This is a genomic window from Mangrovibacterium lignilyticum, from assembly GCF_010882175.1.
Lineage (GTDB): Bacteria > Bacteroidota > Bacteroidia > Bacteroidales > Prolixibacteraceae > Mangrovibacterium > Mangrovibacterium lignilyticum.
Genome location: NZ_WKLH01000006.1, coordinates 116204 through 173874 on the forward strand (window position 1 = coordinate 116204; position 57671 = coordinate 173874).

General features: G+C 43.7%; 57 protein-coding genes and 1 tRNA gene (1 of these 58 cut by a window edge). 20 read left to right on the forward strand and 38 right to left on the reverse strand.

What is annotated here, in order from left to right:
* Positions 1 to 832 carry the 3' portion of a S1 family peptidase gene (locus GJV22_RS20590; RefSeq protein WP_163718217.1) on the forward strand. 71 nt of this gene lie to the left of the window's left edge, so 832 of the gene's 903 nt are visible here — the last part of the coding sequence; its start codon lies beyond the left edge, outside the window; it ends in the stop codon at positions 830 to 832.
* A gap of 113 nt (positions 833 to 945) precedes the next feature.
* On the opposite strand, the gene GJV22_RS20595 is transcribed toward GJV22_RS20590, so the two are convergent.
* From GJV22_RS20595 to GJV22_RS20605, 3 genes are all read right to left on the reverse strand, one after another.
* Positions 946 to 1866, reverse strand: coding sequence for a hypothetical protein (locus GJV22_RS20595; RefSeq protein WP_163718219.1), 921 nt, complete (start codon positions 1864 to 1866; stop codon positions 946 to 948).
* A gap of 164 nt (positions 1867 to 2030) precedes the next feature.
* On the reverse strand, positions 2031 to 2519 hold the full coding sequence (locus GJV22_RS20600) for a hypothetical protein (protein ID WP_163718221.1): 489 nt from the start codon (positions 2517 to 2519) through the stop codon (positions 2031 to 2033).
* 385 nt (positions 2520 to 2904) lie between these two features.
* On the reverse strand, positions 2905 to 3069 hold the full coding sequence (locus GJV22_RS20605) for a hypothetical protein (RefSeq protein ID WP_163718222.1): 165 nt from the start codon (positions 3067 to 3069) through the stop codon (positions 2905 to 2907).
* Between the two features lie 245 nt (positions 3070 to 3314).
* Here GJV22_RS20605 and GJV22_RS20610 point away from each other — a divergent pair, with 245 nt between their 5' ends.
* Together GJV22_RS20610 and GJV22_RS20615 are read left to right on the forward strand one after the other, a co-directional pair.
* Positions 3315 to 4037, forward strand: a complete 723-nt coding sequence (locus GJV22_RS20610) for a DUF6261 family protein (protein ID WP_163718224.1) — start codon at positions 3315 to 3317, stop codon at positions 4035 to 4037.
* A 479-nt stretch (positions 4038 to 4516) separates the two neighbouring features.
* Entirely contained in the window at positions 4517 to 5464 is a 948-nt protein-coding gene (locus GJV22_RS20615) for an NmrA/HSCARG family protein (RefSeq protein ID WP_163718226.1), read from the forward strand.
* A gap of 295 nt (positions 5465 to 5759) precedes the next feature.
* On the opposite strand, the gene GJV22_RS20620 is transcribed toward GJV22_RS20615, so the two are convergent.
* From GJV22_RS20620 to GJV22_RS20690, 15 genes are all read right to left on the reverse strand, one after another.
* Complete coding sequence (locus GJV22_RS20620) at positions 5760 to 6206, reverse strand: GatB/YqeY domain-containing protein (protein WP_163718229.1); 447 nt, start codon at positions 6204 to 6206, stop codon at positions 5760 to 5762.
* A 118-nt stretch (positions 6207 to 6324) separates the two neighbouring features.
* On the reverse strand, positions 6325 to 7740 hold the full coding sequence (gene ftsZ, locus GJV22_RS20625; RefSeq protein ID WP_205461985.1) for a cell division protein FtsZ: 1416 nt from the start codon (positions 7738 to 7740) through the stop codon (positions 6325 to 6327).
* 14 nt (positions 7741 to 7754) lie between these two features.
* Positions 7755 to 9026 carry a cell division protein FtsZ gene (gene ftsZ / locus GJV22_RS20630; RefSeq protein WP_163718231.1) on the reverse strand — a complete coding sequence of 424 codons (1272 nt, stop codon included), beginning with the start codon at positions 9024 to 9026 and terminating at the stop codon, positions 7755 to 7757.
* 125 nt (positions 9027 to 9151) lie between these two features.
* Positions 9152 to 10447: a cell division protein FtsA gene (gene ftsA / locus GJV22_RS20635; RefSeq protein ID WP_163718233.1), complete on the reverse strand. Its 1296-nt coding sequence runs from the start codon at positions 10445 to 10447 to the stop codon at positions 9152 to 9154.
* A gap of 60 nt (positions 10448 to 10507) precedes the next feature.
* Positions 10508 to 11257, reverse strand: coding sequence for a cell division protein FtsQ/DivIB (locus GJV22_RS20640; protein WP_163718236.1), 750 nt, complete (start codon positions 11255 to 11257; stop codon positions 10508 to 10510).
* Positions 11250 to 12635 carry a UDP-N-acetylmuramate--L-alanine ligase gene (gene murC / locus GJV22_RS20645; RefSeq protein ID WP_163718238.1) on the reverse strand — a complete coding sequence of 462 codons (1386 nt, stop codon included), beginning with the start codon at positions 12633 to 12635 and terminating at the stop codon, positions 11250 to 11252. The genes GJV22_RS20640 and murC overlap by 8 nt, the downstream gene beginning before the upstream one ends.
* Complete coding sequence (gene murG, locus GJV22_RS20650; RefSeq protein WP_163718240.1) at positions 12635 to 13732, reverse strand: undecaprenyldiphospho-muramoylpentapeptide beta-N-acetylglucosaminyltransferase; 1098 nt, start codon at positions 13730 to 13732, stop codon at positions 12635 to 12637. The genes murC and murG overlap by 1 nt, the downstream gene beginning before the upstream one ends.
* Before the next feature lie 37 nt (positions 13733 to 13769).
* Positions 13770 to 14975 carry an FtsW/RodA/SpoVE family cell cycle protein gene (locus GJV22_RS20655; RefSeq protein WP_163718242.1) on the reverse strand — a complete coding sequence of 402 codons (1206 nt, stop codon included), beginning with the start codon at positions 14973 to 14975 and terminating at the stop codon, positions 13770 to 13772.
* A gap of 57 nt (positions 14976 to 15032) precedes the next feature.
* Positions 15033 to 16370, reverse strand: a complete 1338-nt coding sequence (gene murD / locus GJV22_RS20660; RefSeq protein ID WP_163718244.1) for a UDP-N-acetylmuramoyl-L-alanine--D-glutamate ligase — start codon at positions 16368 to 16370, stop codon at positions 15033 to 15035.
* A 3-nt stretch (positions 16371 to 16373) separates the two neighbouring features.
* Positions 16374 to 17624, reverse strand: coding sequence for a phospho-N-acetylmuramoyl-pentapeptide-transferase (gene mraY, locus GJV22_RS20665; RefSeq protein WP_163718247.1), 1251 nt, complete (start codon positions 17622 to 17624; stop codon positions 16374 to 16376).
* A 40-nt stretch (positions 17625 to 17664) separates the two neighbouring features.
* Positions 17665 to 19116, reverse strand: coding sequence for a UDP-N-acetylmuramoyl-L-alanyl-D-glutamate--2,6-diaminopimelate ligase (locus tag GJV22_RS20670; protein ID WP_163718249.1), 1452 nt, complete (start codon positions 19114 to 19116; stop codon positions 17665 to 17667).
* A gap of 1 nt (position 19117) precedes the next feature.
* Positions 19118 to 21250 (reverse strand): penicillin-binding protein, encoded by a 2133-nt coding sequence (locus GJV22_RS20675; protein WP_163718251.1) that lies wholly within the window; start codon positions 21248 to 21250, stop codon positions 19118 to 19120.
* A 66-nt stretch (positions 21251 to 21316) separates the two neighbouring features.
* The gene (locus GJV22_RS20680; protein ID WP_163718254.1) at positions 21317 to 21682 is read right to left on the reverse strand and encodes an FtsL-like putative cell division protein; all 366 of its coding nucleotides are present in this window, start codon (positions 21680 to 21682) and stop codon (positions 21317 to 21319) included.
* Positions 21679 to 22581, reverse strand: coding sequence for a 16S rRNA (cytosine(1402)-N(4))-methyltransferase RsmH (gene rsmH, locus GJV22_RS20685; RefSeq protein WP_163718256.1), 903 nt, complete (start codon positions 22579 to 22581; stop codon positions 21679 to 21681). Before rsmH ends, GJV22_RS20680 begins: the two co-directional genes overlap by 4 nt.
* A 3-nt stretch (positions 22582 to 22584) precedes the next feature.
* Positions 22585 to 23040, reverse strand: coding sequence for a division/cell wall cluster transcriptional repressor MraZ (locus GJV22_RS20690; protein WP_163718258.1), 456 nt, complete (start codon positions 23038 to 23040; stop codon positions 22585 to 22587).
* 306 nt (positions 23041 to 23346) lie between these two features.
* Between GJV22_RS20690 and GJV22_RS20695 the strand changes: the two genes are divergently transcribed.
* Positions 23347 to 24189, forward strand: a complete 843-nt coding sequence (locus GJV22_RS20695) for a 1-acyl-sn-glycerol-3-phosphate acyltransferase (RefSeq protein ID WP_163718260.1) — start codon at positions 23347 to 23349, stop codon at positions 24187 to 24189.
* Positions 24190 to 24264: 75 nt separating this feature from the next.
* Positions 24265 to 25221, forward strand: a complete 957-nt coding sequence (locus GJV22_RS20700; RefSeq protein WP_163718262.1) for a GNAT family N-acetyltransferase — start codon at positions 24265 to 24267, stop codon at positions 25219 to 25221.
* A 73-nt stretch (positions 25222 to 25294) separates the two neighbouring features.
* Here the strand turns inward: GJV22_RS20700 and GJV22_RS20705 are convergent, their stop codons facing one another.
* Positions 25295 to 27193, reverse strand: a complete 1899-nt coding sequence (locus tag GJV22_RS20705) for an amidophosphoribosyltransferase (protein WP_163718263.1) — start codon at positions 27191 to 27193, stop codon at positions 25295 to 25297.
* Positions 27193 to 27657: an SPOR domain-containing protein gene (locus tag GJV22_RS20710; RefSeq protein WP_163718265.1), complete on the reverse strand. Its 465-nt coding sequence runs from the start codon at positions 27655 to 27657 to the stop codon at positions 27193 to 27195. The genes GJV22_RS20705 and GJV22_RS20710 overlap by 1 nt, the downstream gene beginning before the upstream one ends.
* A 356-nt stretch (positions 27658 to 28013) precedes the next feature.
* On the opposite strand from GJV22_RS20710, the gene GJV22_RS20715 reads away from it, so the two are divergent.
* Both GJV22_RS20715 and GJV22_RS20720 read left to right on the forward strand, forming a co-directional pair.
* A complete protein-coding gene (locus GJV22_RS20715; RefSeq protein WP_163718267.1) occupies positions 28014 to 28379 on the forward strand; it encodes a carboxymuconolactone decarboxylase family protein in 366 nt (121 codons plus the stop codon).
* Between the two features lie 11 nt (positions 28380 to 28390).
* Positions 28391 to 28705 carry a NifB/NifX family molybdenum-iron cluster-binding protein gene (locus tag GJV22_RS20720; protein ID WP_163718269.1) on the forward strand — a complete coding sequence of 105 codons (315 nt, stop codon included), beginning with the start codon at positions 28391 to 28393 and terminating at the stop codon, positions 28703 to 28705.
* Positions 28706 to 28710: 5 nt separating this feature from the next.
* Here GJV22_RS20720 and yjjX read toward each other — a convergent pair whose 3' ends face one another.
* Positions 28711 to 29253, reverse strand: coding sequence for an inosine/xanthosine triphosphatase (yjjX, locus tag GJV22_RS20725; protein ID WP_163718270.1), 543 nt, complete (start codon positions 29251 to 29253; stop codon positions 28711 to 28713).
* Positions 29254 to 29325: 72 nt separating this feature from the next.
* Between yjjX and GJV22_RS20730 the strand changes: the two genes are divergently transcribed.
* From GJV22_RS20730 to GJV22_RS20755, 6 genes are all read left to right on the forward strand, one after another.
* Positions 29326 to 29772 (forward strand): GNAT family N-acetyltransferase, encoded by a 447-nt coding sequence (locus GJV22_RS20730; protein WP_163718272.1) that lies wholly within the window; start codon positions 29326 to 29328, stop codon positions 29770 to 29772.
* 6 nt (positions 29773 to 29778) lie between these two features.
* Positions 29779 to 30660: a VIT1/CCC1 transporter family protein gene (locus GJV22_RS20735; protein WP_163718273.1), complete on the forward strand. Its 882-nt coding sequence runs from the start codon at positions 29779 to 29781 to the stop codon at positions 30658 to 30660.
* Positions 30661 to 30694: 34 nt separating this feature from the next.
* Positions 30695 to 31363 carry an AlbA family DNA-binding domain-containing protein gene (locus GJV22_RS20740; protein ID WP_238480368.1) on the forward strand — a complete coding sequence of 223 codons (669 nt, stop codon included), beginning with the start codon at positions 30695 to 30697 and terminating at the stop codon, positions 31361 to 31363.
* Positions 31364 to 31448: 85 nt separating this feature from the next.
* Complete coding sequence (locus tag GJV22_RS20745; RefSeq protein ID WP_163718275.1) at positions 31449 to 32603, forward strand: alkaline phosphatase; 1155 nt, start codon at positions 31449 to 31451, stop codon at positions 32601 to 32603.
* Between the two features lie 138 nt (positions 32604 to 32741).
* Entirely contained in the window at positions 32742 to 33305 is a 564-nt protein-coding gene (locus GJV22_RS20750; RefSeq protein WP_163718277.1) for a manganese efflux pump MntP, read from the forward strand.
* A 31-nt stretch (positions 33306 to 33336) separates the two neighbouring features.
* Complete coding sequence (locus GJV22_RS20755; RefSeq protein WP_163718279.1) at positions 33337 to 35127, forward strand: histidine kinase N-terminal 7TM domain-containing protein; 1791 nt, start codon at positions 33337 to 33339, stop codon at positions 35125 to 35127.
* Positions 35128 to 35137: 10 nt separating this feature from the next.
* On the opposite strand, the gene GJV22_RS20760 is transcribed toward GJV22_RS20755, so the two are convergent.
* Genes GJV22_RS20760 through GJV22_RS20770 form a run of 3 tightly spaced genes read right to left on the reverse strand, consistent with a single transcriptional unit; the run spans position 35138 to position 38114 of the window.
* A complete protein-coding gene (locus GJV22_RS20760; RefSeq protein WP_163718281.1) occupies positions 35138 to 36466 on the reverse strand; it encodes a DEAD/DEAH box helicase in 1329 nt (442 codons plus the stop codon).
* A 42-nt stretch (positions 36467 to 36508) separates the two neighbouring features.
* On the reverse strand, positions 36509 to 37615 hold the full coding sequence (gene dprA, locus GJV22_RS20765; protein WP_163718283.1) for a DNA-processing protein DprA: 1107 nt from the start codon (positions 37613 to 37615) through the stop codon (positions 36509 to 36511).
* Between the two features lie 49 nt (positions 37616 to 37664).
* Complete coding sequence (locus GJV22_RS20770; protein WP_163718285.1) at positions 37665 to 38114, reverse strand: hypothetical protein; 450 nt, start codon at positions 38112 to 38114, stop codon at positions 37665 to 37667.
* 95 nt (positions 38115 to 38209) lie between these two features.
* Here GJV22_RS20770 and aroB point away from each other — a divergent pair, with 95 nt between their 5' ends.
* Positions 38210 to 39280 carry a 3-dehydroquinate synthase gene (gene aroB, locus GJV22_RS20775; protein ID WP_163718287.1) on the forward strand — a complete coding sequence of 357 codons (1071 nt, stop codon included), beginning with the start codon at positions 38210 to 38212 and terminating at the stop codon, positions 39278 to 39280.
* A gap of 22 nt (positions 39281 to 39302) precedes the next feature.
* On the forward strand, positions 39303 to 40532 hold the full coding sequence (locus GJV22_RS20780; protein WP_163718289.1) for a 3-phosphoshikimate 1-carboxyvinyltransferase: 1230 nt from the start codon (positions 39303 to 39305) through the stop codon (positions 40530 to 40532).
* Positions 40533 to 40628: 96 nt separating this feature from the next.
* Here the strand turns inward: GJV22_RS20780 and GJV22_RS20785 are convergent, their stop codons facing one another.
* Together GJV22_RS20785 and GJV22_RS20790 are read right to left on the reverse strand one after the other, a co-directional pair.
* Positions 40629 to 42209 carry a glycoside hydrolase family 28 protein gene (locus tag GJV22_RS20785; protein WP_163718291.1) on the reverse strand — a complete coding sequence of 527 codons (1581 nt, stop codon included), beginning with the start codon at positions 42207 to 42209 and terminating at the stop codon, positions 40629 to 40631.
* Between the two features lie 148 nt (positions 42210 to 42357).
* Positions 42358 to 42798 (reverse strand): nucleoside deaminase, encoded by a 441-nt coding sequence (locus GJV22_RS20790; protein ID WP_163718293.1) that lies wholly within the window; start codon positions 42796 to 42798, stop codon positions 42358 to 42360.
* Positions 42799 to 42891: 93 nt separating this feature from the next.
* On the opposite strand from GJV22_RS20790, the gene aspS reads away from it, so the two are divergent.
* On the forward strand, positions 42892 to 44649 hold the full coding sequence (aspS, locus tag GJV22_RS20795; RefSeq protein ID WP_163718296.1) for an aspartate--tRNA ligase: 1758 nt from the start codon (positions 42892 to 42894) through the stop codon (positions 44647 to 44649).
* A 303-nt stretch (positions 44650 to 44952) separates the two neighbouring features.
* Here aspS and GJV22_RS20800 read toward each other — a convergent pair whose 3' ends face one another.
* From GJV22_RS20800 to gdhA (GJV22_RS20845), 10 genes are all read right to left on the reverse strand, one after another.
* Positions 44953 to 45291, reverse strand: a complete 339-nt coding sequence (locus GJV22_RS20800; RefSeq protein WP_163718298.1) for a cupin domain-containing protein — start codon at positions 45289 to 45291, stop codon at positions 44953 to 44955.
* A 69-nt stretch (positions 45292 to 45360) separates the two neighbouring features.
* Positions 45361 to 45834 (reverse strand): ExbD/TolR family protein, encoded by a 474-nt coding sequence (locus GJV22_RS20805; protein ID WP_163718300.1) that lies wholly within the window; start codon positions 45832 to 45834, stop codon positions 45361 to 45363.
* Between the two features lie 2 nt (positions 45835 to 45836).
* Positions 45837 to 46415, reverse strand: a complete 579-nt coding sequence (locus tag GJV22_RS20810) for a biopolymer transporter ExbD (RefSeq protein ID WP_163718302.1) — start codon at positions 46413 to 46415, stop codon at positions 45837 to 45839.
* A gap of 35 nt (positions 46416 to 46450) precedes the next feature.
* Positions 46451 to 46906 carry a hypothetical protein gene (locus GJV22_RS20815; RefSeq protein WP_163718304.1) on the reverse strand — a complete coding sequence of 152 codons (456 nt, stop codon included), beginning with the start codon at positions 46904 to 46906 and terminating at the stop codon, positions 46451 to 46453.
* Positions 46907 to 46914: 8 nt separating this feature from the next.
* Positions 46915 to 47736, reverse strand: a complete 822-nt coding sequence (locus GJV22_RS20820) for a MotA/TolQ/ExbB proton channel family protein (protein ID WP_238480369.1) — start codon at positions 47734 to 47736, stop codon at positions 46915 to 46917.
* Between the two features lie 140 nt (positions 47737 to 47876).
* Positions 47877 to 47964, reverse strand: a tRNA-Ser gene (locus GJV22_RS20825).
* A gap of 60 nt (positions 47965 to 48024) precedes the next feature.
* The gene (locus GJV22_RS20830; RefSeq protein ID WP_163718473.1) at positions 48025 to 49056 is read right to left on the reverse strand and encodes an asparaginase; all 1032 of its coding nucleotides are present in this window, start codon (positions 49054 to 49056) and stop codon (positions 48025 to 48027) included.
* A gap of 27 nt (positions 49057 to 49083) precedes the next feature.
* Positions 49084 to 49848, reverse strand: coding sequence for a TatD family hydrolase (locus tag GJV22_RS20835; protein WP_163718306.1), 765 nt, complete (start codon positions 49846 to 49848; stop codon positions 49084 to 49086).
* A 143-nt stretch (positions 49849 to 49991) separates the two neighbouring features.
* The gene (gene gdhA / locus GJV22_RS20840; RefSeq protein ID WP_163718307.1) at positions 49992 to 51326 is read right to left on the reverse strand and encodes an NADP-specific glutamate dehydrogenase; all 1335 of its coding nucleotides are present in this window, start codon (positions 51324 to 51326) and stop codon (positions 49992 to 49994) included.
* A gap of 159 nt (positions 51327 to 51485) precedes the next feature.
* A complete protein-coding gene (gdhA, locus tag GJV22_RS20845; protein WP_163718309.1) occupies positions 51486 to 52838 on the reverse strand; it encodes an NADP-specific glutamate dehydrogenase in 1353 nt (450 codons plus the stop codon).
* A 322-nt stretch (positions 52839 to 53160) separates the two neighbouring features.
* Between gdhA (GJV22_RS20845) and GJV22_RS20850 the strand changes: the two genes are divergently transcribed.
* From GJV22_RS20850 to GJV22_RS20865, 4 genes are all read left to right on the forward strand, one after another.
* On the forward strand, positions 53161 to 53955 hold the full coding sequence (locus tag GJV22_RS20850) for a CPBP family intramembrane glutamic endopeptidase (RefSeq protein ID WP_163718311.1): 795 nt from the start codon (positions 53161 to 53163) through the stop codon (positions 53953 to 53955).
* 60 nt (positions 53956 to 54015) lie between these two features.
* Positions 54016 to 54453 carry a peptidylprolyl isomerase gene (locus GJV22_RS20855; RefSeq protein ID WP_163718313.1) on the forward strand — a complete coding sequence of 146 codons (438 nt, stop codon included), beginning with the start codon at positions 54016 to 54018 and terminating at the stop codon, positions 54451 to 54453.
* A gap of 74 nt (positions 54454 to 54527) precedes the next feature.
* Complete coding sequence (locus GJV22_RS20860; protein ID WP_163718315.1) at positions 54528 to 55415, forward strand: DMT family transporter; 888 nt, start codon at positions 54528 to 54530, stop codon at positions 55413 to 55415.
* Between the two features lie 54 nt (positions 55416 to 55469).
* Positions 55470 to 55862 (forward strand): rhodanese-like domain-containing protein, encoded by a 393-nt coding sequence (locus tag GJV22_RS20865; RefSeq protein WP_163718317.1) that lies wholly within the window; start codon positions 55470 to 55472, stop codon positions 55860 to 55862.
* 30 nt (positions 55863 to 55892) lie between these two features.
* Here GJV22_RS20865 and GJV22_RS20870 read toward each other — a convergent pair whose 3' ends face one another.
* Together GJV22_RS20870 and GJV22_RS20875 are read right to left on the reverse strand one after the other, a co-directional pair.
* Positions 55893 to 57068 carry an MFS transporter gene (locus tag GJV22_RS20870; RefSeq protein ID WP_163718318.1) on the reverse strand — a complete coding sequence of 392 codons (1176 nt, stop codon included), beginning with the start codon at positions 57066 to 57068 and terminating at the stop codon, positions 55893 to 55895.
* 199 nt (positions 57069 to 57267) lie between these two features.
* Positions 57268 to 57573 carry an isoamylase early set domain-containing protein gene (locus GJV22_RS20875; RefSeq protein WP_163718321.1) on the reverse strand — a complete coding sequence of 102 codons (306 nt, stop codon included), beginning with the start codon at positions 57571 to 57573 and terminating at the stop codon, positions 57268 to 57270.
* Between the last annotated feature and the right edge of the window lie 98 nt (positions 57574 to 57671).

Consider the following 57671-nt stretch of genomic DNA (forward strand, 5'->3'; position numbering starts at 1 on the left):
GTTTAAGAATAACATCATTCAATATAAATCGAAATTGGCGGCCAAGTCTGCCAAACTGATCGATTCCGGCGATGCGATCTCCGCTGATTCGATGGATGTTAACTTTAAAGACAAAGGTTATGGGCCGGTGCCCGCCAAGCTGCAAGCAATGAAAAAGAAGAAATTGAGCCCGGGGCAAATTTATGACCGGATATCGGAATCCACTGTGATTGTTTCTTCGGCAGGCAGATGTGGCGAACTGAACGAACGAGGTAATCTGTGCAAGCGGATACACACTTACCCGGCTTCCGGTTATATCATCGACTCGAAGGGAATCATCGTGACCAACTATCACGTGGCCAATGGTTACGTTACAAAGAAAAACACAACATCGAGAGATGCATTAGTGGTCATGCTCAAGGACGGAACAATTTTTCCGGTACAAGAAGTGTTATTGGCCGATAAATCCAACGACCTGGCCATTTTGAAAATCGACCCGACAGGAGTCGAGCTTCCTGCATTGCCAGTTGCAACCAAAGATGCGGAAATCGGCGACCCGGTGTATATCGTCAGTCATCCGAAAGGATATTTCTATGCCTTTTCGTCGGGTATGGTCTCCGATAAATTCAGTGAAATCAATGCGCAGCGGTACCGCAACGTGATGGCTATTTCGGCCGATTTTGCTGCCGGTTCCAGCGGTGCAGCTATCATTGACCAATACGGGAACGTGATTGGAACCGTCTCTTATACCAAGACGTTACAACACTCAGATGATGAGACAAAAACGCAAATGATATTGAAAGCGACCATTCCTTCATCTGCTCTTTTAAAATTAATCAAGGAAGGGAACTAAGCGCTCCACGGTAACCAATTAAAACAATTTGTTTTATATCGAAAAAAGAAAGAGCTCCCCAACCGGAAGCTCTTTTGCTATTTTATTCCCTGACAAACGCAGGATGTTGATTCCTACAATCCCAAATTCGGCAACACAAACGATTTGGTGTTGGGGTGCAGCCTGATCCATAAACCGGGGTTGGCATTTAACTGCTGCATGGCTTCATCGGTATCTGAACTTAACGTCGTGTTCAGCACCCTGGCATAGGTTTGCACTTTAGCCGGAGCCGAATCGGCATCCACCACCGACTGAACGATCTTTTTAGCCTGTAATATCGCAGCCGGCCCTAACGTGAGAATGTATTCAGCCGAGCGACATTCTTGTTCATCCGCTTCACTCACGGCGCTACCGCCCGCTTTAAACTTGCTGATGTGGTGCTCCAAAATACTACTCGAAATGGGGATGATGCCGGCCACATGGTGATACTGTGCCCCCGAAAACGGCTTAATGTAGGCCAGGTGTGATGCCGCGTTTTCTTCCGGCCCATGACCAATAAAGAAGATATCCAAGCCGCCCAGTTCTTCCAGTTTCGTCAGGTAGCCGATCAAGGCCGACTCTAAATCCTGCGTATCCGTTCGCATGGGCGTAAAGCTTTTGATCTTTTTGAAAAAAGCATCACCCAAAATACGCTCAAAATCCCGCACAAAACTAAACCCGTTGGCCATGGCCATCGGAGCCAGGGCATCCTGTGTAAACACATTCAGGCGGGCAAGCAGTTCATCTTGTTCGTTTGTTTTGGCTAATTCGCCGAGCAAACGGTGTAACTGCTGAGCACCACGGCCACCCAAAAGGGCAATATTGATATCGCCGTCTTTCGCTGCTGCGGTGCTGTAAAGCTCATTTAACATGGCCTGCCCCACCTCGGCTTCAGAGGCCAGCACCGTGGGCGTTACGCCGTAATCGGTCAACCGAATTGTTTGAGCACTCTTTTGAGACAACCACACGTTAGCGTTGTCTTCATATCTGGTGAATGGTGATTCTTTTACATTCATGAGTTCGTATTGTTTATTCCGGCGCGCCAATTCACGCAGCCGTCGGGTTTTCGAAAAGCCAAATTTACAGATTATCTGCTAAGGGCGAAAGTCGGGTGATTGAAAAGGAAAGGCTGAATACGTCAGGATTAAAAATCATGCCGAGCGAGGGTTATTACTCCTTATTAAAAGAAAAAACCCAAATTTACTGATGCATGCGAGTCTTCTTCGTTTATAAATTTATACTCAAGACACAGATTAATATGATTAAACAACTTTGCTCCAACTCTCATCGCAGCTCCCATATAATCAGAATTAACCAAGCCTCCTCCAACTCCTGTGTAGAGACCAATGTTCTGCTTCTTATAAAAACGATAGTTTACAACAATAAAATCTGTGTCCACTTTATTGTTGTCATCAAGATCATCGCTAATAATCAATACAGACCGGGCGATCTGAAATCCGGCATCAATAGGAATTGATTTGAAATTATAACGATACTCCAATTTTATTTGGGGCCCCATTCCCCCGTTATCATAGCGATAATTATCTGCGCCAAAAGTCACTCCAAAGCCAACTTCAATATCACTTCGCTGGAACTTCTTGTCTTTTTGTTGTGCCTCAGCTAAAATCGCGACAACAACCAATACAATCAACAATATTATTTTTTTCATGTCTACTGCTTACACTTGCTTTCTACTCTTTAACAATTGCCGCCCCACGACTGGCGCGCTTTTGGACAGCTTCACAATTAATCACACGTGGTCCGGATTACAAACCAAACCAAAGGGGAACTCCTCCTCCCATCGTTTCAAAACGAGTGGTTCAATGTCTGGCGTTTTATTCCCTAAGTGTTGTTATTTCACATATCCCAACACCCCATCCCATTCATCAGTCCAAATTACATCTTTTCATAATCAATATTATCAATTAAAAACTATTTAGCGTCATTCTAAATTGGAGGGCAAAACCGACACTCAATTTTCGCCTCCAACCGTGCGGAAGGCAAATCCTGCCTTCAATTTTCAGTTCCAAGCATGCGGAAGCACAATTCTACCGTCAATTTTCATTTCCAAGGCTGCGGAAGTCCATTTCAGCCATCAATTTTGCCTTCCGAAACTGCGGAAGCGCAATCCAGCTGTCAGGGTTCACTTCCGCCGGTGCGGAAGCCCGACCCTGCGTCCGTTTTTCATTTCCAAAGCCGCGGAAGTCGAATGCAGCCATCAATTTTCGTTTCCGGGGCTACGGAAGCCCAGGGTAGCTCGCCGTTTTTATGTCCAACGGCGCGGAAAACCACTGGCTGTTCACCGGCCATCAACATTAGCCAAAATCAATCCTTTCCACATTCACCTCTGATTAACAGCATGAAACATGCCCAAAAACATAAGCTATAATTTTATTCAATAACCCAAACTGCCGTAACTTGAATGAAAAATTTCCAACTCCAATAACTTTTAAATCTGACTATTATGCTTTTAAAAATTATCTATTCTCTTTATTCGCTTATGAACCTGTCGGCCTTGGCACGCAAAGTGCGTAACCTGCTGTCCACGGCATTTCCGACTGATCCGATTGTGATTTCGCTGCTGGCAAAAATCGATGTGGCCCAGGCCGTGGCAGTTCAAGCCATTGGCAGCTCGACCAAACAAAATTCAACCGCAATGGTGCGTTCGGCCGATACCAGCCGCGACAACAGTTATGTGTCGTTGCGCAACCATGTTTCGGCCGGCCTGCGCCGCGAAAATGCCGACTACCGGGCCGCCTGTGAAGCCCTTTGGCCCCTGTTCGAAAAAAATGACACGACGCTTTATTATTTTCCGGACGGCGAAGAAACACAGGCAATCGAGAGCTTGCTGACGGAGCTGAAAGCCGGCGACGGCCCGGCGCATTTGGCGACAGTGAATGCCACCGAGTGGCTCGACGAGCTGGACCGCGATAACCAAGCTTTTGTAGCCGCGCAACAACAACGGGCCGCCAACCGCAGTACCGACACCACAGTGACCGATGCGGAAGCCCTTAAACAACTGGAAGCCGCACTGAACCTTATGAACAGTGTGATGGACAGCCTGTCGATGATGGAAGCTGCCGGCGTGCAAGCCGTGGCTACCGAACTGAATGAATACATTGCCGAAGCCAACGCCAATGCCCGCAACAGCAAAAGCCAGACTACCGAAGAAATACCGTTGAATTAACTTATTTTCGGAACTGAAGATTACTGAAAGTCTCGCCACGCGGCGGGACTTTTTTTGTGGGAAGCGGTAAAGTACACGACTCCCGAAGGGAGGAGACTTGCACCACCCCCAATTGGATTGGGGGTTTTGGCGAAACCAGACCCTATACCCACCCCGAAGCGGGTTGAACTCCTCCGGAGTTCAGGCAAACCGGGTTACCGCCGGACTAATTGCGCGGTAGGTTATTCGGGTGCGGCGGATTTTATCCGCCGATTAATAAGCGGTTAAAAACCGCTTCACCCAAAAAGACTCCCTCTCCCAATCGCTGAACATCGTCATCGCGCAAAAGATGAACGACGATGCTAGCGATCGCTCAAGCTGCCACAAAACATACTACGAACCGGACCCATAATGCACCGCATTCGTTATAAGAGACACCGGAGTCTTTTACCGATGTCATGACGCCTCGTTTGTATTCGTTTAACCTAAAAAATAAAACTATGAGTAATCAGAAAGTAATCACCGTTGTTGGGGCAACAGGAGCCCAGGGCGGTGGCTTGGTAAGGGCGATTCTGAATGATCCGACTGGCGAATTTTCAGTACGGGCGGTCACGCGAAACGCCGGTTCTGAAAAAGCCAAAGCGCTCGCTGAGCTAGGCGCGAATGTCGTTGTAGCCGATGTGGCAAACAAAGACAGCTTGGTTAAAGCCTTTGAGGGCTCGTACGGGATTTTTTGCGTGACCTTTTTCTGGGAACACTTTTCGCCGGAAACAGAAATGCAGAACGCCAAAAACATGGCCGAAGCAGCCGCCGAGGTTGGGGCCAAACACGTGATCTGGTCGACCCTGGAAGATACCCGAAAGTGGGTTCCCCTGGATGACGACCGGATGCCAACGCTGATGGAGAAATACAAGGTGCCGCACTTCGACGGCAAAGGCGAAGCCGATGCTTATTTTGTGAACAGCGGGGTGCCTTACACGCTGCTGCTGGCCTCGTTCTACTGGGACAATTTCATCTATTTCGGTATGGGACCGCAAAAAGACGCCAACGGCAAACTGGCACTTAATATTCCCATGGGCGATAAAAAACTGCCCGGTATTGCAGCCGAAGACATTGGGAAATGTGCCTTCGCCATCTTCAAAGATCCCGACAGCTATCAAGGCAAAACAGTCGGCATCTCGGGCGAGCACCTCACCGGACAAGAAATGGCCGCATCCTTCTCAAAAGCGTTCAACACAGAGGTGGCCTACAATGCCGTCCCCTTTGGTGTTTATCGCGGGCTGGGCTTCCCCGGCGCTGAAGACCTGGGCAATATGTTTCAGTTTAAACACGACTTCCAGGAGGATTTTTGTGGTGTGAGAAGCGTCAAAAACTCCAAAGCCATGAACCCGGAACTGCAGTCGTTCGACCAGTGGCTAGCGAAGCATAAAGGGCAAATGGAGCTTTGAATGACTTGATAAAGACGAGTAATCCCGGAGGATAGAATTAGCATCACACCCAATTGAATTGGGGGTTTTAGCGAAGTCAAATCCTTCGCTCAACCCCGAAGCGGGTTGAAGAAAACGAAATTAAACTCCGCTGGAGTTCCTAAAATACCGACTTCTCGTAACCCACCGGTTTCACCGGCGGTGATGAACACCTAACTCCTTCGGAGTTTCGGGCGCGGAGAAAGATGAGCACAAAATAATTGAGGGCTTCACTTCAAGTGAAACCCTCATACACAAATATCTTATTGCAGCGCAATTACGCCAGCAACGCTTTTACTTTATCGGCAACATCTTTTCCGTCGGCTTTACCAGCCAGTTGTTTCGAAGCAATGCCCATTACTTTTCCCATTTCTTTCATGGAAGAAGCGCCGGTTGATTCGATAATCGCCTGCACGGCCGCCGTCAGTTCTTCATCGGTCAATTTCTTAGGCAGGTAATCTTCGAACACAGCTACCTGCACCAATTCTTCCGAAGCCAAATCCTCGCGGCCCTGTTCTTTATACAGGTTCGCCGAATCGGTTCCCTGCTTGGCCAGTTTCTGAATGATTTTGATTACCTCGGTATCATCCAAATCGTGAGCGGCAGAAGCTGTTTTCGCTTCGATCAGGAATTTTTTAATGTTCCGGAGCGCAGCGGTTTTTTCTTTTTCACGCGCTTTCATCGCGGTAGTCAGGTCAGCATTTATTTGATCAAATAAACTCATTTTTTAGTCTTTTAAATTCGTCCTTCAAAGTTTTCGAAAAATTGCTCACAATCCAAATTTTCTTTCGGGTTTCGGGTTAAGCGTTCGCGACTCACAACTCATGACTCGCTACTCATGCCTAATCCACATTGTCGTGCAAAAACGAATTATTATCGCGTAAGAAGGTTTTGTTATCCTCATCCGCGTCCAGCGAAAAACGCGACATCTTATTTTCAAACTTTGCCCGGTTGGTATCAATGCTCATGTTCTTTCTCCGGTAAGCCGGGATGTTTTCCAGTTTGTCCACAAAATCATCGTCGGAACTTGAGAAGTCGATTTTCACCGAGTAATCGTCGTCCATGTCAATTGAAGGTGGGCCGTATAAGGCATCAAACTCATCGGATTTCGGATGATCGATCTCGAACTCAATCATTCCCTGGTTGGTTGATTTTTTTTCTTCGGCCGCCTTCGCTTTAAACGATTGCGATGGTCGGGGAATATTCGAAAATTGCGAGGCGGAATCGTCGCCCAACGAATGATAGGTCTTTTCAACCTTCTGAGCGGCCATCATTTCCGGAATGCTACTCATGCTGAAACCGGTTGCGATAACAGTCACCGAAATTTCATCATTCAATTCTTCGTCCAGGCCATTCCCCCAGATCAGGTCGGCTTCGTGCCCGGCTTTCGCCTGAATATAATCAGTAATCTGTCCGATCTCGTCCATGGTTACTTCTTCATTTCCCGAAGTAATATTCAGCAAAATATTTTGTGCCCCGCGAATGTCGTTATTATTCAACAAGGGTGAATTGAGTGCTTCTTCCACGGCTTTCAACGCACGGCCTTCGCCGGACGATTTGGCCGATCCCATCAGCGAAACGCCGCTTTTACGCATCACGGTTTCCACATCGGCAAAATCGACGTTGATATAACCGGGAACGGTAATAATCTCAGCAATCCCTTTCGCCGCTGTTGCCAACACATTGTCGGCTTTGGCAAAAGCTTCCGAAATCCGGAAATCGCCATACATTTCGCGAATCCGTTCATTGTTGATCACCAATAAGGAATCGACATGCGTTTGCATCTCGCTGATTCCGTCGATCGCCTGCTTAATCCGCCGGCGCCCTTCGTTCCGGAAAGGAATCGTTACAATTCCAACGGTCAGTATATTTAATTCGCGACAAGCTTCGGCAATCACCGGGGCAGCACCAGTACCGGTTCCGCCACCCATTCCGGCAGTAATGAAAACCATTTTGGTATCGTGCTCAATTGCCTGCTTCACATCGCTAATGTTTTCAATCGCTGCTTCGCGGCCAATGTCCGGTTTGTTGCCGGCGCCGCGTCCTTCGGTTAACGAAGCACCCAGCTGCACCTTTAACGGAATCGGACTGTTCTGCAAGGCCTGCGCATCGGTGTTACACACCATGAAGCCCACATCCTTAATTCCCTGCTCATACATGTGATTGACCGCGTTGCCACCGCCACCTCCAACACCAATCACCTTGATAATTGTGCCGGAAGATTTTTCCAAATCGAAATTCATTATATCGTTTGCCATAACCTGTGCTTTTCTTAATTGTTTTCTGTCATTGATTCATCCTGATCATCAAATAAGCGGTTGAACTGTCGCATAAACCAGTTATCCGTATTTGCCTCCGCTTTCTCTTTTACCAGTTCCCCGGTTGAATTTTTCTTCCGGTTAGTTGTTCCGGCCCTTTTTGGTGAATTTCGGTGGGCCTGAGGTCGTCGCTCTTCCCGCATTTCAAAAACGGTCCCTTCGTAGGTTTCTTCTTCCAGATTAATATCCAGTATGTCTTCGGTATCAAGCTGTAGTTTCTCGATCGGCAGTTCTTCCTGTAACAACTCACTGGGATTTCTATCGAAACGGGTTGCGGCAATGGTTACGCTTACCCGCGATCCCAATTTGCTGTCCTTTCCGTTCCCCCAAATAATATTGGCATCCTGACCGGCTTTCTCCTGAAGGAATTCGATGATATCGCCAATCTCCCCCATTGTAATTTCTTCGTCGCCGGAAATAATATTGAGCAGAATGTCCTTCGTTCCGCTGATATCATTGCTGTCTAACAAAGGAGACTCAAGAGCTTCCAGCACGGCTTTCATGGCACGGCCTTCCCCTTCTGCATAGCCGGTTCCCATAATGAACACCTCACTATTGGCCATAACCGTATGCACATCGGCAAAGTCGATGTTGATCTGACCGTGAACAGTAATGATTTCGGCCACCCCTTTTACGGCCGCCGTAATCACATCGTCCGCTTTCTTAAACGCTTTGGAAGCCGGAAGATCACCATAGATCCGGTGTAGTTTGTCATTGCTGATCACCAACATGCTATCCACATATTGCTTCATCTGCTCAACGCCTTCCTTTGCCTGCTCGAACCGCCGTTTCCCTTCTGACGGAGAAGGAACGGTGACCACAGCGATGGTCAGGATTCCGAGTTCACGAGCCAGCGAAGCAATAACAGGAGCAGCCCCGGTACCGGTTCCACCACCCATGCCAGCGGTTATAAAGAGCATCTTTGTATTCCCGTCGAGTACATTGCGGATATCATCCAGGTTTTCAATGGCAGCCTGACGCCCATGATCCGGTTGGTTTCCGGCGCCACGTCCTTCAGTCAGGGTAACGCCCAACTGAATTTTCACGGGAACCGGACTGTGAATCATGGCTTGTGCATCGGTATTACAAATGACAAAATCAACCCCATGAATACCTTCTGTAAACATGTGATTGACGGCATTGCAGCCGGCACCACCGGCACCAAGCACCTTGATGATCGACGACTGCGCCTTTTTTAAACCAAAATCAATTAGGTCCTCAATCATAAGCGAGGATTTTTTTAGAAGTTAAATTACAAACACGAACCGTTTAAAAATCTATTCATTCGATATGAACTTAATACCTTAAATTATAGTAGCGATCTGCCTTTCACCGGCAGACTTTTCGTTTCTTATTTCATTTCAATTCCTTGCTCGTCATTGAAAAACATATCCATTTGGCGGGCAACTCCTTCTTTCATCGTTTTCAGGAATCCAAAGGAATTTGACTTCGGTTTCGACACTTTCTTCTTTGCCGTGTCCTTTTTAGTGTCGCCAAACTCTTCTTTCAGACCAATTTGCAGCAAGCCTAAAACCGTTGCAAAACGGGGATCTTCCAAGCCTTTCCATGGCTTTTCAGTTTTTATGCGTGGAATCCCGATTCGGACATCCATCCCTGTTTGATATTTCAGCAGCTGATTCAGATTCGGCAGCAATGCCGTTCCGCCAGTCAACACAATTCCGGCGCCAATACGATCGCCAAATCCCGATTTCTCAATGTGGAAGTTGATGCTTTCAATAATCTCTTCCAAACGGGCCTGAATAATATATGCCAGGTTTCGGAAACTGATTTCTTTCGGCTCCCAACCGGATGGCGAGGGGATCGTCACCACTTTATCTTCGGGTGCGAAGTTCCCCATAGCTTGTCCGAACTGTGTTTTCAGAGATTCTGCCTGACGAAGAATGATCGAGCAACCTTCTTTGATATCGTGAGTCAGCACATTTCCGCCAAAAGGAATTAAAGAAGAATAGCGCAACACACCTTCATGAAAAATGGCCAATTTCGTGGTGCCTCCGCCGATATCCAACAAAATAACTCCGGTTTCTTTTTCTTCCTCCGTTAAGATGATTTCGGAAGAAGCCAGCGGATCAATGATCGCCCGTTTCACCTTAATGCCTGTTTGCTCGAGCCCCAGTCTCAGATTTTCCTCATAGGATTCGGGAGCGACCAACAGTTTAAACTCGACCTCCAGGTGTTCAGCTTTCATACCGACAGGATCCGAACATTCTCCTTCCTGATCAACCTGATAAAGTTGTGGTTCGGCATGGTAAATTTTGTAGCCGGCAGGCAGTTCGGCCTTCTTCACTTTCTCAATCAGAAATTGAACATCAGCCTCCGACACCAACTGATCTTTGTCGATGTACTTTTCAGCTTTCAAGGTGAAAGTCTTCAATTGCTGCCCAACGATATTCACATAAACATCTTCGATCTCGGTGCCAATGTGCTCTTCTGCTTGCCGAAGCGCGACATCAATCGCCCGCGAAACTTCCTCAATGTTCAAAACCACACCACGTCTAACACCGGCAGAGGATGAGGTTCCAATTCCCAGAATTTCAACCTTGCCTTCAGCATTCAACTCTCCGGCAACTACAACAATTTTTGTTGTGCCGACATCGACTGCTGCTACTATTTTTTTGCTCTTGGCCATAAGCTTTATATTTAGTCTTCTTCCTTTTTCTCGAATTCAAACAAAATCAATCCGGGCTGTTTACCTTCGCGTGCAAACCACCTGATCTTTATATTTCAAACTAATTCTCTTGTATTTATCCCATCCAAACTCATTGAATGCCTGCTCGTACAATGCTCTCAAATTCCGGAATTTCTCCCGATAACTGACAGGCTCTCCAAACTCGATCAACTGTTCACCCACCAACGGAACCATAACCAGTTCGCCCGATGAATTCACCTCAATCTGTTTAATTTGCGCATTCCAAAAATTATCACTTTCAATATATGTTACTAGCGGAATTAATTGCTCACGCACGAATTTTTCTTCCGCTTTTCCGCTTATCAACATCACATGAGCGGTAAATGCAGGATTGGCAGGGATCCGAACGCCTGCCTCATCCATATAGTAATCCTCGTTGCCACTTAACACCCGCAACAGGGGTTCACGCTGAAACACTTCCACGATCAGGTGGCCTTTAAAATCCATCCTGTCACCCGAAATGTGGCGATAAACCTCCACCTTTTTGATTGCCGGTGTTTTCCCAAGTTTCAATTCCAGCGAATTGGCATTAATCGCATCAAGTTTCTTTTCAAACAATTTCGGATCGGCCTTTTTCACCAAACGTGTCACTTCTGCTTCATCAATAAATCGAGGCGAATCATCGGGAATGACAACAGTTAGCTCATCGCATTTCACCTTCGATAAGCTACCCGACGAAAAAGCCAGGGTGAAAATCACAACGATTCCCGCCAGCACGATTCCCGCTATTTTTAGAAGTCCTTTAACCATTTGCCTTTTGTTTTAAAAAGGTTGAAACTCGCTCAACTAACAAATCAATATCACCGGCTCCCATCATCAGGATAACGCCCGGTTTTAGCTCGTCAGTTCTGGTCAATAAGTCTGCCTTTGCGACCAGCTGTTTATTCTTCAACTGCACCTGATCGAATACCAGCTTCGAATCCACTCCCGGAATTGGCAGCTCACGAGCCGGATAAATATCCAGCAGAAACAATTCGTCCAGCTGACTTAGCTCCTGCGCAAACTCAGTCGCAAAATCCTTGGTCCGACTAAACAGATGCGGCTGGAAGATTCCGGTCACCCGGCGCCCCGCAAACATCGCCTTTACGGAGCTAATCGTTGCTTTTAATTCTGCGGGATGATGTGCGTAATCATCAATCAAAATATATTCGTTACTGCGGAAACGGATATCAAAACGGCGTTTCACACCTTGATAAGTCGCTACTGCAGCTTTCACTTCTTCTTCTGAAACACCGGACAACAAGGCCAATGCCGATGCCGCTATCACATTCTCAACATTCAGCAAACCCGGATAATTCAACTGCATATCCTCAATCAGTCCGTTCGGATGTCTGAGGTCAAAATGATAGGCCTCGTCTTTCAACTGAATATTGAGTGCGCAAAAATCAGCCTGTTCATTCAACGAATAACTAAAATGCGAAATGGCCTGATTCTGTTCCTGACGGATCGCCAGCCCTTTCTTTACAACAACAGCTCCGCCCGCTTTTACCTGCCCTACAAACTCGCGGAAAGAAGTTACGATGGCTGCATGATCTCCATAGATATCCAGGTGATCGGCATCCATGGAGGTTATCGCGGCATAATCAGGGTGAAGTTGGAGGAACGAGCGATCAAATTCATCCGCTTCGGCCACCATCCAATTGCTGTCAGCCGACAACAGTAAGTTCGTTTGATAATTCTTTGAAATGCCTCCCAGAAAAGCGCTGCAATCCAAACGCGAACTTTTCAGGATGTGGGCAGTCATCGTCGACACGGTTGTTTTGCCATGTGTACCGGCAACGGCGCAAGTTCGGCCTTCATCACAGATCATCCCCAATACATAAGAACGTTTTTTGATCGTGAACCCGTTTTGCTCCAGAAAAATACGTTCAGCTAAGTCGGCAGGTACGGCAGGCGTCAGCACCACCAAACATGTATTTTTATCTAAGCTTGTTGCAACCATTCCCGGTTCATCAGTATAATGTACAGCAATACCTTCTGCCACCAGTTCTTTGGTCAGATCGGTCTCTGTTCGGTCGTATCCGGAGACAGCAAAACCAGCGTGCTTAAACCAGCGTGCCAGTGCGCTCATCCCAATCCCTCCGATTCCCAGGAAATAAACTTGCGTTATGTCGTTCAAGCCTCTCATTATTTCTTTACTTCATTTAAAATGACCTGTACAATTTCGGCCGTCGCATTTGGCTTAGCCAGTTTCTTACTGTTCTTTGCCAGGCTTGCCAGCTTATCTTTGTCGCTGACCAATTGGAAAGCTTCTTTGAAAAGCCTTTCCGGGCCATCGGCATCTTTAACCAACACAGCTGCGTTTTGCTCAACCAAAGCCATCGCATTTTTAGTTTGATGGTCTTCAGCAACATTAGGCGAAGGCATCAATACCGAGGGCTTCCCAAGCAAACAGAGCTCTGAAATTGTGCCGGCTCCCGCTCTTGAAATCACTAAATCAGCAGCTTTGTAAGCTAAATCCATATCGGTTAAAAACTCCAAAGCCTGCAAGTTTGCCGGTTGTTTGCCGTTCAAGCGCTCCAACATTTCGCGGTAATAAATTTTACCGGTTTGCCACACGACCTGAACATCGCTTTTTGCAATGTAATCGAGGTTTGCCATGACACTTTCATTCAGGCTTCGGGCTCCCAAACTTCCGCCAACAACGAATACAATTGGCTTGTCGCCGCTCAAATTGTACGCTTGCAAAGCTTTCGAGCGATCAACCGGCTGTAACAAATTCTGGCGGACCGGATTACCGGTCACCACTAACTTTTCTGCCGGGAAGTAGCGCTCCATATTCGGATAGGCCACACAAATTTTGCGAACCTTTGCCGACAGCAGTTTATTGGTTACGCCGGCATATGAATTCTGCTCCTGCAAAATTGCCGGAACACCAGCCCGAACTGCAGCCTTCAATACCGGACCGCTGGCAAAACCACCAACACCAATAGCCACATCAGGCTGAAAGTCTTTAATCACCTTACGGGCTTTTTGCATGCTTTTAAAAAGCATCCACAAAAACTTAAATAGCCGCAGCGATGCTTTTCGTGGCAAGCCCATGACCGGTAAACCAACAATCGGGTAACCTGCAGCCGGAACACGTTCCATCTCCATTTTGCCGAGCGCACCAACAAACAGAATTTCCACATCAGGAACCGTTTGTTTTAGCTCATTGGCAATGGATAAGGCCGGGAAAATATGCCCTCCTGTTCCTCCTCCGCTTATGACTACTTTTAGTTTCATGGTTTACCAGTTTCTATTTTTTACAATTCTTTTTGTTCTATTTCAGTTCCTGATCTTCATCCGGAACGGTTACAACCACCGGCTGTTCGGCTTGCTCGGCTTTGCTGTTTTTCTTATTTAAGTAACTCACCGAAAGAATCAGCCCAAAACCCGCCGCCGTGAAGATCATCGATGTTCCCCCCATACTAATCCAGGGGAGCGGTTGGCCGGTTACCGGAACAATTCCGGTTGACACCGACATATTCACAAAAGCCTGAATGGTATATATCAGTACAATGCCTGTCGCCAGAAACGCGGGGAATGTCCGGGAACTTGCCCTCACAATTGCCACGCCCCGAAACAGGAAAATGAGATACAATAATACAATTGCAATACCTCCTACAATTCCGTATTCTTCAACAAAAATGGCGTAAATAAAGTCGTTGTAGCCTGCCTCCATATAGTTACTCACATCGCTACCGCCAGGGCCCTTTCCAATCATCCCACCTTCAAAAATGGCCAACTTGGCAAAATCGGCCTGCGTGGTTCCTTCTTCAGCATCTTCATCACCAAACAGGTGATCATCAATCCGTTGCTTAAAGGTTTGTAAACGACCAAAAGAGTGTGGCATATACGGAGCCATAAAATACATCATCAGCGCCATTAGGATGCCTGCCAATGCAGTCAGGCCCATAAATTTAAAAGGAATACGACCGACGAACATCAAGCCCATCATTCCCATGAAAATAACGGCAGCTGTCGAAATATTACCGATCGAAATAATGCCGCAGACAATGACACTGGCACCCAACACCCAGAAAAAGGCCGTTCTCAATTCTTTTTCTGATTTTTGCCTACTGGCCAGCATTTTAGCACCAAACATCACTAAGGACAATTTGGCGAGCTCTGCAGGCTGGAAGCTGATAAATTTCAAATCGAGCGAACGCGGGGTGGCTTTCCCCGTCAGTTTATATTGAATGAGCGCCAATATTAATAAGCCAATCGTAAATATCAGTGCTGTCGGAGCAATCAGGGAATAAAATTTCACCGGGACTACATTGACCAAAAAGGCCATAATAAAGAATCCCGCCGTAATAAAAATGGTGTGCCGAATGAGGTAATGAGCCGTAAAACCTCCCGCTTCGCGATAGGCCAAACGTCCGGTGGCACTGTACACAATCAGTATTGAAGCCAGCGACAGGAAAAACAGGACTACCCAAAGTATCCGGTCTCCTTTAATAATATTTCCAAGCGTCAATTTCATTCTCTACAAATTTCTTTCTGACTTCAGTTATTCTACAAAAAAACACAAAACAGGGAATTACAATTCGCGAACCGCCATTTTAAACTGCCGACCGCGATCTTCGTAGCTTTCAAATAAATCGAAACTGGCACAAGCAGGTGAAAGTAAGACCACTTCGCCGTCTTTAGCCAAATAATAGGAAGCCCGAACAGCATCCTTGATATTGTTCGTTTCAACGATATCCGGAACAATCCCACTAAAAAAGTCAACGATTTTTTTGTTGTCTGTTCCCAGGCAAACAATTGCCTTCACTTTTTCGCGAACCAACGACTCCAGTTCTTTGTAATTATTTCCCTTGTCAACTCCACCTACAATCCAGACAACTGGTCTGTTGATGCTCTCCAAAGCGTACCAGCTTGAATTCACATTGGTCGCTTTCGAGTCGTTGATAAACTCAATGCCGTGTACTTTTAGGAAACGCTCCAATCGGTGCTCAACCCCTCTAAAATCAGACAAACTCTCTCTGATTTTCTCATTTCTAATGTTCAACACCGAACCTGCCAGCCCTGCTGCCATGGAATTATAGGTGTTGTGTTTTCCCTGCAATGCAATATCAAATATGGACATACTGAATGTGTTTTTATTCCAATTTATCGTTAGCTCATTATCGTTGACTCCGGCGCCTTGCTCTGGCACTTCGGCTAAACCGAAAGGCAAACAGGTTGCCGGAATGTTCCTTTTCTTCAATTCTTCCTGAATGACCGGATCTTCGGACCAGTAAATGAAATAGTCCGCCTCGGTCTGGTTTTGAATGATGCGGAATTTTGAGTCCACATAATTCTGAAAGTTGTACTCGTAGCGATCCAGATGATCAGGAGTGATGTTCAGCAAAACCGCAACATCAGCTTTAAACTCATACATCCCATCCAACTGGAAACTACTCAACTCGATTACGTAATAGTCGTAATCCTTTTCGGCTACCTGCCAGGCAAAACTTTGACCAACGTTGCCAGCCAGTCCCACGTTCAATCCTGCACTTTGCAGCAGGTGGTAGGTGAGCATCGTGGTCGTTGTTTTCCCGTTACTCCCGGTAATACAAATCGTTTTTGCCTTGCAATAGCGACCGGCAAATTCAATTTCGGCAATAACAGGAATTCCAAGCTCGTGCAGCTTTTTCACCAAAGGAGTTTTATCCGGTATTCCCGGACTTTTAACCACTTCGTTAGCCTTCAGGATTTCGTCTTCTGAATGTTTCCCTTCTTCAAAAGGAATCGCATAATTTGAAAGAACGTCCTTATATTTTTGCTTGATTGTTCCCGCGTCAGACACCAGAACATCAAAGCCTTGTTTCTTTGCCAGAATAGCCGATCCAACTCCACTTTCACCTGCACCCAGTATGACAATTCTGCCTTTCATACATTAGCGCATTTTCAAGGTTGCAATCGTGAAAACAGCCAATACAATTCCCACAATCCAGAAGCGGGTAACAATCTTAGCTTCCGGAATGCCTTTCTTTTGAAAGTGATGGTGAATGGGGCTCATCAAAAAGACACGTTGCCCTTCACCATATTTCTTTTTGGTATATTTAAAGTAGCTCACCTGGATAATCACCGATAGGTTCTCAAGCAGGAAGATGCCGCACAAAAGCGGAATCAGAATTTCCTTGCGGATGATAATCGCAAAAACAGCCAAAATTCCGCCAAGAGCCAAACTTCCTGTATCGCCCATAAATACCTGGGCGGGGTAGGAATTCCACCACAAGAAACCGACTGTCGCACCAATAAAAGCTGCAATAAATACAGTCAATTCACCAATGTGAGGAATGTACATGATGTTGAGATAATCGGCATAAATGATGTTACCGCTTACATAGGCCAAGATACCCAGCGTTACCCCGCTGATTGCCGACGTTCCTGTTGCCAGACCATCAATTCCATCAGTAAGGTTAGCCGCATTCGAAACCGCAGTAATAATCAGGATAATTGCAAAAGCATAGACAAACCATCGGATCCACTCCGATTTTTCGCCGATAAAATTGACAATCCATTTATAATCGAACTCATGATTTTTCAGAAATGGGAGTGTTGTTTTGGTTGACTTCACATCCTTCGTAACAAAGTGAACTGATTGTTGTCCGGTCGTGTTCTCAACTACAATTTCTTTCACAAAATCGCCTTTCGCATTTTTTACTTTCTCGCGAACCACCACATCAGGCGACAGATATAAGGTTAAAGCCACAATAATCCCTAAACTAACTTGTCCCAGAATTTTAAACTTACCAGCCAAACCTTCTTTGTCTTTCAAAAAGACTTTGATATAGTCATCGATAAAGCCAATAAGGCCCAACCAAACGGTGGTCACCAGCATCAAAACGATATAAATATTATTCAACTTAGCGAACAACAGCGTCGGAATCACAATAGAGGTTAAAATAATAATCCCCCCCATGGTTGGAGTACCTTTTTTCTGCAATTGTCCTTCAAGTCCTAAATCACGAATTTCTTCGCCGATTTGTTTCTTTTGAAGCATGCGAATGAGTTTTTTACCAAAACCCATCGTGATAAACAATGAAGTAATGATGGCCGCTGACGACCGGAATGAAATGTATTGAAACATCCCGAGCCCCGGTATATCAAATCCTTTTAACCATTCATATAATAAACTAAACATAGCCTGTATTTTTCTTTATTTGCTCTTTCGTTACTCGTCCCTACTGATTAAAAATCTCCGCAATTACTTCCTTATCATCGAAATGGTATTTCACCCCATTGATTTCCTGGTAGTCTTCATGTCCCTTGCCAGCGACCAAAATAATATCGCCTGGCTCGGCCAGCATACATGCGGTGCGGATAGCCTCTTTACGATTCACAATTGACAACACCTTGCGGCGCACGTGCGGTTCCACCCCTGCTTCCATGTCGGCAATAATCTGTTCCGGCACTTCTGTCCTGGGATTATCTGATGTTAGAATTACTTTATCACTTTGCAATGTCGCTTCTTTCGCCATTATCGGACGCTTGGTTTTATCCCGATCGCCTCCGGCACCCACAACCGTAATCACTTGTTCGTTACCGGTGCGGATTTCGCTGATTCCATTCAATACATTCTTTAAAGCGTCGGGCGTATGCGCATAATCGACGATTGCATATTTACCATCCGCCGAGCGTAAAATCTCGAAGCGTCCGGCAACAGGGAGAAGCTCACTGATCAGTGGCAAAACATCTTCAACATCCTCCCCCAAAAGAATGGCCGAAGCATAAACAGCCATCAGATTATATGCATTGAAGATGCCTGAAAAATGGGTCCATACTTCGCGACCATCGATGGCTAGCAACATGCCATCCAAATGTTTCTCCAGTACTTTACATTTAAAATCGGCCAAACCCTTCAAGCCGTAAGCTTTCTGAACTGCCTTTGTATTCTGGAGCATCACCCGGCCATTCTTCTCGTCTGCATTGGTTAGTGCGAAAGCCTCAGCCGGCAGATTATCGAAAAACTTCTTCTTCGCTTTCAAGTATTCCGGGAATGTTTTGTGGTAATCCAGGTGGTCATGTGTCAAGTTGGTAAAAATTCCTCCCTGAAACTTGATTCCGGCAATCCGATCCTGATCAATGGCATGAGAACTCACTTCCATAAAACAATACTCACAACCCGCCTCAACCATCTTCGCCATCAGCGATTGAATTTGCAAGGCATCAGGCGTGGTGTGCGTAGCTGGAAATTCTTCTTCACCGACGTAATACTTTATCGTAGAAATCAAGCCTGCTTTATAGCCCAATTTGATGAACAACTTATACAATAACGAAGCGATTGTTGTTTTTCCGTTCGTTCCGGTTACCCCAACCACTTTCAGGTTTTGCGAAGGGTTTCCATAAAAATTAGCAGCCAACACTCCCAACGCAGCAGCAGTATTGGGAAGCGTCACCAAGCAAGCCTCTCCGACTTCAATATCTGCACGCTCTGCAATGACAACGGTTGCTCCACTCTCAATAGCTTTCGCGATGAAATCGTGCCCGTCAACATGTGTTCCGGTTGTTGCAACAAAAACATCACCTGCTTTCACTTTCCTCGAATCAAACTGAATCTGGTTCACCGGAGTCGAAAGACTACCGGCAACCAGTTCATGCTCAATTCCACTCAATATATATTCTAATGTTTTCATCTTAACTTAATGTCAAATAAATGGTTTGACCTTTTTTTATCTTATTTCCAGCCTTGATCGATTGTTTACTCACTTTACCAAGACCGTTCATTTTAACTTTCAAACCCGATCGCTCGAGCAAATACAAAGCATCGCTTCCGGCCATTCCCAAAACGTTGGGGATAATTCCATCCTGCAAATCGCTCCCTTTTACCTCAGCACTCTGGTCATGCATCGCAAGATTGACCAAATCACCGTTCAACTGTTTTTCGTCAACACCAAGATTTAGCTCAGAAGTAGTCTCGATCACATCGTCTCTAAATCCGTTATCAACGAGCTGAATGTCCTTTGCTATATGCGGTTCATCTGACTGATCCTCCTTTTTTTCGCGCGGATCCAAAAAAGAAGCATATACTTTTGAAACGACTTCTTTAAAAACCGGGCCGGCAACCGAACCGCCATAATACAATCCTTTAGGCCCCACAACGGCAACAATGATCGAATATTTGGGATCGTCAGCGGGAAAATAGCCGGCAAATGAAGCCTGATATTTTTTACCTCCCTGGGTGTACCCTTTATTATCGTTGGCCACCTGTGCGGTACCTGTTTTTCCGGCAATCGGGAAATAGTCGTTATTCAGAGAACGGCCTGTTCCTTCGGTGCACACACCTTCCAACATAGACTTCGCTTTCTCCAATGTCGATTTCGAACAGATTAAAGGATTCAGCACTTCGGTATCGAATTGGCGCACCAAAAGCCCATTCTCCCGAACCTCCTTAACAAAGCGGGGCTTCACCATACGACCGTTATTCGCTATAGCGTTGTAGAAAGTTAATGTTTGAAGCGGAGTTAATTTAATTTCATAGCCGTACGAAATCCAAGCCAACGAAGGCCCCCACCAAACATTATCGCTCGGGTATTTAATGTACGGTACGCCTTCTCCGGCAAAACCTAAACCCAATGGCTTATTTAATCCGAAGTTGTATACCCGATCGATAAAATCGCGTTCTTTCCCTTCGTAATATTTTGTGATAATTTTAGCAACTCCAACATTCGAAGACAACTCAAAAATCTCTTTCATATTAATCGCTCCATGTCCGCCACGACCATAATCACTGTCGTAAATCGTCTGTCCTTTATAATCCCAGCGTCCAATCCCCGTATCAAAGACATCAGTCGTATCGACATAACCATCTTCCATAGCCACCATCAACGAAACCAGCTTGAAAGTAGAACCAGGCTCACTGCACCCCGCGTGACCTAATGCATAATTATAAGTTTCGCTATAGGTACCATCCTTCCGGCGCCCCAGGTTTGCAATAGCCTTAACATCACCGGTGGCAACTTCCATGACTACAGCAGTCCCCCACTCTGCTTGCGACTTCAACATCTGCCGCATTAACGCATTTTGAGTGAAATCCTGCAAATTCACGTTGATAGTTGTCACAACATCTTTCCCTTCCTCCGGATTGGTAATTGGGATATCAACCCAATGACCGGAGTAGTTTCGCTTAATGGCCAGCCCATTGACTCCCGCCAGGTAGCTTTCCATCAACCCTTCAATACCACTATACCCAACGTTTCCGTGAATACCACCGAACGCTCCTTTATTTAAGGTACCGATCGTGCGGCTCGCCATATCTCCATGAGGCATGATTCGTTCGCTTTCACCAACGACAATCAAGCCGCTTCCAAAATTAGAGCGCTTTAACATTTCCAGCCGTTTGAATTGCTGAAGTTGATTATAGTTGACTTTCTCCGGGAAAATTTGAAACCAGCGACTACCTTGCCTGTATGCTCTTTTCAGCCTTTGCTGAAACTGACTTTTGGAGATCCCAAAAAACTTGGCCACTTCGAGCGAAAAGGCGTCATTCTTTTCATCAAATTCGCGAACGACACGCGGAGCTTTGCAGTCGAATCGCAATTCATAATATGGAATTGAAGTAGCCAAAATACTGCCGTCATCGGCACATACATTTCCACGCTTTGCCTGAATTTCAGAAGTATTTGTTTTCAGATTTTTGGCAATCTGCTCCCACCTTTCTGTATCCACATTTTGAATCATAAACAGCTTCACCACAATTGCCGCGGTGAGCGCCATGGCCAAAAAGTAGATGATCCCAAAGCGTAGCGTTATGTATTTCCTGATCTCCATTAAACTCTCCGAATTACTTCCTGTCCGTTTGTGCTACCAGCTTCCGCCAAGCACACAACCGGCTATTTATTTTTCAAGTTTCTTTACTTTCAATTTTCGGGCAGGCTCTTTCGGCTCAACCAAATCCAAACCACTATCATATACCTTGTTGGCTATCTCCGATGGTCTGTTCATTCGCATCAGTTCGGTTTCAAATGTGATTGATGAAGCCCGCAATTCTTTGATCGAATCCTGAACAGCTTCCATTTTCGTCAGCGTCTTTTCTGACCAATAGCGATTGGCAATAATCAGAATAAACAGAAAGACCACAAACAGAACAAACGGAATCTGACTCAGCGCTTTTTCGCTGGCCAGAACACTGCCTCCTAAAAATGATTTCAGGATCGGACGTTTGTTTTTGCCTTTTTCTTGTGGGCTTTTTTCTTCGCTCATAATTTTTCTGCAATTCTCAATTTTGCACTTCTTGCTCTGGGATTCCGTTCAATCTCTTCCTCATCCGGCACAATCACTTTTCGATTCACCGCCTGCAGGCTGGACGAAACATTCCCGTAAAAATCTTTTTCCTGCTTCCCCTCAAAGTTTCCACTTTTGATAAAATTCTTTACCAAACGGTCTTCCAATGAATGATAAGTAATGACAACCAGACGACCACCTGGCTTCAACAATTCCATACTCTGCTCCAAAAACTCTCTCAAAACATCCAGCTCGCCATTTGTCTCAATGCGTAATGCCTGAAAGACCTTGGCCAAATATTTTGCTTCGATCCGTTTCGGAACACACGGAGCAACAATCTCTTTAAACTGATCGATCGTCTTAATCGGCTTAGCCTGACGAGCCGCAATTATTTGACGCACCAGGCGACGGGCGTTATCAACCTCACCGTAATCCTTAAAAACATGAAACAGACGATCCTCTTCATAGGTATTCACGATATCGGCTGCTGTTAACGACGAATTGCGATTCATCCGCATATCCAAATCACCCGAAAAACGAAACGAGAACCCACGCTCCGCGACATCGAAATCGTGAGAAGAAACTCCGAGATCGGCCAGAATGCCATCGACCTGCTCGACTTCGCTGAAGCGTAAAAAATTTCGAATGTATTTGAAATTGTGTCGGATGAAAATAAAACGTTCATCATCCAACGCGTTAGCGGCTGCATCCTCGTCCTGGTCGAAACCAAATAAACGCCCCTTGTTCAGATTTTTGAGAATCTCGCGGGAGTGACCACCCCCACCAAAGGTGACATCGACATAGTCACCATCCTTTTGAATATTCAGTCCATTGATACTCTCATTCAACAGAACCGGTATGTGATAAACTTGTTCCACGCTCTATTCCTCCACATTACCAAAGTGTTTACTAAACAATTCGGCATAGTCTTCATCCGTTCCAATATATGCTTCGTATTCCTTCGCATCCCAAAGGCGAATCCGCTCACCCTGACCCACGAAGACTACATCCTTTTGGATGTGCACTCTTTCCAAAAAATTATTTGGGAAATTCATCCGGCAACTATCAGGAACCTGTATCACCTTAAATCTCCGGTAAATCGCGTCCAGAAGCCGACTTTGCTCCCTGTTATTGCGATTCAGTTTTCCGGTCAGCTCCGCGAGGTGTTTCTCCCAGGCTTCCATCGGATAGACATTCAAACACTTCTCATACGGATCCAGTTCGATAGCCATATGGCCACCGGGAATCCTGCCGCCCATTTCATTTTTGTAATCGGCTGGCAGAACAACTCTTCCTTTTTCATCAAATGTTGCGTTTTTTTCTGCTGAGAAGTTCATATGCTAAATGCCTATTTTCCAATCGTAAAATTAGTAAATTCTAAGCCAAAAATCCACTTTCAGTCACTTTCAGTCACTTTTTTCCACCTTCAAGATACAACACTTCTGTTGATTCAATGTTAATAAAGGCAAGTAAAATGTTGAAAAACCACTCATGGAGACTATAATACAACAACTTACAACACCCTGGAAATTACCAACACCTGTTTATAACTCATTTTTAGCCCCTTTTCTTCGACCAAGTTTCCTGTAGCCAATAAACTCTTCAGAAATATTTTCCTATTTTCGATTTAAATACGCTTTACTATGTCAGAACAACCAGAAAATAAACTGAAGCCAATCAACGTCAGAGCCCTTTTTAAGGAGAAAAACCCAAAACTGGCGCGCCTTTTACCTGGATTTGTTTACAACTATATCAACAAAATAGGCCATATTGACGAGTGCAACGAAATCATTACCAACTACGGTCATCTGCAAGGGGCCGAATTTGCACAGCGAACGGTTGAACATTTCAATGTTCGCGAAAAAGTCATCGGATTGGACAATGTTCCATCCGAAGGGCGATATATCTTTGTCGCGAACCACCCCCTGGGCGGCTTCGATGCCTTGTTGTTAATCAGCAACGTATTTAAAAAATCCGGAGAGCTGCGTTTCCTCGTCAACGATGTTTTAATGAAAATAACCCCCTTGTCAAACATTTTCGTCCCGATAAACAAACACGGTGGACACAGTCGCCAAGCAGCCAAAACAATAGAGGAAACCTACAAGTCTGACAATCAAATTTTAATTTTCCCGGCAGGATTAGCCAGCCGAAAAATTGATGGCAAAATTATCGATACCGACTGGAAAAAGCATTTTGTTCAAAAATCTATCGAACATAAACGTGATGTTATCCCTGTTCATATTAGCGGGCAGAACTCAAAATTCTTCTATAATTTTTCGAATATCAGAAAAGCATTGGGGATAAAATGGAATTTGGAAATGTTCTACCTTTCGGATGAAACATTTCGCCACAAAGGCCGTGAATTCTGCCTAACCTTTGGGAAACCAATCCCCTATACAACTTTCGATAACAGTAAAACTCAGAAGGAATGGGCCGATGAAGTTCGAAGCATTTTATATGCATTACCCTTTTCGAACGAGCCTTAAATTGCGAGAGCACCAAAACCAATTCTCAATAATTTTTTTTAGCTTTGTAACTCATTAAAATTTAGCAGACGAAGTATGAAGGATATTGCTGCACCGGTCGCGAAAAACGCGATTCTGGCGGAATTAACGCCTGAAAAGCTATTACGTAAAACCAATAAAGGTGCCAATGAGATCTACGTGGTGACCTACCACGACTCCCCAAATCTTATGCATGAAATTGGGCGATTACGCGAGATGACTTTCAGGGAGGCCGGAGGCGGAACCGGAAAAGACCTTGACATTGACCAATACGATACACAAAAGGATCCATATAAACAGCTTATTGTTTGGGATCCTGATGCACAGGAAATACTTGGCGGTTACCGCTATATCTTATGCGACGGACTACCATTGGATGAAAACGGAGAGGTTAAATTAGCCACTGCCCGTTTATTCCATTTTTCTGAAAAGTTCATGAAGGAGTACATGCCGCATACACTTGAACTGGGACGCTCCTTTGTTCAGCCGGCATATCAATCCAGTAAAGCCGGAGCTAAGGCTTTGTTTGCGCTGGACAACCTATGGGATGGACTGGGCGCTCTGATTGTTGACCACCCCGAAATGAAATATTTTTTCGGCAAAGTAACGATGTATACGCATTTCAACATTGCTGCCCGCAACCTAATCCTCTATTTCTTCGACAAATATTTCCACGATGCCGATAAATTAGTTTATCCGAAAAAACCGATGGAAGTCGATATGAACAAGGACGAAATGAACCAAATCTTCAACGGAGGTTCTTACAACGAGGATTACCGGATTCTGACTCAAAAAGTTCGCGAACTGGGAGAAAACATTCCTCCGCTGATCAACGCCTACATGAATTTGAGCCCCTCCATGAAAACGTTCGGAACGATTCTGAATGACCACTTTGGAGACGTGGAAGAAACCGGAATTATCGTAACTATCAAAGATATTTACGACGCAAAACGCGATCGCCACATCGAAACTTACATCAAAGACAAAGGCGACAGTTTCCCTGAAATCAAGTAACTCCAATTCAAACAAGACATAAAAAAAGCAGGCTGAAAGCCTGCTTTTTTGTTTCTATATTGTGGACGATCAATTAATATGCTCTTCCATCATTTCCCTCTACAAAATTAATAAAGGAAGTATTGACAACTTTATTTCCACCCGGAGTAGGATAATCACCTGTAAAATACCAATCACCCGTATCGTTCGGACAAGCTTTGTGCAAGTTCTCAACGCTTTGGTAAACGATGTCCACCTCTGCTTTACAGTCTTCTGGCTTCAACAGCTGAGCGATTTTCGCTGAAATCTGATCAGGAGTGAACTGACGGTAAATATCTTTCACGTAATTCACAATCTCCTCTTTCGGAAGATTTTGCTGAGCCTTACACTTATTATATACTTCGTCAATCAATGCCTCGTTGTCGTGATCCTTCAACAACTCAATCACTGCATTGAAAGCAATAAATTTGCTCAACACAGCCATATCAATTCCATAGCAGTCCGGATAACGAATTTGCGGAGCAGAAGAAACAACAATAATTTTCTTCGGATTCAAGCGATCCAAAATCTTCAGGATACTTTTCTTCAGTGTTGTTCCCCGCACAATCGAGTCATCAATAATCACCAAAGTGTCGGTTTTTTCCCTAACAACACCATAAGTAACATCATACACGTGAGCGACCAGGTCATCGCGACTGGCATCGTCTGCGATAAAGGTACGCAACTTGGCATCCTTAATGGCAATCTTCTCAACGCGAGGTTCCAGCGAAATAATATTCTCTAAATCTTCTTCCGAAATATTCCCGTTTTTAGCCCTAATTTGTTCTTTTTTCCAAACCATCAAATGCTCGCGAATCCCAACCATCATCCCATAAAATGCGGTTTCTGAGGTATTCGGAATGTACGAAAAAACGGTATTCTTAATATCAAAATCAATGTCTTTCAAAATACGTGGTGCCAACAACTGCCCCAAAGCCTTCCGCTCCTGGTAAATGTCTTTATCGCTACCACGAGAGAAATAGATTCGTTCAAATGAACAGCTTTTCCGCTTATGTGGAACGCGAACAATCTGAGACGAAACACTGCCATCTTTCTTAATAATCAGCGCTTCACCCGGCTTCACTTGGTGAACGTCGCTATCCTTCACGTTCATTACCGTCTGAATAACAGGCCGCTCCGATGCAACTACGACAATCTCATCATCAATATAGTAATGAGCAGGACGAATACCCCAAGGGTCGCGGGCAACGAAGGCATCACCATGACCAATCAAACCGGCCATTGCGTAACCACCATCCCAATCCTTGCTTGCATTCTCCAAGACGCTCTGCACGTCCAGTGTCTTCTCAATCAACGGAGAAATTTCACGATTTGAGAATCCTTCATTTTTATATTGACGGAAACGGAACTGGTTTTCTTCATCCAGGAAGTGTCCAACTTTTTCAAGAGCCGTAACCGTATCCGTATAATTTTTGGGATGCTGTCCCAATTCAATCAATCGTTGGAAAAGCTCATCAGTATTGGTTAGATTAAAGTTTCCGGCCAATACAAGTGTACGCGACTTCCAGTTATTCTGACGCATCACCGGATGCACAAAATCAATACTGTTATTTCCGAACGTACCGTAGCGAAGGTGTCCTAAATAAAGCTCACCGGCATAAGGTAAATGGTTATATACCCAATCCAGGTCGGTAATATTCTTTCCCGACTTCATCGCTTTTTTAACAGACTTACCAACTTTGGCGAACACATCCTGAATTGGATTCTGCTCAATAGAACGATAGCGGTGTATATATTCCTGTCCCGGGTTCAAGTTCAATTTAACACTAACCACTCCGGCTCCATCCTGTCCGCGGTTGTGTTGTTTTTCCATCAATAAATAAAGCTTGTTCAAGCCATATTGCCAAGTTCCGTACTTCTCCTGATAATAGCTTAACGGCTTCCTCAACCGGATCAGGGCAATACCACATTCGTGTTTAATCAATTCACTCATTACTTGTTTGAATCTGCAGTGTATAATTTTGGAAACTGAATCAAATCCGGCACAATAAACGCATTCGGATAATTCTTTTTAATTCTCTCTTTCATTCTCAAAGCCTGGCTTTTAGTCCGGCAGTCGCCAACACGGATTTTAAAGTTGGGGCTTTGAAAGGTCATATAGGCAGGTAGATCGGGATAAATCCGAAGAAATTCGGTTCGGACCTTCATTGCTTCCTGACGGGCGCGTACCCCCGAACTGAAAAAAATCTCCAACCGGAAACCATCGGTTCCTTCTTTCCTTTTATTCATTTCAATATGATTATTCAACAGCGTATCAATTCGTGAATCCTGCTGAATATCAAGCTCTTTCAATAGGGATTTTTCAGTTGAAGTTTTGGCAGGTTTGTAGGGAGTCTCCTGAGCGTTAACGCTCAACTGAATTAAGAAAAAGATGATCCCAACAATAGGTAACTTCATAGAGTCGACTTTTAAAGGTGCAAATATAATGCGAATTGATTTAATACAAGAATTGATTGTTTTTTAATGCCTATGAAAGACGAAAAATTCACAATTATTTTCATCTTTCAAAGCCAAACTATTTTGATCTGAAATAAGACAACAGCAATATTCCGGCCAAGAACGATAAATGTTACAGCTCATTGAGATAATCTTAAAGATAATTTTATCTCAATTTCTTCAATTACTCGTCAAATCGGATCATCCGACTGAAATTCTTTAGCCATATTTGCATTTTACAGCCTTTGGGTTTAGTTGTCTTAAACAATCAAACAGGCATCTCATTTTAACAAGTAAACTTCATTTTATTAGACACTATGAGCGACTTGATCAATGATTTTAAAGAATATCGTGAAAAAATGAACGATAAAATTCTCGGCTCAGGCAACAAAGTCATGAAGAGGATTTACAGTGTCGACACACTGGCTTACCAGAAAGGAGCCCTATCGCAACAAACCAAAGAAATGCTGGGGCTGGTTTCTTCGATGGTTTTACGTTGCGACGACTGCATCAAATATCACCTTGAAAAATGTCACGAATTAGGAATTACGAACGAGGAAATTTTTGAAGTATTTTCTATTGCAAACCTTGTTGGCGGTACGATTGTTATTCCTCATACTCGCCGGGCAGTAGAATATTGGGAAGCCTTAAACGAAAAGGCGGGAATTAATACAAACTCTTAAAAACAACGACAATGATAGCAATTAGTGCAACCGATAAAAAACTTACAGCGAGCATGGACATTCGTTTTGGACGCAGTCCGTACTTTTTATTAACCGATGGGGTTGTTACGCGTTTTATTAGTAATCCTTATTGCCTGGATGAAGGCAATGTTGCTCCCCGCGTAGTTGATTTACTTAAAAAGCAGGAAGTATCGAAACTTGTTACCGGCGAAATCGGATCGAAAGCCAAAATCCGCCTCGATGAAAAGAAAATTCAGATCATCATGCTTTCGGAAGACAAAATCAGTTTACAGCACGTGTTGAAAAAAATGAATTTATCACGCTAAATTCGTTAAGCTTCCTTTGCAGCTTCAATGTACAATTCCCGATTTAAAAAAGGGATCAAAGCCAACAGTGCAGCTTGTTGGTAGAGCGACTCCCTGGTTAAACGATCTTGTGTTAAAAGCCCAACTGCTCCGTTTTGCTGTTTGGAGTTTTGTTTCTTGAAAACAAGATCGTCGGCATCGCCCAGTTCCATTCCTTGTACAATCAATTCCCGAATTGACGGAGGCAGCTCGAATGTAGCGGTACGGGCGTGAGACTCAAAATCGTCATTTGCGATTACGATCCATGCAAAAGCGAACAAGCGATCGTTGTGCAAAGAAACGCCACCTTCAATACCGGCATAAAAGCTCGCTCCCGGGACCAATTGTCTTGCGTGCTGTGCTCGGTTTATCGCTCCCTGCAAGGTTTCATCTTCAGTCATAGGCTGATCGGATACTCCAGAAGAAACAGAAACCGGAACAACCTCCAACTCAGAATCGAAACAAGCTAAAAAGGAATTCAACACTGCGTTAACTTTAACCGGATTTTTAGACGCGACAACAATTTTCATAACAGAATAGAATCGGATTAAAAGCAATAAAACTACCTTTACTTTCCGAATCTTCAAACTAAAAACGCAAGAATGGACATCAGAAAAGCTCAACCGGAAGATGCATCTGTGATTACAGAATTTCAACTGGCCATGGCACTCGAAACAGAAAATTTAAAACTTAACAAGGAAACAGTAAGCAGCGGTGTCGAAGCTGTTTTTGCCGATCCGTCCAAAGGAAACTATTACATCACTGAAATTGAAGGGCATGTTGTTGCCTCGCTGCTCACAACTTTTGAGTGGAGCGACTGGAGAAACGGGACTGTTCTTTGGATTCAATCGGTTTACGTATTGCCCGAATTTCGGAAATTGGGAATTTATTCAAACATGTACCAACATATTCAGGAACTGGTAATGACTGACGAAAACCTCAAAGGAATTCGCTTGTATGCCGAAAAAACAAATGACACAGCCCATCTGGTTTACGAAAAATCAGGGATGAGCGCCGAACACTACCAACTATACGAGTGGCTAAAATAAAACCCCATGGAACGCAAACCATTATCACCCGAAACCCGCAAGCAACTCATTGTTGCACAACGCACCGAAATTACCGAACACCATATTTATAAACGTCTGGCAAAAAGAATCAAGGACAAAAAAAATGCTCAAGTTCTTGAGCAAATTGCCGAAGACGAATTGCGTCATTACAATATTTGGAAAAAATATACCGATCGTGAGGTCACTCCCAGCAAATGGGAAATCAAGAAATTCTATTGGATAGCACAGATTTTCGGTCTTACTTTCGGCATTAAATTGCTCGAAAAGTCGGAAGAACGGGCGCAGATCAATTATCACGAAATTGGAAAAGAAATTCCGGAAGCGATTCAAATTGGAAAAGAAGAGAATGAGCACGAAGACCGGCTAATCGCGATGATTCACGAAGAAAAGCTGGAGTACATCGGATCCATTGTTCTGGGATTAAACGACGCTTTGGTTGAAATACTGGGAACGCTTGCCGGTTTGACCTTTGCCCTTCAAAATACAAAACTGGTCGCATTAGCTGGAATCATTGCCGGAATTGCCGGTGCCCTCTCCATGTCATCCTCCGAATATTTATCCAACAAATCGGAGGGGAACAACGATGGAGCAATGAAATCGGCATTTTTCACGGGAATAGCATACCTCGTAGCGGTCGTATTCCTTGTGGCGCCTTACCTCATTTTTGTTTCTCCCTTTACAGCGTTGGGAGTAGCTGTTTTCGATTCAATATTGGTTGTTTTCTTTTATAGTTATTACATTTCGGTGGCAAACGACCAACCTTTCCGCAAACGATTTACGGAGATGGTTGTTTTAAGTACAGTGGTGGGATTAATCTCATTTGGTCTGGGCTATTTAGTTCGGGTGATGTTTGGGATCGAAGTTTAAATGAAACAAGCGAATTTCAGAAACAGGACTAGTTGTGAGTACAGAATTGATGAAAATGATCCTGGAAGGGGAACACCAGCACCAGGACTTCAAATATTGCATCAGCGATTCGAGGAAAATCGCCCGTTCGCTGGTAGCCTTCGCCAATACCGATGGCGGCAGGCTGTTGATTGGCGTTAAGGATAATGGGAATATTGCCGGCGTTCGTTCAGACGAAGAGTATTACATGATTGAGTCGGCCGCCAAGATCTTCAGCAAACCGGAAATAAACTTCAGTACCAAACAACATATTGTCAACAAAAAAGTAGTTCTCGAGATTATTGTCGAAAGAAGCCCTGATAAACCACACTTCGCCCAGGATGAACATGACAAATGGTGGGCCTATTACCGACTTGACGATGAAAATAAACTCGCCAATAAAATCATGATCGAAGTATGGAAAAAACAAAAAAGGCACAAAGGGATCCTCATTAATTATTCGGACGATGAAAAATTCCTGCTCGACTACCTTTCTCAAAATGAAAGCATCAGTCATTCAGCTTTTTCCCGAAAAGCACGAATCACGTATATCCAAGCAGAAAAAATTCTATCCGATTTTATTGTATTGGGAATTATTCAGCCCGTCTTCGGCGATAAACAAATACGCTATGCCTTAGCTGACAACTTTGATCGAGAACAGTGGGATCGGTCTGAATCGGCCTGATCAAAAATTCACACTTTTGTAATTTTTACTTCATTAGTTTACTAATTATACAATATACTTTTATCGCCACATAAAACAATTAATAATGAAAAGACTATTAACACTGGTAATCGCTCTCGCCTTTACCGGAAGTTTATTTGCACAGGAAAACTACAAAACAGTTACGAAGGAAGATTCCTTAAAAATCTACCACGGAAATATCAGCTATCCGGTAAAGAACTATGTTGATGCACCGAAGAGCAAGCGACCTAAAAACATCATTTTCATGATTGGTGATGGCATGGGAACAGCTCAATTTTATGCCGGACTTACGGCCAACCATGGCAACCTGTTTCTGAACAATTTCAAACATGTTGGCTTCTCAAGAACACAATCGGCTAACAACTACATCACGGATTCGGCAGCCGGTGGAACAGCGTTGTCAAGCGGTTATCGCACCTACAATGGAGCAATCGGCGTGGATACAGATACTGTTGCGCACTCAACAATGCTGGAAATAGCCGAAGAAAAAGGACTCGCTACAGGGCTGATCTCTACTTCTGCCATCACACATGCTACTCCGGCTTCTTTTATTGCTCATCAACCTTCGCGCAACATGTACGAAGAAATTGCCGGCGACTTTCTGAATACCGACATCGATGTGTTTATCGGTGGCGGATACAAACATTTCACCGAGCGTAAAGACGGCCGCGACCTGACTGCTGATTTAAAAATGAAGGGTTATGTTGTTTTACAGGACATGAAGGAAATTGAAAAAGTGAAATCGGGCAAACTGGTCGGATTAACTGCAGAGGAGCATAATCCGGTCGCATCGGAACGCAACAACATGCTCGTTCGTTCAACAGAAACAGCATTGAATATCCTACAGCAAAATAAGAAAGGCTACTTTATCATGATTGAAGGATCGCAAATTGACTGGGGTGGACACCAAAACAACACCAATTATGTGGTGGAAGAAATGTTGGATTTTGACCAGGCAATTGGTAAAGCCCTTGAATTTGCAGCTAAGGACGGCGAAACTTTGATTGTGATTACAGCTGACCACGAGACCGGAGGAATGGCTCTTACCGGTGGCAATATGAAAACCGGCATGGTACAAGGCTCGTTTATTTACGGACATCACACAGGAGTGATGGTACCTGTATTTGCTTTTGGCCCCGGTGCCGATCAATTTACAGGAATCATGAAAAATGAAGATATCGGTAAAAAACTGATTAGCTTCATCACGAATAAAAAGTAAGATCCTCTGTTTGCTGATGAGCAAACAATAATTGAACTGATCGCTAATTTATAAGCGATACAAATACCTTCCCATTTGGCCGAACAGAAAAACTGTTTGGCCATTTTTTTATAATTTTGCCGCTCAAATCGCTGCTGAATGTATTACACAACCATCATTATACTGGCCATGGGATTATCGGTTGATTCGTTTGCCGTATCTGTCACCAGTGGTCTAAGTCTTCCTAAAATTCGTTTTTTCGAAGCCGCCAAACTGGCTTTCTTGTTAGCCCTTTTTCAAGCGATGATGCCGGTTTTAGGTTGGTTGATTGAAAATAGCATCAAACAATGGATTGAGCCGATTGATCATTGGATTGCATTTGGAATGCTGTCGCTGATCGGAACCAAAATGATTTTGGAAAATCTGAAAGAAAAGCAAGAGAAAAAGATTCTGGATCCGATGATCTTCAAAGTCGCGGTGGTCCTTGCCTTTGCCACCAGTATTGACGCGATGGCTGTTGGGTTCAGTATGGCATTGATTATGGACCGAATTACACCTGCAGTCATCATTATTGGCAGTGTCACCTTTACCGCTTCGATGCTCGGAATATTAATTGGAAAGAAGACTGGTCCCCGTGTTTCGAAATATGCTGAAATTATTGGCGGTCTTGTATTAATTACTATCGGGATAAAAATACTGCTTGAACATCTAATGGCTTCTTGATACATTTACGGGCTTTTAAAAGAATCCTTTCATGTATTTTGAAGTTGGAAATTATTTGTTCAGTGGCCTTAGTTTCTTTTTAGCTTTCTCCGGAATTGCGGGAATATTAATTAGCCTTTATATTTTTAAATTCAGGGAATCGCCAGGTATCGTCTATTTATCGCTACTGCAGTTGTCCACTGCCGTCTGGACCATTTTCTATTTTCTTGAATATTCAGCGAACGACCTTTCAACCAGACTATTTTGGTCTAAGTTTTCGTACGTTGGAATTGCGTCCATCCCTGTGTGGTTTTACCTGTTCTCCATCAATTTCGCATCCCGGCAGAAAAAAGCGACTTCTAGATTTTGGCTGCCGCTAATTATTGTCGCACTAGTCTTTATCGGGATTGTTTTCACAAATGACTCCCATCATCTGCATTGGCGTTCTGCCAGCATCGATTGGAAGAACCACACCACAATTTATCGCTACGGACCAGTATTCTGGCTTATTTTCCTGTTCATCTACTCCTTTTTGGCATTGGGTATCTTAAACATTTTGAAACTGATCAGGCGATATTCCAACCAAATACACGGTTCAATTTGGTTAATGATTATAGCGTGTTTAATCCCTGTTTTTGGTAACGTCATGTATGTTTTCAAACTAAACCCCATTCCCGGATTCGACTGGACACCAAGCTCCTTTTTCGCCACAGGAACAATCCTGGCTTATATCAACATCCGCTTTGGATCGATTGATCTGGTTCCGTTTGCCAGGCAAAAATTAATTGATGTCATGGATGATGGCTTTCTGCTTTTAGACGTTAACAGCCGTGTTGCCGACATAAACTCCTCCTTACTTACGCTAATCCAGCAACCGAGGGACCAGGTGGTTGGGAGACATATTTCGGAAGTTTTGCCCGAGCGGGAAGATTTAATCGAGCAAATAGCATTGAACAAAGAGATATCACACATTGAAGTCACAACGAAGCGTAGTGCCGAGAAAAAAATCCTGGATTTGCGCGCCACATTACTCTACGACAAGTACAATCTACTCAGTGGACAACTGATTATTTTGCGGGATATTACAACCCTAAAGAACCATGAAGCAACCATTTTGGCGACTAATTCCAAACTTAAGGTTGAAATCTCGGAGAATGAAAAACTGATTGAAGATCTGGACAATTTCGCCCATACTGTTGCTCACGACCTAAAAAATTCCATTGGCGCGGTGATTTCTCTTTCAGAGTTGATTGATCAGGAAATGAATGAACAGTCCTACGACTCGGTGAAAACATTCAACGACGTTATCCACACTTCGGCCAGCAAAACGCTTTACATTATGGAGGAGTTGCTAACAATGTCAACCATCCGTCAGCAGGATATTCAAAAGGAACCTGTTGACATGCGCCTGGTAATTGATGAGTCATTGAAAAGACTTTCGGATCTGATACAGTCAAGTAACACGAGCATTATCAAACCCGACAGATGGCCGGTTATTCAGGCCATTCCCTCCTGGGCCGAAGAGATTTGGGTGAATTTTATCAGCAACGCGATTAAATATGGTGGAGCCCCGCCGGTTATCAAACTAGGCGTTGAACAGTACTACAGCGAGGGCAAAATCAAGTTTTGGATCAAAGACAATGGCAACGGGCTGTCCAAAACCGATCAGAAAAAATTGTTTACAGAATTCACCCGGCTCGAAGCCAGCAAAATTCAGGGAACAGGCTTGGGCTTATCCATTGTGAATCGCATTGTCGAAAAGCTTGGTGGCGAAGTTGGCGTTTTTAGCGATGCGATTCCCGACGAAGGTTGTCTTTTTTACTTTATCCTACCCATCAAATAGCCAAAACCGGTTATCGGCTTCCTCTGCCTTTTCTGAATTTCTTCGTTTTAGACAAATGCTTCGGAGCATTCGTTGGCTTATTCCTACTTTCTCCCGGACGACGTTTTTTCTCATGAAAGGCTCCCTGGAAAGTTGGATCTTCTAACTTCTTCTGGCGGTCAATTTCACGCAACTGCTCCTGATTCTCCGGTTTCGGTGTTGGTGGAATCTCAACCTCTGCTGGAATTTCCTTCATCGGAATTTCCATCCGAATAACTTTTTCAATCTTACGCAGATGATATTCCTCTGCTGGGTTGACCAACGTAATGGCTTCACCAATATTATTAGCCCGAGCAGTTCGTCCAATACGATGCACATAGTCCTCGTAGCGCTGTGGCAAATCAAAATTGATCACATGAGAGATCATGCTGACATCCAAACCGCGAGCCGAAACATCTGTTGAAATCAAAATCCGGATATCACCGTCCTTAAAAGCATTGATGGCATTGATCCGGGTATTCTGTCCTTTATTGGAATGCAGAATCCGCTTTTGGCCTTCTGCTTTACGCTTTATAATTTTGTAGACACTTTCCGCATTCTCCTTCGTCCGAACAAAAATGATTACCCGGCTAAAGGTCTCTTCATCGAGTAGTAAATATTGAAGGAGATTCAGCTTCGTTTTAAAATTCGGTACTTTATAATAACACTGTTGGACTAATTGTGCTGGTGTTGCTGATGGTGCTATCTCAATACGTTCCGGAAAATCGAGAAACTCATGACTCATTTCTTCCACGCTCTCATTGAAAGTAGCAGAAAAAAGCAGGTTCTGTCGTTTAACCGGGATAATTTCCAATAATTGACGAATCTGAGGCATAAATCCCATATCCAGCATTCGGTCAGCTTCGTCAATCACCAACGTTTTCAATTTCTTAAGCGAAACAGCACCGGCCTTATACAAATCCCACAAACGTCCGGGAGTGGCAACTAAAATGTCTATGCCCGGTTTTATCATGTCGGCGTGTTTAGTCCAGCCTATTCCACCATATACCGCAGCATGCCGGATGTTGCTATAGGTTGTCAGCTCTTCAATATCTTCGCCCACCTGAATGGATAGTTCACGGGTAGGCACCAGAATCAGCACCCGAGGATCTTCGCCTTCAGCCTTTACAAGCTTTGCAAAAATCGGAAGCAAATAAGCTGCCGTTTTCCCGGTACCGGTTTGTGCGATACCCAACACATCCAAACCTGACCGAATGATTGGGATTGCCTGCTCCTGAATCGGAGTTGGTTTTTCAAAACCAATCTCTTCCAGGGCCTTTAAAATTGATTTATTGATCTTTAATTCTTCGAAAGTTGCCATGCCGCAAAGATATACGCAAAAAACGACATCCGAAACTACCTGTTAATTCAATCGATACATCTTCCCGGGTAAGCTGGCCACCAGACCGTTAAACTCCAGTCCCAGAAGTAAAGCAGATACTTTACCCATGGGCATGTGCAGTTCCTGGCACAATTGATCGATGTAAACCGGGCTTTCAGAGAGGGCATCCATCACTTTTTGCTCTTCGCCTGAGAGACTTACAAATAATTGTTTTTGGATTTTCTGCGATGATTTTGCTTGATTTTGCCACCCCATAAAATATTCCAGATCGTCGAGATTTTGAATCAGGCAGGCCTTATTTTGTTTGATAAGCGTGTTGCACCCCTTCGAATAAATATCCGAATTTCGCCCCGGAACAGCAAATACATCACGATTGTACGAACCTGCGATATCGGCGGTCACCAGTGCCCCGCCCTTCTCAGCAGATTCAACCACGATGGTTGCATCAGTCAGTCCGGCGATTATTCGGTTCCGTCGTAAAAAATTTTGTCGTTCAATCGAGCTTTCACTAATAAAATCTGTAATCACCCCGCCGGATACCAACATTCTCTCTGCCAGCGAACGGTGAAGGGACGGATAAATCCGATCCAGACCATGAGCCAGGACGCCCCAGGTTGACACGCCATGCTGCAAACACGCTTTATGCGCGGCCGAATCAATCCCGTAAGCCAAGCCGCTGACAACCGTATAGCTATTCCGTGTGGCCATTTCACTGATTAACTCATCACAGACCTTCTTACCGTAATCCGTTGCGTTGCGCGTTCCAACAATCGCAACCAGCTTTTCGGCATTCCAATTAATATTTCCCATTGAAAATAAAACCAAAGGTGCGTCGACACAGCTCTTCAACCTTGTCGGGTAATCATCGTCCAAATAAAAATAAGTTTGAATTTTGTGTTTGGTCAAAAAGGGAAGCTCTTGTTTTCCGCGTTCCAGATCGCGGTTCTCCACAATACTCCGGGCTAAAACTGGTCCGATCCCCGGCACTTTTCGGAAATGACTTTCTTTGGCTTCGAAAACAGCCTCGACACTGCCCATATAAGCAATCAAACTTTTGGCATTGATACAGCCAATTCCGGGAATCAATGAAAGTGCAATGTGATAGGGTAGTTGTTCTATACGGGCCATCGAAAAAGGTTTATTTCAATTTAAACCTTTCCGGCTGAATACGCAAGTCTCAGTCTTTTTTCATCAGGGAATTCAAATCATGTTCAATGAGCGAGATTTCTTCTTTGGTCAAGCCCACCAAGCTTACTTCCGGATATTCAGCAATCCCTTTGCTTGTTTTTATGGCCACATACAAGTCCGAAAAAGCCATCATCCGTTTTACTTTGGCAAAATACAGCAGGCTTTTATCGAACTCAATCGAGCTGTATTCTTTCCCGAAAAAAGCGATCACCGGATAATAACGAATGAGAATCTTAGCGCCATCGGAACTGTAATAAATGTAATTGATATTGACAAACTGAACTCCGATAATACCCAAAATAAGCACAGCTCCACTAATCAACGCGCCGGTATTGTTTTCTTTCCAAACAAAAAATAGTGTAATCAGCAACAAAATAACCATACTAAAATTAAAAGTCCGCTTAATCGTTGTCGTTCTCTTTTTGTTTGAAATTTCCATTTTACTACTGAATTGTAAATAATTACCCCTTGTGAGTTTAAAATTCTCAGGGCTCTCATTTTTTTTTAACTTTGCGAGCACCAAAAAAACAGGTGATGACTGCATCAAATATACATTCGAATATCATCTTTTCCCAACAGATTGAAACGGAACTGGAAAATATCATCAGCAGTTTCGCAAGCGGGAAAGTATTCTTACTAACGGAGGAAACACCGGCAAAGTTGTGTTTGCCGTTAATTCAATCTTTAATCGACAAATTCCAGATTAGAACCATCAAAATCAAGGGTGGCGAAACTCACAAATCAATCCGGTCTGTTGAACAGGTTTGGGAGGTTTTATCAAAATTCGGTGCCGACCGCAAATCGCTACTCATCAATATTGGTGGTGGTATGCTGACCGATTTGGGTGGATTCGCGGCTTCAACCTTTAAAAGGGGAATGGCTTTCGTGAATATCCCAACCACTTTGCTCGCCCAGGTTGATGCATCGCTGGGAGGGAAAACCGGAATCAATTTTAATGGTTTAAAGAATGAAATCGGCGTCTTCAACGAACCGGACGCGGTAATCATCAACACCAATTTTCTGAAAACCATCGATTACGAAAACTTCCTTTCTGGTTATGCTGAAATGCTGAAACACGGGCTGATAAAAAGTCCGGAGCATTGGGCCGAATTAATGGTATACGATCTGAATCATATTGATTACGAATCGTTACAGGAAATAATTGCTCATTCGGTTGCTGTGAAAGAGTGGCATGTTGAGAATGACCTGACCGAAAAAAATATCCGCAAAGCATTGAATTTCGGACACACCGTTGGCCATGCTTTTGAAAGTTACGCCCTGCACGAAGGCAAACCTATTCTGCACGGTTTTGCCGTTGTCTACGGGATGATTGCCGAGCTGTTTCTGTCGGCAAAAAAATGTGGATTCAATGCGGAATTACTTCAATCTGTTTCGGCATGGCTATTAAACAAATATGGCAAATTCGACATCACACCATCCGATTACGGAGCACTGTACGAATTAATGACGCACGATAAAAAGAACGAAGGTACCCGTATTAATTTCACCCTGATTTCGAAAATCGGACAGGTTGAAATCAACCAGGACTGCTCAAAAGAACTGATCTTTGAAGCGCTGGATTACTACCGACAATTGAGTGTATAGCAATTTTTGACTTTGACTAATTATGAAATTTCAAGTTTCCAAATCAGATAAAAAGGTTTACGGCACGATTAATTTGCCGGCCTCAAAAAGTATTGCCAACCGGGCATTAATTATCCACTCACTGAGTTACAGTCCATACGAGATTAAAAACCTGTCGGATAGTGACGATACCAAGGTGATGAAGAAGGTGATGGAATCGAACACCAACTTGTTCGATATCGGCCACGCCGGTACAGCGATGCGTTTCCTGACTGCCTTTCTTTCTCAGATTGTTGGGGAGTGGATCATCACCGGTTCTGACCGGATGAAACAACGTCCGATCAAAGTGCTAGTGGACGCGTTGAACGAATTGGGCGCCAAAATTGAATACGTTGAAAACGAAGGCTACCCGCCCCTGCGCATTTTTGGTTCACATCTGAAAGGCAAGGTTTTGGAGCTCGATGGCAGTATCAGCAGTCAATATATTTCTGCTTTGTTAATGATTGCTCCGACGCTGGAAGATGGCTTAACCATCCGGTTGAAAAACAAAATAACTTCTCGCTCATACATTGAAATGACCCTGAACCTGATGAAACAATTCGGGGTTACAGCTCATTTCAAAGGCAACGAGATCCGCATCGCACAGCAACAATATAAACCTATTGAATTTACCTGCGAAGGTGACTGGTCGGGCGCATCGTACTGGTACGAGATTTTAGCCTTAGCCGATGAAGGTGAAGTAAAATTGCCCAACCTGCACCTGATGAGCTTGCAGGGAGATTGCGCTATTGCTCCATGGTTTAAACCTTTTGGAGTTGAAAGTGAAGCCACCGCCGATGGCATTACCATTCGTAAAACAGCCAATATTCAGCCAAAAAAGTTGAACCTGGATTTCCTCGAAAACCCGGATATTGCACAAACGATGGCGGTTCTGTGTGTGATGAAAAAAGTTCCTTTCCACTTTACAGGCCTGGAAACCTTGAAAATTAAGGAAACCAACCGTATTGCAGCCCTGCAAAATGAGCTCTCTAAATTTGGCGCTCAGCTGGAAGAGCCACAGCATGGTGAATTGGCTTGGGACGGAACGTTCCCATTCAATAAGCAAGACGTTCCATTCATTTCAACCTATCACGATCATCGCATGGCACTGGCTTTTGCTCCAGCGGCTTTCTTTGGAAAAGTTGAAATTGACGACCCAATGGTTGTTACCAAATCATATCCGGCCTATTACGAAGATTTAAAATTGGTTGGTTTTGATGTTTCAGAAGGCTAGATTTAATCGACAACATATTATAAAAAAAGCGGATGACTTTCAGCTTGAAAGTCATCCGCCTTTTTATGTGCAAAATCACGTCGCTATGAATTTTAATTAACGGAACCACGTCTGATCTTCGATATGTGAACAGTTCGAAAACTGAATCTGATCACTTTGTCGTCCCTCAATCTTCAAGTCTATTTTTCTTGCAGGCGTATTGAAATCAATATTCTCGAAACGGAGATTTCCGGCATCTACAAATTCAAGAATACTGTCATTCGAATTTAATCGCATATTCTTAAATGTTCCTCCCTGCAAATCACAGGCATAAAAAAAATTGCTGCAATTAGCCACGACATTTTCTATGTTCAAGTCCTCAAGCGGAGATTCCGGAATTCCGAAAACCTTTACAAGGTGAGTACAATTTTCAATTAAAATATCTTTCGCTTGAATGTTCTTATATTTGGGCGTCAACTCGTTCACATCTCTTGCTGGTAATCTTTCGGCCAACGCTCCAACATACAAGGAGTCGCCAAGCATGTCCCACTTAAACGCGGTTGCTCTTAAATTCATCCGAATACGCTCGTAGATCAGGTTTTCACCCCCGCCACCACGGGGTCTGCGCGTTTTAAAACGAATTCCCACTTCCGTATCATCAAAAACACAATCGTGAATATACAGGTTTCTGATTACCCCGGCAGTTTCACTTCCAACGGTAATGCCTCCATGTCCTTCCTTCGCCAGACAATAACGCACCACGACGTTCTCCGTTGGTTTATTCACGCGCAAACCGTCATAACCTCGCCCGGCTTTCATCGTGAAACAATCGTCACCACAACTCAATGTAACGTATTCTATCAGTACATTTCGACTCGATTCAATGTCGATGCCGTCGCCCCTCGGTACTCCAACTGAATTCACATTGATCCCGCGGATAATTACATGATCGCAATAAATTGGGACGACATTCCAGAAAGCTGTATTCTCCAGGGAGACACCTTCAATATATACATTGGTACAATTAATGGGTGAAATAAACATGGGTGGAAAAATCGTTCCTGATTCCTGATTTCCATCGAACATGCGTTCCCCGATTGGGGTACTTGCTTCAATTACATTTTCGATTACCCCGGAACGATCAATTCGATCGCGAATATCTCCACCAGTCGGACCTATTAATTTTCCACGACCGGTCACTGCAATATTATCCTGATGGTTGGCATAAATACAAGCGCCAAGTGACATCACATCCACTCCTTCGATGCGGGTAAAAACTGCGGGTTGAAAATCCTTCACCAAGCCACTAAATCGCAGGATACTTCCTTCCGGAATATGAAGATTAACGTTCGATTTGAGCTCAACGCGTCCGGTCAGCCACTCACCGGTAGGGATTTCGACCACCCCTCCCCCGTTCGAAGACAAATCAGCAATTGCCTTATTAATGATAGTTGAATTGACCTTTTCCAACGAAAGTTCCACCCGGATGGTATCTTGCTGAAATACGGGCTTTATAAACTGCACTGTTTCAAATGGCGCGTCAACCGCTGCGATCTCCTCGGGCAGATTCGTATGTCCAACGTCACTCAGTGTTGGAATTTTAGCCAAAGTCCATCCGGCACTGTTTTTCTTAACATTTATACATGCCGAAAGTGAAAATACGACTGTGGCTATAAGCAAGTAATAATTTCGTTTCATAATTTATTAAAGTCGATATTTGATAGTCTCTCGCAAAACTAATCAACTTTTCAATCCCATGAAAACGTTTACATTCTTAAATCCGGGAAAATCAACTTGCTGGCAACTCGAATTAATAAAATAGTTGATGTGTAGAGACTTCGGTGATTTACCTTTTTTCCTTAAAAAATGCGGTCATCAGATCAGCACAATCGTCGCCCATCACTCCCGAAACAACTTCCGTTTTCGGGTGAAGACCTTTCGGTGCAAATTTTGAAAAGCCCCTTTTATCGTCAGTTGCACCATAAACCAACTTGCCTAATTGCGCCCAGCCTAAAGCTCCGGCACACATTACACATGGTTCCAGTGTCACATACAAAGTACATTCGTTCAGGTATTTCCCACCCAATAAGTTGGCAGCTGCGGTAACAGCCTGCATCTCGGCGTGAGCAGTAACATCGGTCAACGTTTCAGTAAGATTGTGCGCCCGGGCAATGATCCGGTTATTGGCAACAACAACGGCTCCTACCGGAACTTCACCTTTCTCATAAGCTTGTTGTGCTTCCTGAAACGCACGTTTCATAAAATAGACATCATCAAAGGGCTGCATGCGTCAAATCAATTCAATATTAATGACAAACCTACCAATTTAATTGCTAAAATCTGCTTATTTTTGCAGGCAAACAAAAAAGAATCAAGCAATATGTACAGAACGCACACCTGTGGTGAACTTCGACTGGAACACCAGGGAAAAGAGACTACTCTGGCTGGCTGGGTGCAGCGAAAACGTGAATTAGGCGGAATGACCTTTGTGGACTTACGCGACCGTTTTGGCATCACTCAGTTGGTTTTCAATGAAAATTCGTCTAACGAGTTGAAAGAAAATGTCAAAAAACTGGGTCGTGAATTTGTCATTCAGGTTGTTGGTACCGTCCTCGAACGAAGCAGCAAAAATAAAAACATCCCAACCGGGGACATTGAAATTGAAGTAAGCAAACTAACCATATTGAGCACGTCCGCCGTACCTCCTTTCACGATTGAAGATGAAAGTGACGGTGGAGATGATATTCGGATGAAATACCGTTACCTGGATTTGCGACGGAACCCGGTTCGCGAAAACCTCATTTTGCGGTCGAAAATGGCTCATGAAATTCGTTCATTCCTGAATGACCGCGAATTTATTGAAACAGAAACACCTGTTTTAATGAAGTCGACTCCGGAAGGTGCCCGCGACTTTGTGGTTCCATCCCGCATGAACCCAGGCGAGTTTTATGCCCTTCCGCAATCACCACAAATCTTCAAACAATTGCTGATGGTAGCCGGTTTCGACCGCTATTACCAAATTGTAAAATGTTTCCGCGATGAAGATTTACGGGCCGATCGTCAACCTGAATTCACCCAAATCGACTGCGAAATGTCGTTTGTGGAGCAAGAAGATGTATTGAACTTGTTTGAAGGCATGACGAAGCATCTCTTCAAAAACACAAAAAATATTGATGTTGACGATTTCGTTCGGATGCCTTATGCTGAAGCGATGGCAAAATACGGATCAGACAAACCGGACATTCGTTTCGAGATGCTAATTAATGACATCAGTGAGGATGTAAAAGGAAAAGACTTTAAAGTTTTTGACGAAGCTGAATTTGTTGGTGCAATTTGTGCCAAAGGATGTAGCGAATATACCCGCAAACAACTGGACGCCTTGACCAATTGGGTGAAACGCCCGCAAATTGGTGCCAAAGGCATGGTGTACCTGAAATACAATACTGATGGCAGCCTCAAGTCATCTGTCGATAAATTCTACGGTGAAGAAGACCTGCAAAAGTGGGTTGACACCTGTGGAGCCGAAGCGGGCGACTTGATTTTGGTTCTCTCAGGCGACCAGGAAAAAACCTTAAAAGCACTGGGCGAATTACGTTTGGAAATGGCTAACCAGTTAGGATTGCGTGACAAAGACACCTTTAAACCGTTGTGGGTAGTCGATTTTCCATTGTTGGAATGGGATGAGGAAAGCCAACGCTATTACGCGATGCACCACCCATTTACAGCTCCAAAACCGGAAGATATCCCCTTGTTAGAAACCGATCCGGGCAAAGTACGCGCCAATGCGTACGACCTGGTCATTAACGGTGTCGAAATTGGTGGAGGGTCTGTTCGTATTTTTAACTCCGAACTTCAATCTAAAATGTTCGATTTGCTGGGCTTCACGAAAGAATCAGCCGAAGCGCAATTCGGCTTCCTAATGAGCGCCTTTAAATACGGAGCACCACCGCATGCCGGTATCGCATTCGGCTTCGATCGTTTGGTCTCCTTATTCGCAGGATTAGACAGTATTCGCGACACCATTGCTTTCCCGAAGAACAATTCCGGAAGAGACGTAATGAACGATGCTCCCTCGCCAATTGCTGATGCACAATTAGACGAATTGCAGATCAAAATAGACTTAAAGGAGACCAAATAATGGTCTGCCAACCAGGATTGAAACCTTGGTAACAATAAGACATAAAAGGGCTTTAACTTCCGGGTTAAAGCCCTTTTCGTATATCCCAATTGACATACTGCAAGGACTCGGAAAGCGATCAATAAGTCACCGCAAGAGAAAGGTCGGGTTCTCCGACCGAAAAGGTCACGACCTTTTAGCAAAACGCTCCCTACCTTTTTAGTAAAAGGTAGGGAGCGTTTTTTAATATCCTCCCGTTGTTCTTTTTTAAAGCCGCGTATCTCTTCAATGAGTCGTTCCGCCTACGTCCCCTGCCACGCGTTGCTATTTCAGAAAATCTTCGCGAATTGGGTTGAAACTATCGACCAACCGCGCTGTCGGAGTCAACAACTGAATGGTGTGCTTCTTCCCTGAAGGAACACCGAACATATCACCGGCTTTTAGTTTTACAGGCTCTTCATCTTCACAAAAAAACAAGACTTCACCCGCTGCAATATAAGAGGTCTGTTCGTGCGGGTGACTATGCGGTGGCTCTGGTTCTTCCCAGGGACCATCCGTAAAGTCAATCAGTACGGTCATCAGATTTTTAGTGTGAATAATTTTACGCTCTAAACCTTCTCTAACGGTGAAATAGGGAGTTTGATCAAAAATAAGACTTGCCATATTCATTCAGATTAAAAATAAAAAAGGGAAACTAAAACTAGTTTCCCTCTCAAAATATATTATTTCAGACTACTCTACAGCTGAGCTCTTACGAGACGAGTAATTGATGTGCAAAGCCGAAGCTCTACGCAACTCTTGTTTGATATCAGTAACGATACCCATTTTTGTAAACTCGTCTACTTTCAGAGATGTAATCATCATAGGGACCTCTGCTTCATCACGCGCTTCGCGCTCTGCAGTGATATAATCAATTATATCAGACGCTTGAGCGAATTGATCGTTAAGCTGAATACGAGGTTCAGATCCGAATATTCCTTGGTATTGCTTTATAGGTGTTCCCACGTAAATATAGCTTACCAATGATTTCTTTTCCAATTTAGAGAGTTCTGTTGCTTCAGGAATATGAACCTGAACCATCAGAGTTACCTCCCTCATAGTTGTACTAACCATGAAGAAGAACAGCAACATGAATACAATATCAGGCAATGAAGCCGTTGAAATTGGAGGTAATTCATTAGAATCGTTTTTTCTAAACTTTGACATTTCTATCGTCCTCCCACTTTTTTAGGTTCAGCTTCAGAGATCTTAGACGGATAAATTTCTTTGATCGCGTCTTGTTGATCACTCTCGAGTCTATCAAAACTCTTACCGAATTTTTGATTTGCAGTTTCTTCTCTCAATTCATTGATGGCAGCAACCAACTCGTTTTGTACAGCGATATAGGTTCCATAAGAGGTACCTACGTCATTTCTAAGTGATATAACACCTTTAGTAATTCCAACTTCACCGAAATAAGGCACTTGTTTCATTGTCTTTTCAGGCAAATTCTCAGAATTATTCGGGTTAGCCATAAATTCCTTGGCTTTATCACGAAGATCTTTGACATCCGTCCAGTCACCTTCAACCAATAACTGGTCTTGTGCGTTAACCAAAACAACAAATACGTTACGTTCCTTAATCGGAGGTGTATCATCGTCGATTTGATCTTCTGGTGGCATTGGAGGAAGTCTGCGTTCCAAACCGCTGTCAACATCCATCGTGGTCGTTACCAGGAAAAAGATGAGCAACATGAAGGCGATATCCGCCAAAGATGATGCTGGTATTTCGGGAACTTTTCTTGCCATAATTAAACTTTTCCTGAGTTAAAATCCACGATAAATTATTTAAAAATACGAGATACTGCTGAAACGGCAATTGCAACAATTGCCAGGAACAACAGAATGTAGGTTGCATACAAGGTAGTACCAATCCATTTCGAAATGGTTGTTGTTAAGCTACCATCAGCTACGTATTTATCAACGCCATAAAATTCAGGGATTGAACCAGAGGCAATGACATAAGCCAAGCCAAGCACAACGCCTGCAAATACTAAGGCGACTAAACCCTTTTTAGCAGCAGCTTTATCAGTAAATGTATGAATTAATGCAAATACAACTGCAACGATAGTACCAGCTCCGAGCAACAAATAAGACCATGTCAAATTTGTGTTAATCCATGCACCCATGGTAGAGTCAGCTTTATCGTCGCTAAGATTCATCATCAAAGACACAACCAAAATAGCTGAAACTGCCAAAAGTACCCACAATAAAATGCTTAATACTTTTTCAGACTTCATAGTTTCGATTATTTTTTAAGGTTGTGTTTTACCAAGATATCAATCAAAGAGATAGAAGCATCTTCCATACTATTAATGATTGAATCGATTTTTGCAAGACAATAGTTATAGAAGATCTGCAGAATCATCGCAACAACAAGACCAGATACTGTTGTAATCAATGCCACTTTAATACCACCAGCAACCAACGCAGGGCTAATGTCACCAGCTACTTCAATCGCGTCGAAAGCGTCGATCATACCGATTACTGTACCCATGAAACCTAACATAGGAGCCAAAGCGATAAACAGTGCTAACCAGCTTAAACCTTTTTCAAGCAAACCTGCTTGTACACCACCGTAAGCAACGACAGTTTTTTCAACTACATCAATACCTTCTCCCGAACGGTCCAAACCTTGGTAGAAAATACCTGCAACCGGTCCACGAGTATTGCGGCAAACTTCTTTTGCTGCTTCAATACCACCTGTAGCCAATGCATCTTCAACTTTCAATAAAAGTTTCTTGTTATTACTTGTTGCAAGGTTCAAGTAAATAACTCTTTCCAACGCCATTGCAAGACCCAAAATCAAACAGATTAATACGAATGCCATGAATCCGGCACCCCCTTCGATAAACTTTTGTTTCAACTGGCTGTGTAAAGTTTGACCTTCTTCAGCAGCTGCAGCAGCCTCTTCTTCAGCATCAGCTGTATTAACTGCCGGTGCAGTTTCCTGTGCAGCTGCAACTTCAGTCGAGTCAGCTTCGGTTTGATCCTGAGCTACGGCATTGTTCGACGCTCCAATATAAAGCATCCCAAATACTGCTATAAACGCAAATAGTTTTTTCATCATTGGTTTCAATTTTAATTAGTAAATCTCCTTAATTTTTATTTTATACTATTTGATTGATATTCTGTCAGAATTGGAGAACTCCCCACCCTTTCCAAAACATTTCTAAAATCTTTCAAGCTATTTTACAAAGAACAAAACGGCGGAGAGAGAGGGATTCGAACCCTCGGTACCCTTTTGAGGTACACACGCTTTCCAGGCGTGCCAGTTCAGCCACTCCTGCACCTCTCCAAGATCCGGCTCCTGTAAATTCGGGCTGCAAATTACAAAAAAATCGGGAAAAAAAAATAACTACTCACTTATTTCACCGCTCATGCTTTTATTCATATAAAGCTTTATATCATCCTCGCTTAAACCCTGTCCAAGCAAAAACATTAATTTGGTCACGGCGGCTTCTGTAGTCATATCTTTTCCGCTGATAACTCCTGAATTCAGAAGTTCTTTACTCGTTTGATAATGTCCCATCTTGACAGCCCCCCCTTCACACTGTGTTACAGTGACAATAAGGATTCGCAAACGAGCTGCCTTCTTGATCAACCTAGTGAACCAAGGTGCAGTTGGGACATTGCCTGCTCCATAAGCTTCCAATACAATTCCCCGTAGGCCGGGTATATTGATGACGCTCTCAAAAACAGCTTTACTAATTCCAGGAAAAATTTTTAAAACCACCACATTTTCATCAAATGCGGAATTTACATTTAAAATTCCTTTTTTTCCGGAGTAGAAAATATTCTCGTAAAAATACTTGATATCAACACCAGCTTTAGCCAACAACGGATAATTTGTTGAATTAAATGCGCTGAAGTGATCGGCATGGCGTTTCTTGGTCCGGTTGCCACGCATCAATTTAAAATCGAAATAAATACTCACTTCCGGTACAACGGGCATTCCGTTTTGCTTGGCAGCAGCAATTTCGATTGAAGTAATCAGGTTTTCTTTACCATCGGTTCTCAAAATACCAATCGGCAACTGTGATCCGGTTAAAACAACAGGTTTATCCAGGTTTTCGAGCATATAGCTCAAGGCTGATGCGGTATAAGCCATGGTATCAGTTCCATGCAAAACAACAAATCCATCAAAACGACTGTAATTCGCATGAATGATTTTTGCCAGCTTGGTCCACTTTTTAGGTGTCATATCAGAGGAGTCGATCGGCGGATTAAATGTAAGCGATTCCAAATGATATCCCAAGCGGTTCAATTCCGGAACTTCATCCAGAATTTGATCAAACTTCACAGGGTTTAAAGCACCTCCTTCTTTTTGTACCATACCAATAGTCCCACCGGTATAAATAATTAAGATCGAAGGTACTTGCTTGTTCATAGGGCTAATGAGCATCAAGTATAATTTTCAAATTCGAAACAGACTTTCTGCGTTTTGGGTTGATTGTTTGGCCAGGTCGTGAACGCTGATGTGGTGTAACTCAGCAACCTTCCGGGCAACATAAATCAAGTAGGAACTTTCATTACGTTTTCCCCGAAAAGGAACAGGAGTCAAATATGGGGCATCTGTTTCTAAAATTATATGAGAAGGGTCAACCTTTTCAATAACTTTATCCATTCCGCTATTTTTAAACGTTACAACGCCATTCACACCTAATTTAAACCCCAGATCAATGACCTGTTGCGCTTGCTCCAAAGAGCCCGAAAAACTATGAAAGACTCCCTGCAGGCCTGGTTCATGCTCTTCCCGCAAAACAGTCATCACTTCATCGAAAGATTCCCGAAAATGAATTACAATAGGCAAGTCATACTTCTTCGCCATTCGTATTTGCCGCCTAAACGCATCGGTCTGTTCTTTCACAAATGTCTTATCCCAATATAAATCGATACCGATTTCGCCAATACCATAAAACTTACTTTTCTGCAGCCAGAACTCGACCAACTGAAGCTCTTCTTCGTAGTCTTCATTAACGGAAGTGGGATGAAGCCCCATCAGCGGGTAGCAAATTTGCGGGTACTGCGCGGTAAGGTCTAAAACCTTCTTAACCGTTGAGCTGTCTATATTTGGAAGTACGATCTTTCGGACTTCATTCTCGTAGGCACGTTGAATGACTTCAGCAATATCATCTGAAAAATCTTCCGTATAAATGTGCGAATGTGTATCGATTAGCATTTAAAAGAATAATTTAATACAAAGAAAAAAGGAAAAACGGAACCCAATGTGTATCGAATATTATCTTATTACTAATTCATAAAAAACCGACTAAAAAGCATTAAACTTTCAAGTCGGTCTTCAAATATTTTGTAACAGAAAAATTAAACCACACCTTGCGCTAACATTGCATCAGCAACTTTCACGAAACCACCAACATTAGCACCTTTAACGTAATTGATCCGGTCGCCATTTCTCCCGTATTTCACACACGTCTCATGAATTTCGCGCATTATAATGTGCAGACGGGCATCCACTTCTTCACGCGTCCAGTTCAAACGCTGGCTGTTTTGTGTCATCTCAAGACCCGAAACTGCAACTCCACCGGCATTCACCGCTTTACCCGGAGCATAATTAATGTGTGCTGCCAGGTAATCAACTGCTTCAGCAGTGCAACCCATATTGGATGCTTCTGCTAAAAGGAAACAACCGTTAGCCACCAGCATTTTGGCATCCTCCAAGGCCACTTCGTTCTGGGTTGCACACGGAATTGCGATGTCTACTTTTTGCTCCCATGGTTTGCGCCCGGCAAAAAACTGTGCACCAAACTCGGCAGCATAAGGCTCGACAATATCGTTATTCGTATCCCTTAATTCGAGCATATAATCAATTTTTTCGCCACTGATTCCTTCAGGATCGTAAATATATCCGTCCGGACCGGAGATGGTCACCACTTTTCCTCCCAACTCGGTTATTTTTGAAATCGCTCCCCAGGCAACATTGCCGAAACCCGAAACAGCAAACGTTTGTCCCGCGATTTCTTTCCCCAGGTAATCGAGCATGTGATGCACGAAATAAACAGCACCAAACCCTGTCGCCTCCGGACGAATCAAACTTCCGCCCCAAGCGAGACCTTTACCTGTCAAAACGCCTGTGAACTCGTTTCTGATTCTTTTATATTGCCCAAAAAGGTAACCGATTTCGCGCCCGCCAACACCAATATCACCGGCAGGAACATCCGTATCCGGTCCAATATGTCGCTGCAACTCAGTCATAAAACTTTGACAAAAACGCATGATCTCATTATCGGACTTTCCTTTTGGACTGAAATCCGAACCTCCTTTTCCACCTCCCATCGGCAAAGTGGTCAAACTATTCTTAAAGGTTTGTTCAAAACCTAAGAACTTCAAGATTGAAAGAGTCACAGTCGGGTGAAAACGCAAACCGCCTTTGTATGGCCCTAAAGCCGAATTAAACTCAATACGGTATCCCCGATTTATTTGAACTTCACCTTTATCATCGACCCACGGCACCCGAAACATAATGACACGCTCAGGCTCTACCATGCGTTCCAGTATTTTTGCTTGTTGATATCTGGGATTTTTCTGGTACACGTCCCAAATAGTTTCTACCACTTCCTGTACTGCCTGATGAAACTCTGTTTCACCGGGTGTTTTCGCCCGAAGGGCTTGCATAAATTCATTCATATCCGTTCCCATCACAATTGAGATTGATTCAAAATGATTGAAAAATTAAAGTAACAAAGGAAAGGATGAAAACGAAACGAAAAACTGATTTTCAAACAAGTTTCAGGAAAACTACGATGTTTAATAGCAACAAAAAAACCGACTTAGAAAGCCGGTCTTCTGTTTCCCCAATTAAACAACCCCTTGGGCAATCATTGCTTGAGCGACTTTTACAAAGCCGCCTATATTCGCCCCATCGACATAGTTTATCCAGCCGTCTCTTTTTTGTCCATGTTTTAAACACATTGCATGTATTGTTCTCATGATTGTGTGCAAGCGGTCGTCGACCTCTTCGCGCGTCCAGTTTAAACGCATGCTGTTTTGAGCCATTTCAAGTCCGGAAACAGCAACCCCACCGGCATTTGCCGCTTTTCCCGGGGCATACAAAATTCTAGCCTTCAAAAAAAGATGAACTGCCTCGGGCGTGCAAGGCATATTCGCACCTTCAGCAACCACCTGGCACCCATTTTTCAAAAGCATCGCTGCATCATCTTCGTGAATTTCATTTTCTGTCGCGCATGGCAAAGCCACGTCGCAAGCAATACGCCATGGTCTTTGTCCCGCATAAAACGGGCATCCGTATTTATCCGCATACGATTTAATTCTGCCGCGTTGCTCGTTCTTCAATTGGAAGATGTACGCCAATTTCTCCGGATCAATTCCATCCGGATCGTGAATAAATCCGCCTGAGTCAGACATTGTCACGACTTTACCGCCCAACTCCAGCACTTTTTGCGCGGCGAATTGCGCTACATTTCCCGAACCGGAAATACAGACAACTTTTCCCTCCAGGCTTTCACCCTTGGTGTTCATCATCTCCTTGGCGAAATAAACGGTTCCATAACCAGTTGCCTCCGGCCGAATCAGGCTACCTCCCCACTCAATCCCCTTGCCGGTCAAAACACCGGTAAATTCATTCCGAACCCGCTTATATTGGCCAAATAAGAAACCGATCTCTCTTCCTCCAACTCCAATATCACCCGCCGGCACATCTGTATTGGGCCCGATATGCCTGAAAAGCTCTGTCATAAAACTTTGACAGAAACGCATCACTTCCATGTCCGACTTATTCTTCGGGTCGAAGTCGGAACCGCCTTTGCCGCCGCCCATTGGCAAACTGGTAAGGCTATTCTTGAAAACCTGCTCAAAAGCCAAAAACTTCATAATACTGAGTGTTACCGTCGGGTGAAACCGCAATCCTCCTTTATAAGGGCCAATAGCCGAATTCATCTCAACCCGAAAACCCCTGTTTACTTGAATATTCCCGCGGTCATCGAGCCACGGAACCCGAAAATGAACAACACGCTCGGGTTCAACCAGGCGCTCCAGAATTTTCATTTTCATGTATTTCGGATGATCCAGCAGATAAGGAGCCAAAGATTCGATAACCTCATGAACTGCCTGATGAAATTCAAGCTGGTGTGGATCACTCGCTCGAACGTAAGCCATAAAATCTTGAATGAAATTTTCAATTGGGTTTTTCATAGCAGCGCTAATTTAGTTTACTATGAAGTTCGGGAATTATTTCTTATCAAAGAAGGTGTTTTTTAGCACATAAATTTGAATATCAAATACTTAACAAACAAACCTCGTCATTTTATCACAAAACACAGCTCAGAATAACTGAATCGTAAGTAAAGCACGGACTAAACTTAATATCTATCAAAAATATTCGCTTATGGGAGTAAAACAGCAATTCAACCTCGCAAAACATTCATTCATCAAAAACCTTGATCGGCTATCCTGTGAGATCGCTTTATTTAACTAAATTTGGAACGAACAATCAGCTAAATCTCTGTTAAAAGAAATGCAACGTCATTACCCTAATTTACTCCAGTCAATTGCGTTGTTCTTGCAATTGATATTAGTGATGGCAATCATCCTTCTGCCCTATGTCATATTCCGATATATCACGAACAACGCAGGTATTCTGTCAAGGTTTGATTCATTTTATTTTTACGGCTCCAAAATTACCGCACAACTATTGATCATTTTCTACGCCTTCAGAAAGATTCGAAAAACAGACTCATTCAGCCTCAAAAAAGAACTAAATGTAAATTTCAGGTCACACTGGCTGTTTGCGATACTGGGAGCCATCGCTTTAATATTCCTTATGGAGCCGCTGGAGCAATTCGTGCCTGCTACCAGCATATTGCAATTACATTTTGCGAATCTGACCAACCAAAAGTTTGGTTCGCTCCTTTTCATTGTCATTCTTTCGCCAATCATGAATGAAACAATTTTCAGAGGCGTAATACTGAGAGGCCTTTTAAAAAACTACAAACCAGTTGTCAGCATCTTACTTGGGTCCTTGATTTTTGCGCTATTTCACGTTTCACTTCTGCAGGCGGTTATCGCATTTGCACTTAGCCTTTTCATTGGTTTTATATACTGGCAAACTCGCTCACTGGCTTTATGCATTCTTTTGCACATCCTAAACAACGGCATTGCCTACACAATCATCATACTTGCCGGCGAAATAAAAAGCACGGCAAGCCTAATAGACAATACCCTTTTATACCTGACTTTTTACCTGGCAGCAGCCATGATATTCTCAACCAGCTTGCTACAAGTATATAAAAAGAACGAACTAAACCTATAACAATAGCACGTCATCGGGATTATTTGTATTTTTGAGGCTGAATTTTAATCAATAAGAAGAATGAAAAAAGCAGAAATCCATACTGTCAAGGGAGTTATGAAGGTTAACTTCTATGAAGAAGATGCTCCGGGAACAGTTGAGAACTTTGTCAAACTTTCGAAAGACGGATTCTACGATGGTTTAACTTTTCACCGCGTAATCCCGAACTTTGTAATCCAGGGAGGATGTCCGGACGGAACTGGTGCCGGTGGCCCGGGATATACGATTAAGTGCGAACTAAGCGGTGAAAACCAATACCATGACCGTGGCGTTTTATCAATGGCTCACGCCGGAAGAAACACTGGTGGCTCACAATTCTTTATTTGCCACAGTCGCCAAAATACAGCGCATCTCGATCGTAAACATACCTGCTTTGGCAAGGTCTACGAAGGCCTTGAGGTAATCGATGCGATCCGACCCGGCGATGTAATTGAAAAAATCATTATCATCGAAGAATAATTCAAAAGCCGGTAACAACCGGCTTTTTTAAGCTCTCACTTTTTTTCTTTTTGTATCATTCAAAAAGTCCAGCCATGTCTCCCAACATCAAAGGCATCGTTTTCTCACTTTCGTCTGTTTTTATGTTTGCCTTAATGGCCATTCTGGTTCGCATGATTCCGCATGTGCCCCCTTACCAATCCAGCTTTGTTCGTTTTACGATTGGCTTGGCCATCATTGGTATTTTAGCCATGTTCAAACTTATTCCGCTAAAATTTCGCGACCGAAAAAACCTGTTTCTCCGAGGCCTGATTGGTGGCATCGCTGTTTACTTATTTTACCTGTCGATCGTAAGGCTTGGGATCGGAAAAGGATCAGCCTATGTTTATTCATACCCGGTTTTTGCCACCTTGCTTTCCATGGTCATGCTGAAAGAAAAAGTTGAAGGAATAAAGTTTATCCCGATCATCTGCTCTATAGGAGGCCTGGTACTACTTTCAACAGGACACGTAAACGGGTCTGCCATCAGTTTTGGGTGGAATGAAATCATCGCTATTAGCGCATCAATCACCACTGCATTGGCCGTTGTCTATGTCAAAAAACTACACAACAGCGATAATTCCTACGCTATTTTCTTCGCCCAAAGCATCATCGGTTTTTGGCTGTTTCTAATTCCCTCGGGCTTAACACAAGGGCAAGGCAACTCGTTCGATTTAACCATTTTGATCATATTGGCATTCGTCGCAACTATAGGCCAATTATTTATGACAGAAGGCTACCGCTATGTGAATGTGGCCACAGGCTCCCTTTTTCAGTCCATGGTTCCTGTCCTTAACCTGCTGGCCGGCTATTATATTTTTCACGAAGAATTTAGCAGTACCGAAACGCTTGGCGCTTTCATTATTATTATCTCCTGCATTTCATTGGTATTTATCAACTACCACAAAGGGCGTCGCAGCCGGATCTTCAAACTCGTGGAATAAGAAACCCAATAAACATTCCTGCTTCCATCCTGTTTTAAATGAAAAACAGATTTTATGGAAGCCCAAGTTGCGTTTTATAAGCAAAAATTACAATACGAAACTGATAGCTGGGACTTGGCAGAAGCCCTAAAAAGCACCAATGACATTGTTGTTATTGACGCCAGGGCAGTCTCAGCCTGGGAGAAAGAACATATTCCCGGATCGACGAACCTGCCACACCGCGAAATCAATAACCAAAGCACTGAAAATCTCGATCGGTCAAAATTATACATTACCTATTGCGACGGAATTGGATGCAATGCATCAACCAAGGCGGCATTTCAGCTTTCAAGACTGGGGTTTAGGGTCAAAGAATTGATCGGAGGTCTGGACTGGTGGAAACGCGATGGCTACGAAACACAAGGAACACTTGCTCAAAGCCGGGAACTCACAAACTGTGGCTGTTAACTGACTTCAGCTATTCCGCAAAACAAACACTCAGGCTGACCGCGGATGAACTAAAAACAGGATTAGAAAAAACATCAGCAAGGCAAACAAAGCCCCTCCTGTAAAAGCAAGAGTGATCCCTCCAAACTGGTAGAAAATTCCAATCAATAACGGCCCTAAAGTCTGACCAATACGAAGAACCATTGAATTTAGCGACATAAAAGCTGCTCTTTCCCTAATAGACGCCAATCCTACCAACATATTCTGCAAGGCCGGAATGAGAATACCGTGCCCCAAACCAAAAATCGCAATTCCGACGATAATCCCCTGCCAGTGGAAGGCTTTACTGAGCAAAACCATCGCCCCCATGTAAAGAAGAGTTGCCAATAGTAATTGACTTTTGGCGCTCAGCAATTTATTAACGCGGGCCATTTGAAAAGAAGTTAAAGCAGTAATCGCCGACATGAGCGACATCGTTCCTCCAATTACCACAGATTCAGCATGCATTCTTGTACCTAACAACAAGGGGAAATAAGTCAGGTACGCGCCGTACAAAATCACGAACAACAAAATATTAGCACCGAACAGCCCCCAAACAATCTTTCGGTTAATCGTGTGCCACACATTCGAAAAATAAGTACTCAAAATCGGCTTATTGGCTGGCTCCGGATTCTGAAGATTCAACAATACAATTATTGCCAGCGGAACTGCCACAATGGGAAGCACAAAAACATATTGCCAGCCAAGGGTCGTCAACAAACCACCCAATGCTGGATACGAGGCCGTACCAATACTTAAAACACTCGCATTATAGCCCATTGCTGCAACACGATCATCTCCGGTAAACAAATCACCGATTAATGTTACGTTAATACTTCCCAACGAACTGGCTCCAATTCCCTGTATTAAGCGCATAAGCAAAAGCCATTGAAAATCGCGAACAAAAAAACAGGCAAAACCTGCCACACCAAACAGAACCAAGGATGGAATAAGAATCACCTTTCGCCCAAGCCGATCAGCTAAGATTCCCGCTAGCGGAGTCAAGAATATTCCGGGCAATGTAAACGCAACAATCAACCAGCCAACCTGTCGCGCAGTGATCTGAAAGTACCTTATTACCTCGGGAAAAGCAGGCGTTATACTGGCTACTCCCATCACAGCAACTAAGGTGACTCCAAAAACAAGCTGCAAATTCTTATTGAGAAGCACTGATTGGGGATTGGCCATGCTTGAATTTTTAAGCAGTTAATTTCAGTCAATTAAGACCTACTATCCCAAAGATAAACACAAAGTTTAGCTTTTAGCGCTATTCAAAAATAAAAACACACCAAGTCAACCAAAGGACAAACGCATCCCAACTAAAAAAACAGGTTGTCGATTTCAAGAAGAAATCAACAACCTGCAATAAGTTCTGTCTCTGTTTATCTTATACGCTTAACACGCTATTCTCGCTTCCAAAACTGTTGGCAGCATATCCGTCTGCCTCAGGCTCGTTATACCAAATTCCACCGCCAACCAAATAGCGGAATTCATACGCTTTACCGGATTCTAATTCCAAAACACAAGTAAATTCTCCTGTTTTCAATTTTTTCATGGGTGTGCCGATCAGGTCCCAGTTATTAAAATCTCCAACAATTGTAACGGCATCTGCACCGGCTGCCATCTCTTTTGAAACACGGAAGGTAACTTTACAAACCGGCTTCGATTTTAACATTTGTTTCTTTAAACTCATACCTATAACAATTTTATTTTATGTAATCCATTGATTTTAAAACCTAAAAATAAAAGACTCAAAAAAATAAACACTCAAAAACGAACAGGCAAATTCAA

Coding starts and splice junctions, on each gene's coding strand:
- GJV22_RS20785 (WP_163718291.1), bottom strand. CDS start 42,209: ATGAAACGAAATTATTACTTGCTTATAGCCACAGTCGTATTTTCACTT.
- GJV22_RS20830 (WP_163718473.1), bottom strand. CDS start 49,056: ATGAACAAGCAAGTACCTTCGATCTTAATTATTTATACCGGTGGGACT.
- GJV22_RS20860 (WP_163718315.1), top strand. CDS start 54,528: ATGTCTCCCAACATCAAAGGCATCGTTTTCTCACTTTCGTCTGTTTTT.
- GJV22_RS20670 (WP_163718249.1), bottom strand. CDS start 19,116: ATGAAAACATTAGAATATATATTGAGTGGAATTGAGCATGAACTGGTT.
- gdhA (WP_163718309.1), bottom strand. CDS start 52,838: ATGAAAAACCCAATTGAAAATTTCATTCAAGATTTTATGGCTTACGTT.
- yjjX (WP_163718270.1), bottom strand. CDS start 29,253: ATGAAAATTGTTGTCGCGTCTAAAAATCCGGTTAAAGTTAACGCAGTG.
- murC (WP_163718238.1), bottom strand. CDS start 12,635: ATGAGAGGCTTGAACGACATAACGCAAGTTTATTTCCTGGGAATCGGA.
- GJV22_RS20720 (WP_163718269.1), top strand. CDS start 28,391: ATGATAGCAATTAGTGCAACCGATAAAAAACTTACAGCGAGCATGGAC.
- GJV22_RS20750 (WP_163718277.1), top strand. CDS start 32,742: ATGTATTACACAACCATCATTATACTGGCCATGGGATTATCGGTTGAT.
- GJV22_RS20640 (WP_163718236.1), bottom strand. CDS start 11,257: ATGGTTAAAGGACTTCTAAAAATAGCGGGAATCGTGCTGGCGGGAATC.
- aspS (WP_163718296.1), top strand. CDS start 42,892: ATGTACAGAACGCACACCTGTGGTGAACTTCGACTGGAACACCAGGGA.
- murG (WP_163718240.1), bottom strand. CDS start 13,732: ATGAAACTAAAAGTAGTCATAAGCGGAGGAGGAACAGGAGGGCATATT.
- GJV22_RS20855 (WP_163718313.1), top strand. CDS start 54,016: ATGAAAAAAGCAGAAATCCATACTGTCAAGGGAGTTATGAAGGTTAAC.
- ftsA (WP_163718233.1), bottom strand. CDS start 10,447: ATGGCCAAGAGCAAAAAAATAGTAGCAGCAGTCGATGTCGGCACAACA.
- GJV22_RS20815 (WP_163718304.1), bottom strand. CDS start 46,906: ATGAAGTCTGAAAAAGTATTAAGCATTTTATTGTGGGTACTTTTGGCA.
- dprA (WP_163718283.1), bottom strand. CDS start 37,615: ATGGCCCGTATAGAACAACTACCCTATCACATTGCACTTTCATTGATT.
- ftsZ (WP_163718231.1), bottom strand. CDS start 9,026: ATGATTGAGGACCTAATTGATTTTGGTTTAAAAAAGGCGCAGTCGTCG.
- GJV22_RS20710 (WP_163718265.1), bottom strand. CDS start 27,657: ATGAAGTTACCTATTGTTGGGATCATCTTTTTCTTAATTCAGTTGAGC.
- GJV22_RS20790 (WP_163718293.1), bottom strand. CDS start 42,798: ATGCAGCCCTTTGATGATGTCTATTTTATGAAACGTGCGTTTCAGGAA.
- GJV22_RS20675 (WP_163718251.1), bottom strand. CDS start 21,250: ATGGAGATCAGGAAATACATAACGCTACGCTTTGGGATCATCTACTTT.
- GJV22_RS20730 (WP_163718272.1), top strand. CDS start 29,326: ATGGACATCAGAAAAGCTCAACCGGAAGATGCATCTGTGATTACAGAA.
- GJV22_RS20835 (WP_163718306.1), bottom strand. CDS start 49,848: ATGCTAATCGATACACATTCGCACATTTATACGGAAGATTTTTCAGAT.
- GJV22_RS20875 (WP_163718321.1), bottom strand. CDS start 57,573: ATGAGTTTAAAGAAACAAATGTTAAAATCGAAGCCGGTTTGTAAAGTT.
- GJV22_RS20850 (WP_163718311.1), top strand. CDS start 53,161: ATGCAACGTCATTACCCTAATTTACTCCAGTCAATTGCGTTGTTCTTG.
- GJV22_RS20600 (WP_163718221.1), bottom strand. CDS start 2,519: ATGAAAAAAATAATATTGTTGATTGTATTGGTTGTTGTCGCGATTTTA.
- GJV22_RS20595 (WP_163718219.1), bottom strand. CDS start 1,866: ATGAATGTAAAAGAATCACCATTCACCAGATATGAAGACAACGCTAAC.
- GJV22_RS20805 (WP_163718300.1), bottom strand. CDS start 45,834: ATGTCAAAGTTTAGAAAAAACGATTCTAATGAATTACCTCCAATTTCA.
- GJV22_RS20735 (WP_163718273.1), top strand. CDS start 29,779: ATGGAACGCAAACCATTATCACCCGAAACCCGCAAGCAACTCATTGTT.
- GJV22_RS20615 (WP_163718226.1), top strand. CDS start 4,517: ATGAGTAATCAGAAAGTAATCACCGTTGTTGGGGCAACAGGAGCCCAG.
- mraY (WP_163718247.1), bottom strand. CDS start 17,624: ATGTTTAGTTTATTATATGAATGGTTAAAAGGATTTGATATACCGGGG.
- GJV22_RS20745 (WP_163718275.1), top strand. CDS start 31,449: ATGAAAAGACTATTAACACTGGTAATCGCTCTCGCCTTTACCGGAAGT.
- GJV22_RS20820 (WP_238480369.1), bottom strand. CDS start 47,736: ATGATGAAAAAACTATTTGCGTTTATAGCAGTATTTGGGATGCTTTAT.
- GJV22_RS20780 (WP_163718289.1), top strand. CDS start 39,303: ATGAAATTTCAAGTTTCCAAATCAGATAAAAAGGTTTACGGCACGATT.
- GJV22_RS20695 (WP_163718260.1), top strand. CDS start 23,347: ATGTCAGAACAACCAGAAAATAAACTGAAGCCAATCAACGTCAGAGCC.
- GJV22_RS20690 (WP_163718258.1), bottom strand. CDS start 23,040: ATGAACTTCTCAGCAGAAAAAAACGCAACATTTGATGAAAAAGGAAGA.
- GJV22_RS20610 (WP_163718224.1), top strand. CDS start 3,315: ATGCTTTTAAAAATTATCTATTCTCTTTATTCGCTTATGAACCTGTCG.
- GJV22_RS20810 (WP_163718302.1), bottom strand. CDS start 46,415: ATGGCAAGAAAAGTTCCCGAAATACCAGCATCATCTTTGGCGGATATC.
- GJV22_RS20770 (WP_163718285.1), bottom strand. CDS start 38,114: ATGGAAATTTCAAACAAAAAGAGAACGACAACGATTAAGCGGACTTTT.
- GJV22_RS20760 (WP_163718281.1), bottom strand. CDS start 36,466: ATGGCAACTTTCGAAGAATTAAAGATCAATAAATCAATTTTAAAGGCC.
- gdhA (WP_163718307.1), bottom strand. CDS start 51,326: ATGGGAACGGATATGAATGAATTTATGCAAGCCCTTCGGGCGAAAACA.
- GJV22_RS20715 (WP_163718267.1), top strand. CDS start 28,014: ATGAGCGACTTGATCAATGATTTTAAAGAATATCGTGAAAAAATGAAC.
- murD (WP_163718244.1), bottom strand. CDS start 16,370: ATGAAAGGCAGAATTGTCATACTGGGTGCAGGTGAAAGTGGAGTTGGA.
- GJV22_RS20755 (WP_163718279.1), top strand. CDS start 33,337: ATGTATTTTGAAGTTGGAAATTATTTGTTCAGTGGCCTTAGTTTCTTT.
- GJV22_RS20655 (WP_163718242.1), bottom strand. CDS start 14,975: ATGAAATTGACGCTTGGAAATATTATTAAAGGAGACCGGATACTTTGG.
- GJV22_RS20620 (WP_163718229.1), bottom strand. CDS start 6,206: ATGAGTTTATTTGATCAAATAAATGCTGACCTGACTACCGCGATGAAA.
- GJV22_RS20705 (WP_163718263.1), bottom strand. CDS start 27,193: ATGAGTGAATTGATTAAACACGAATGTGGTATTGCCCTGATCCGGTTG.
- GJV22_RS20865 (WP_163718317.1), top strand. CDS start 55,470: ATGGAAGCCCAAGTTGCGTTTTATAAGCAAAAATTACAATACGAAACT.
- GJV22_RS20700 (WP_163718262.1), top strand. CDS start 24,265: ATGAAGGATATTGCTGCACCGGTCGCGAAAAACGCGATTCTGGCGGAA.
- ftsZ (WP_205461985.1), bottom strand. CDS start 7,740: ATGGCAAACGATATAATGAATTTCGATTTGGAAAAATCTTCCGGCACA.
- GJV22_RS20800 (WP_163718298.1), bottom strand. CDS start 45,291: ATGGCAAGTCTTATTTTTGATCAAACTCCCTATTTCACCGTTAGAGAA.
- GJV22_RS20680 (WP_163718254.1), bottom strand. CDS start 21,682: ATGAGCGAAGAAAAAAGCCCACAAGAAAAAGGCAAAAACAAACGTCCG.
- GJV22_RS20870 (WP_163718318.1), bottom strand. CDS start 57,068: ATGGCCAATCCCCAATCAGTGCTTCTCAATAAGAATTTGCAGCTTGTT.
- GJV22_RS20605 (WP_163718222.1), bottom strand. CDS start 3,069: ATGGCTGCATTCGACTTCCGCGGCTTTGGAAATGAAAAACGGACGCAG.
- aroB (WP_163718287.1), top strand. CDS start 38,210: ATGACTGCATCAAATATACATTCGAATATCATCTTTTCCCAACAGATT.